The organism is Paenibacillus validus NBRC 15382, from assembly GCF_004000985.1.
Lineage (GTDB): Bacteria > Bacillota > Bacilli > Paenibacillales > NBRC-103111 > Paenibacillus_G > Paenibacillus_G validus.
The window spans coordinates 56,809-114,220 of record NZ_BIMH01000003.1; the positions used below are offsets into that span (position 1 = coordinate 56,809).

Genomic DNA, 57,412 nt, shown 5'->3' on the forward strand with positions numbered 1-57,412 from the left:
CCTGCACGTCAACCAGATCGACCCGAACAAAGTGTCCCTGCATGACCAAAGCAAGTCGGTGCCCGGGTATACCGGCAGCACGCCGGGCGAACGCGCCGTCTATGCCGGTTATTACGAGGGAGTAGCCGAGGACGTATCCTATAACTACGGGACGCCTGTCGAATCCGTCGACGGACTGTTCGACGCCCCGTATCACCGCATTCCGTTCTTGTACGCAACCGTCAAGGAGGTCGGAGTTGCGGTCGCCGGTCCGATCGTCGTACTGGAATTCGGCTTTCAAGACGAGAACCAGATGGAGCTGCAGGTCACGCCTGCTCCCGGGGACAAATACGTCCCGGTTGCGTTCGAAGGCAATGAAGTCCCGGATCCGATCCGCATGCATACCGCTACCGCTTCGTATCCGGTCGGATATCCGATTCTGGCCCGGTTGACCGGCGCCGACCTGGAGGAAGTAACGCTGTTGGATGCCAAACTGACGGACGCCGCCGGTCAACCGGTCGAGCTGCTGCGCAATTCGCCGAAGAACGACAACCATCTGAAGCAGGAAGTGATTCTGACGCCGGTTAAGCCTCTGCAGCCGGATTCCGCCTATACGGCTTATGTGAAACTATCCGCCAGCCGCAATGGGACGGTCAGCACCTTCGAGCGGAAGTGGGATTTCCGGACGGAGCCCGTTCCAACTGTAGGCAAGGAGAAGCTTCACCAGGATGCCGCGGCTTACAAGAAGCTGGCAGAGCTTCAAGGCGACGCGGCGCACACGGTTTCCTTCGCGCTGAACGGAGACAAGTACGTGCTCGACGGCGTGACGTTTGATATGCATGTGGCCCCGGCCGTGGTCGACGGCTCTGCCTACTTGTGGGTACGCGATCTGGCTTCCGCCCTTGGCGCCGCGGTCACGTGGGATGACGCGCAGAAGGCGGCCATCTATACGAAGAAGGACCGAACGATCACCTTCTACACGACTCGCGGCGCGTATGCCGTCAACGGCCGGGAGTACGTAACCGGGACGGCCGCCAAGCTGATGAACGATCATACGATGATTCCGGTCCGGCTGCTGTCGGAGGTGCTCGGAGCTAAAGTCGAGTACGTGCCGGAGACGCACAGCGTCAGCATCCGGTACTAACCACAACAAACAAGACAAGACCCTCGCTGCAAAGCAGATGATGATCGCCATCCGCTTGCAGCGAGGGTCTTCTTTGTGGGCTTATTTGACGGCCGCTTTGGACCTTCGGTCTTATTCCTCGAGCTTAGGAGACGTTACTCAGCTCAAGCTCGTCTTCTTCGTCGCGGTTAAACGCTTCGCGGTTGAATTCGCCTTCGGCATTCGCGACCAGCAGCGAAGAGACTGTCGTACCCGTCGCGTTGACGGCAGTCCGCCCCATATCGACGACGGCGTCGATCGCCAGCGTCAAGCCGATCCCTTCGAGCGGCAAGCCGAGCGCAGTCAGCACGACCGTCGTCGAGATGGCGGCCGGTCCGGGAACCCCCGCCACGCCAACAGAGGAGATGACGCTGACAAGCACGATGAGAATGTAGTCGGATATATCCAGCGGTATGTTGTACATCTCACGCGGCTTGAAGTCCTGCGGAACGGCTTGGACGATGCCTGCCCCCGGATCGATCAACACCGCCACGATAACGCCGATCAGCGCGGCGATACCGGTCGTAGGAAGATGGATATCGTCTTGACGCCGATTTTGCGCAAATGACCGAGATTGGTCAGCGTCGTTATGCTGTTGATCACGAGCACGACGACGAGCGGGATGACCGGCATTCGCACCAGGTTCACATAAATGCTGCCGATCGTGCTGACACGCTTGAAGTCGAACTTGTATGAGTTAAAGAAAATCCCGGCGGCCAAACCGAGTCCGAGCGCGATCAATACCCGATAGCCGAAACCGAGGCGTCTGCGGCCTAAAGCATACAGCAAGCCGATGACCGCCAAGGAAACCGCTAAAGAAACCCCGTTCGTCTGAAAAGCGGTGATCAGGTTGTTCTCCATGGGATCCAGCTCACTTATATATTGTCTATCCAAATAGGTTGATTTCGAATAAAACCGAGTTTACTCCCCGCTATACCGGATGTCCATGTAAAAAGTTGCCGTCGGCTCCGGCCTTGGATACCCGGCCTTCAACACGGGAACACTGGCATTTATGGACATAAATTTTTTCACCTTAATCCAAAAAAGCAACAACTTGATTTAGTTTTTCTAAAGCATTTGGGACAATTTTCAGCGTCGATGTCGGTTCTCCCGTACCACTGTAAATAAATGGATAGCGGAAAAGTCCTCGATCTACGATACAAGGCAAAGAAAGCACTATAGAGACACTGCCAACCGTGCAGCCGGTTATCTGTTGGACTTCTTTTGGAGTTGCCATTTTCAATTGATTGCATCCTAAAATTCCCGACACTTCTTCTAAATTTACACGCCCGCGACTTCCAGAAACTATCATCGCAAAGTAGCCTTTTTCTGACTTGAGAACTAATGTAGGTGCTGTCTGACCTATTTCAATTCCAAAATAATCCGCACCTTCCTGTGCAGTACGAATCGGTTTTTCGTGATGAATCATTTCAAATTGAACTCCACTTTCTTGCAAAATGGTTCTTAAATTATCCATGAGGGTTCCCCCCTTTAGAAGGTCTTAAGCAAAGCAGCCGCTTGAAAAGACGATATTTTGTATCACGAATACGAAGCAATAACGTCCAGGAGGTAGCCATGAAGCGAATTTGGTCCATCTACGCCACAGATATGCGAAATGTCGGCCGCAACTGGGCCGCTTCGGTCATCGTCCTCGGACTGATATTCCTGCCTTCGCTCTACGCTTGGTTCAATATTCTTGCCTCGTGGGATCCCTATTCGAACACCGGCTCGCTAGCGATCGCCGTAGTCAATCAGGATCTGGGCACGACCGTCAACGGCCGCGAGCTGCACATCGGGGATGAAATCGTCGCCTCGCTGCGAGCCGATCACCGCATCGGCTGGACGTTCGTCGAAGCGGAGCAGGCGATGAAGGGCGTGCGACGCGGCGATTATTACGCCAGTCTGACGATTCCGCCGGACTTCTCCGAGCGTATCGCGTCCGTGCTGACCGAATCGCCGCGCAAAGCGGAGATCGTCTACGACGTCAACGAGAAAATCAACGCCATTGCTCCGAAGATTACGTCAAAGGGCGCCAGCGGCATTCTGGAAGAGGTCAGCCGCAGCTTCATCAAAACGGCGAACGGCGCCATCTTCGAAATCATGAATAAGGTCGGGCTCGAGCTGGAACGCGGACTGCCGACGATCGAAGCGGCGAAAACCGTCTTGTTCAGGGTAGAGGCGCTGCTTCCCGAAGTCGAACAGGCCGTCGGCACCGGACTTGCCGATATCGAGAAGGCGCAGGACATCGTGCGCCGAACGGAATCGTACTTGCCCGAAGTCGCCAAGCTGGCCGATACGGGTCAAGCCGTCACCGCCCAGCTCGGCCAATGGCTCGAACGAAGCGACGAGGCGCTCAATTCGCTGGCTCCCGGCATCAAGCACGATCTGTTCCTGCTGCAGCAGGCGGCGATCGCCACCGAGCAGCTGACCGGGCTGCTGCAGGACGCCAAACTCGATCCGGCGGCCTTACAGGCCGAGCTGGAACGCGTCAGGCATCGCTTGACGGTCGCCGGGGACGTGACCTCCCGCATGCTGACGCTGTTCGAGCGGCTGAACGGCCTGACCGGCGGCAAGGGCTCCGCGTGGGCCGCGGGAAAGCTGCAGCAGCTGCAAAGCAGCCTGCAGATGCAGACCGCGATCGTAGGCCGCATCGCGGACGCGATCGCCAAAGGCGCCAAGCCTGCGGATGCGCTTGTGAACGACTTGGCGCGCGTGTCCCGGGATGTCTCCGCGGTGCTGGGCGACGTGCTGGAGCGCTACGACGGCGAAATCGCCCCGGGCATCGCGGACGGCGTAGAACGCGCCAAAACGGCGGCGCGTAAGGCGCACGACGCGCTCATCGAGGCGCAGAGCAGCATGCCCGACGTGACGCGCATCGTAGGCGACGCCAGCCGCGGCTTGGCAACCGGGCGCGAGGAGCTGCTTGCCGTTCAACAAGCGCTGCCGCGCATCGGAGCGAAAATCAAGGAGCTGGCCGATCGGGTCCGCGCCTTCGAGCGGGAGGGGAATTTGGGCGAGATTTTGCGATTGCTGAAGCTGGACGCGCAGAAGGAGAGCGAATTTTTCGCCGAACCGGTCATTTTGAAAGAAAACAAATTGTTCCCGATTCCGAATTACGGCTCCGCCATGTCGCCCTTCTTCACGACGCTGTCGCTGTGGGTCGGCGCGCTGCTGCTCGTCTCGCTGCTGTCGGTGGACCTTCACGCCGGTGAGGCCGCCCCCTATACGAGCCGCGAGGTTTATTTAGGCCGCTACTTGACGTTTCTGACGTTCGCGCTGCCGCAATCCTTGTTCGTCACGCTCGGCGATCTGTACCTGCTGCACACGTACGCGGCCAATCCGTTCTGGTTCATTGCGTTCGGACTTGTGTTAAGCGCGTTGTTCATGCTGATCGTGTACACGCTTGTGTCGGTGTTCGGCAACGTCGGCAAGGCGATGTCCATCGTGCTGCTCGTGCTGCAGCTTGCCGGGTCGGGCGGCACCTTTCCGGTGCAGCTGACGCCGCCCTTTTTCCAAGCGATTCACCCGTTCCTACCGTTTACGTATGCGATCGGGCTGATGCGGGAAGCGGTCGGAGGTATATTGTGGGAGCTCGTGTTCGAAGACTTGCGGATGCTGGCGCTCTACGCCGCCATCGCCCTGCTGATCGGACTTGCGTTGAAGGAATGGATCAACGCCTCCTCGGCGAAGCTCGTGAATAAAGCCCGCGAAAGCAAGCTCATCCATTAATAAACGCGCTCCACGGGGATCAAAATCGTAAACGCCGGATCGGGGTCGTACGGATCCTGACGCATCGGGTACAGCTCGAAGTGAGTAAGCGTTCCGGGCACGGTCCGGTACCCCTCGCGTTCGATCCAGGCGAATAAGCCGGTGTACGACCGTTCGATCTGCTGCCCTTTACGGTGCTCCGTCTGGACATAGGTATGTGAAGGGACGGAGAGCCGGGTCATCCCGGACGGAACGTCCTCCGCCCGCTCGACCTCCACGGCCGCATAATGGGTGAAGCTGTCCCTTGCCGGCGTGACGTGATAAGACAGACCTAACAGCACGGCCGGGTCCGCGACATAGCGAATTTCGTTCAGTCTGCTCTGCAGCGCCCATTGAAGCCCGCGTATCTCCCCGGCGCCCGCTTGCGCGAACGTGCCCTCCCAGCGCAGACCGACCGCTTGAAAAGCCGGACGCGTCACCAGCGTTTTGACTTGCGTCTGTTCCATAAGCACCCTCTCCTTGGCTTTCGTTCGGTTAAGCGTCTTGCGTCTGCGGGCTTCTCATCAGATATGGATAAAGCAGAATCAGTCCGGCGACATATAGCGCCAAAGCAAACAACGCGGGCAGCAGGTGCCAGAAATCGGTGTATCCGATACCGAGATGAACGCCGAAGCCCGCAATAAACCCGGGAGCCCCGCCCACAAGCAGCGTCTTCCACTGCCAACGCTCGCCCTGCTGCAGGCCCCAGAGCGCCATAATAAGAAGCGCCAGCGCATCGGACAGCAGCGCTCCGCCGAAGCCGGCGCGATCATGCGCGATGAGCGGAATAAGATGCGGATTGGCCGCCTCAAGCTCGGCCGGCGTAACCTGCATGAACGCCAAATCCTCCGGCACGAACACCTGCGTCATGCCGACAACGGCGATCGTGATGCCGCCGGCTGCGAGGGCGAAGCCCAGTACGACGAAGCAAAGCTGCCCCCACATCGCCAGCCGCCACACGCGGTCATTGCGCCTGTTCACCGGCTTGCGGTAAGGCCGGTCCGGATTGTTCCGCATGGACAAGACGAACATCGGAAGCAGCGCCGCAGCCGCGATGGCATGAAGCGGATCGAAGTACCCGTAGCCCAAATATAAGAAAAAGCTCGAGAATCCGACGACGCCGGAAACCGCCAAAGCGGTTTTGCTCCAATGCAGCCCGTGCTGGAGTCCGTTCGCGGCGATTTGGTAATACAGGATGCCGATCGAGATCATCGTCCCCGCCAGCGTAATCCGGTCGTGCGACATGAAGTGCAGCAGGTTGGCGTTGATCCGCGACAATTCTTCGAGATCCATGCCTAGATACGCTTCGTCGTAAGGCAGCAGCACGGTCGTCGTCGCCACAAGCCACGCCAGAATACCGCCGAAGATCATCCCCAGCCCCAGCAGGCACATCCAGCCCCAATGCTTCCAGAACGACGGCGGCGACGGCTCGGGTTCCCCGCGGATTTTCTCGTAGAGAACCGCCTCGTTCACCCGCTTGGGCAAGCCCGGTCCGGCGTACACCAGACCGCTGTGCAGCAGCACGTAATCCGCCCCAGCCCGCATCAGGTCGACCGCATCCTGCGGCTCGTGCACCCCGCCCGCTGCTTTCACGGCAAATCCGTTCACGTCCCGGCTGCCCAACCGGTCGAAGCTTGAGCCGGGGCCGAGCACACGGCGGATCACCCGAAGCTTCTCCAGCGCCGCCGCTTTGCACGCCTTGCCGATACGGACGCCGCCGCCAGCCGCGGGAAGCGCTTCCCCGACAACGATGCCCGCCCATGCCGATCGATCCAGCCGCTCCAGCAGCCGCTCCAACTGCTCGTTCGGGTAGTCGAGCGGAACATATAGAAACAGAGGCCGGCCGGCCTCCGCAGCGCCCGGGATGCGCTCCAGCAGCGCCAGCGCCTCCTCCGTCCCTTCGCAGTCCCGCAGCACATCGATGTAAAAGCCCGCCGCTCCAGCCTCGGCCAATCGCGCCAGCAGCAGCCGCAGCTCTTCGAGCGCCCGCTCGCCGCGGGTACCGGGCATCGGCGCGATGCGCACCAACTGCGGCAGCGTGTGCCCCGGTTTCGCGATTCGGCGGGCGGCCGCCTTCAGGCCGGGGTTCTCCGCGTACGCCGGATAGACGATCGATTCCGCGGCAGCCTCGCGCACAATCGGCTGGCCGCTGCGCACGGATGAAACGGTCACCGGGCCCACTTCCATGAAGCCGAAGCCGAACTGCGACATCGCCTTGTGAGCCGTCCCTTCCGGGTCCAAGCTGCCGGATAATCCGACAGGCGTTGGGAACGTTAGCGCGGTTACGCGGCTCTCCAGCAGCGGCGAAGGCTCCATATGCCCTAACGTGCGGATAACGAAGGCGCCTCCGGGCAACCGGCTCAGCCGCCCCATCGCGCGAAGCGTCAGCTCGCGTGCCAGCCGGGACGGGAGACGGAACAGCAGCGGGCGAAATATCGTTTGATACGACCAATCGGGCATGACGGCCACCTCTTTTTTCCGAGATCTAGTTAGAAACCGTAACCAACACATCATCCTTATACGTTCCATTTTAACAAATAACGGGAACGGCACAAAAAAGAAAATCGCTTGGGCTTCAAGATCGAACACCGCAACCTCGTACATTCCTTCTCCGTCTAGGGGTAAACGGATGGATTCCGCAGAAAAGCCAGGTAGGCGATGCCGCGTCATGCCGTCAAATGGTTTCGCCGGCATCCGGCAGGGGCGAAGCTGAAGCATGGTTGCAGGAAAATTACGGCATACTGGTTGGTAGGTTGAAATAGGCTGCGGCCTAAAAAGGAGGGCTTCTTTTGCGGCAATGGCGTCACTTTTATCGACTTGGTCTTCTCTTGGGGTGCCTCGGTCTGGCAGGCGGGTGCACGGGCCCGCAGAACGACGTCCCGCCGCCTCCCGCCGCGACGCCCGACCCGATTCAAACACAAATCCAAAGGATGAACACCGACGAGAAGATCGGACAGCTGCTGCTGATTGGTCTGGAGGGGAGGACGCTGGACGCGCCGGTTCGCGAGCTGATTGCGAACTGGCATATCGGCGGAATCATTCTGTTTAAACGCAATGTCGGATCGCTGGAGCAAACCATCGGCCTTCTCAACGCCTTGAAGGCGGCGAACGGGTCGAATGCCGCTCCGCTCTTCTTAAGCGTCGATCAAGAGGGCGGCGCCGTCAGCCGGCTGCCTGCGGCCTTCGCGGCGCTGCCGGACAACCGTCACATCGGGCAGGCGAACAATCCTCAGCTGGCGAAGCGTATCGGGGAGCTGCTCGGGGAAGAACTGCGTTTGCTGGGGATGAACATGAATTACGCCCCGGTGCTCGACGTGGACAGCAACCCGGACAACCCGGTCATCGGTCCGCGATCCTATGGCGCCAGCGCCGCTCTCGTAGCCGACCTCGGCACGCAGGCGATGAAAGGCATGCAGGGGGCCGGCGTCGTGCCGGTCGTGAAACATTTTCCCGGTCACGGCGATACGTGGGTCGACTCGCATCTGGAGCTGCCGGTCGTAAGCAAGCCGCTCGAGGAGCTGCGCAAGCTGGAGCTGCTTCCGTTCCGGCGTGCGGTGCAAGAAGGCGCGGACGCGGTCATGGTCGCCCATCTGCTGATACCGGCACTGGATAACGCCGCCCCCGCCTCCTTCTCGGAGCCCGTTATCGACGGACTGCTTCGCCAGGAGCTCGGGTTTCAAGGCGTGGTCATGACCGACGATTTGACGATGGGCGCGATCACGAAACACTTCGACATCGGCGAAGCGGCCGTACGCACCATCCTGGCCGGCGGCGATCTGGTCATGGTCGCCCACGGCGCCGACCGCGCGCTGCACGTCCTCGATGCGCTGAAGCAGGCGGCGGCGGACGGCACGCTGACGGAGGAACGCCTGAATACGAGCGTCTCCCGCATTCTCGCACTAAAAAAGAAATACGGCCTCTCGGACAAAGCCGTCTCGACGCCCGACCCCGGCACGCTCAATGCGGCTATCCGCAAGCTGCTCGAAGCGAACAACCTCCGATCCGGGACTCCCTGAACCTGAAGAGCCCCGCACCCGAATGGGAGCGAGGCGCAGCGCGGGAGTATGGAGCCCGGCCGGGAGTCAAAGCACGGGAACCGTCTTTTCTTCCGTTATGACTTGAGACGGATACTGATACACGCTGGCGTCGCGTTCGCATAAGCGGACCCATGCGTCTACGCAGCCGGGGTCGAAATGCGTCCCCCGCCAATCCTTCAAGAACCGCATCGCTTCGCGATGGGACATAGCTTGCCGGTACGCGCGGTTCGACGTTAGCGCGTCATACACGTCGGCCACGGCCACAATGCGCGCCATCAGCGGAATCTGTTCGCCCCGCAGACGGTCGGGGTAGCCGCTGCCGTCCCATTTCTCATGATGCCAGCGGATGATGCCGAGCTCTTCTTGCATAAAACCGAGCGTACGGCACATCTCGTAGCCGCTCACCGGATGCAGCTCGATCACGCTTCGTTCCTCGGGCGTCAGCCGTCCCGGCTTGTTGAGAATCGCATCGGGAATATTGATCTTCCCGACGTCGTGGACGATCGTACCCTGCGCCAGAGCGCGCAGCTCATCCGGCCGAAGCTGAAGCTCCTCCGCCAGTTTCAGGGCATACATCGTGACCCGGAAATTGTGTCCGGCCGTATACGGATCCTTCTGTTCGGTAGCGGCCATAAGCGCTTTCACGCTGGGCGAGATGCTGCCGGTAATCCGTTCGATCGGGTCGCTCGTGTACAAAGCGCGAATCGCATCGGCCAACGACCGGTTGGATGCATACTGGCGGATTAATCCGGCCACCATGACGATCATGGAAGCAAGCAGCAGGAAGTGGTACAGCCACCAGCTCGCGCGCCATATCTCGCCGGTCACCATAATGAGCTGGGCCACGATTAACCAGCCGGAGCTGTATACGATGGCGATTTGCAGCGGAAACCGCGAATACAAGTAAGATTGATAATAGCGGTACATGACGATCCCGTTCAAGGCGATCGTGAGGGCGACCATCGCCCCGTTCAGCGGATGGACGTTCAGCGGAATGAACGCGGCCAAGTGCGGAAACAGCATGCCTGTCACGCCCATGACGGCAAGCGCCGCCGTCCAAGCCGGAATAAGCCGTGACTGGTGCTTGGACAAAACCCTCACGAGACGATGATCGGTGGAGAATGCCGACAGCCACAGCCAGAAGGAGGCAAGCAAGACACTCATTTGCGCGGCTATGCCCGGCAGATTAGTGGCGTGAAGGATGAAATTGGGCGTCGACAAGCCATGAACCATAAACAACTCGGCTATGGAGACGAACGATAACGCCAAGAAGCTCACTTTAATATTCCGCAGCCGGCTGCCGGCGACGCCTACAGCGATAGCGATCACCAGAGCCAAGCAGGCTACAGCGCTAACGATATAGAAGTGCCCCCTCGGCATGGCGAAGTGCCCGTCGATGGAAGCATGACTGCGTAACAGCAAATACGCCGCATACGGCAAGACGATGCCCGCCATAGGCCCTAAGAGGCTGCGATAACGCATGGAACGGTCTCCTTCCCCCTGCCAAAAGTCCCCAAGATTCATGCCCTTATTCTAACATAAAGCGTTATATTCGAACATGCCCCGGCTTGCTGAAATGGCTTGTACAATTTCATTGTTTTTACAACTTTTGCATCAAATCCGGGCATTATAGGGGTGGAGGTGTTGGCGTTGTCTTCTTATGTTTGCAGCGTGTGCAACGGCCTGGAGGCGCTGGGAGGAAGCTGCCCGTCCTGCCGTCAAGCGGCGGAGGACCGCGGGAGGCTGAGCGATTATGACGATCCGTATTCACCTTACCGATCGATCGACGATATGAAGCTGACGAACGGCTTCGCCGATCTCGAACGGCATCAATGCGTCCATATGGCTTACTGTCCCGGCTGTGGCGCCACGTTTACCTTATCGGTGCAGGAGCAGGAGCGTTAGTGCGGGGAGGACAGGAGCAAGGCGGTCCGGTCAGGACGAACGATCCTTCGTCTCCCCTCGGCCGGGCACAAGAGGACAACTGTCCACCTTCCCGGCTGCCCGCGCCGTATGACCGAATGCCCGAAACGGCTTCCAACCCCCTTCATTCCCATCATCGAAAGCAGTCTGCGCAGCCATGAACCGGCTAGGAATCCAACCGCCGTATAGACGGACTGGAAACGCCGTGAACGGCAGCGGCACGAGCGAAGTGAGCGTCAGCTTCCACGAGACGAACACGGTCATCGGCACGAGCAGCATCGTCATCCGCAGATCATGCCCCATCAACCAAGACCGTATCAGGCCGCTCCACGACGAACGAGCCGCCGAACAGGTTGTGGCCCCAACCCTATGAAACCACGTACACGATAACGGTAATGCCGCCCAACTGCAGCAGCGCGCGGTTGGGGAATCCCATCATCTTCATCTTGAGGTCTCCCCTTTTCCGCTGATGAGTTAGCTTGGATAATTATGTAAGATTTTATTGGAATGAAACCCCATGTCAATGGTTCCTGGGACGAACAAATGGTAATCATAATTTTTTACTTTTCAATTAATGCACCATTGGTTAATATATTTGTTGTTGCTATTTACAGGATTCTAATTTTATAGAAAGAAAGCAGGGTTAATGACGTGAAAAAAAGCAAGGTTTCTCCCTCTTTAGACAACCAGCCCGCATCTTCTGACCGCTTTAGCTCGTCCGGCTTTATTTTAACCGCCATCGGCAGCGCTGTCGGACTCGGCAACATGTGGAAGTTTCCCTATATTACCGGACAATACGGCGGGGCGGCCTTTTTCCTGCTTTTTATCGTGTGCTTGCTGCTTGTCGGCCTTCCGGTTCTGATCGCGGAAATGACGATCGGGCGCAGCGGACGCGGGAACGCCTCGTCGTCGTTCTTCCTCTTGTCGAAATCCAGAACATGGGGCGCTTTCGGCTTTGTTTCGGTATTCGCTTCGTTCATGATCATGACGTTCTACGCCGTCGTAGCCGGATGGACGATGCACTACGCAGCGCTGTCGTTCACCGACAGCTTATATGCGGACAACATGTATAAAGAGCGCTTCGTATCCTTCACCTCGGGGTACGTTCCGCTGTTCTGGCAAGCCGTCGTCATGATCATTACCGGCTGGGTTGTGGGCAAAGGGATTTCCGGCGGAATCGAGAAATTCAACAAAGTGCTGATTCCCGGACTCGTCATCCTCCTGCTTGGACTGATGATTCGTTCGCTTACGCTTCCGAACGCGATGGCCGGCGTCGAATTTTTCCTCAAGCCGGATTTTAGTAAATTGTCCGCTGAATCCGCCCTGGTGGCGTTAGGTCATGCCTTCTTTTCGTTATCGCTCGGGATGGGGATCATGATCACCTACGGCGCATACACACATAGGAGTCAGTCGTTGAAGGGCGCTACACTGGCCATCGGAGCGGGGGATTTGATTTACGCATTCATCGCCGGGCTCATTATTTTCCCGACGTCGTTCGCCTTTGGCATTGAACCCTCGCAGGGGCCTGGACTCGTATTTATGGCGCTGCCGGCCGCTTTCGCCGCGATGCCGTTCGGCCAGTTGTTCGGCGGGCTGTTCTTCGTGCTGTTAGCCATCGCTGCGCTGACGTCGGCCGTCTCCATTCTGGAAGTGCCGGTTGCTTATGCGATGGGCAAATGGAACTGGTCGCGCATCAAAGCCACGACGCTGGTCTCGGCCGCTTGCTTTGTGCTCGGCGTTCCTTCCGCACTGTCGGCCGGCGCCATTCTCGGCGGCTTTACGATTGCGGGCAAGCCGATTATGGACCTGATCGAATACGTGGCGTCCAACGTGCTGCTCCCGTTCGGCGGCTTGGTCGTCACGCTCTTCGCCGGATATGTGTGGACAAAGTCCGCCAAGGAAGCGGGGCTCGACGGCTTCGGACACAAGCTGCTGATGTTCATGCTCCGCTACGTGTCGCCGCTGCTGACGCTGCTCGTTCTTCTGTATACGGCGGGCCTATTCGACCGGTTCTTTAATAAATAAAATGCGCAAGCTTAAAAGAACCGTCCGGCCCGGACGGTTCTTTGACGTGCGTATTGGCCAAGCCCTGCGCGATCCATAGCGGAGCCTGATTGTGCGATGGATGGCTTGTCGCGCGTGTCACCGGCCGGCCTTGTTTATTGGGTCAGGGTCAGGTTCAGCTTAACTGTCAGCCGAATTGCCGCATGAACCGATCACGGAACCGTTGGCCCATCGCGTAGCATATTTCCCATAAATCAACGACAGGCTGATGGGTGAACGGCAGCGTGTGCATATATCCCGGCGGTCCGAACTCCGGTGTAAACGTCAATATCGGACGTCCGGCGGATTGATGACGGGCGCAAATTTCGTCCCACCATTGCTCGTGCTTCAACAAAGCATATTTGTATTCAGGCGCACGGAAATCGGGCACCTGGGGCCCCTGCTCATAACCGACTCTGCCATGAATGTGGATGGCATGACGCATCGCGAGGGACAAGTTATCCGCTTGGTCCGGCAGCATGGACTCGCAGACACAGCACCAATGGCTGAAATCGGCTACAAGATGGAGGTCCGGCAAATCCCGAAGCAAGCGGGCCGTGCTCCATGGCGTAAACATCGCCCGGCCCCGATGGGTTTCGTGACCGATCGGAACGCCCAGCTGCCGTTCAAGCCGGATCGCATGCTCGAAGAAAACGAGCTGATCGTCGTACGGCATGGAGTCCTTCGCGCTATGAGAGTTGATTAATTGAGGCTTGAACGCAGCTGCCCGCTGCACTTGCTCTTCGAACGAAGCGATGTGATTCCCTTCCGTATACACTTGCACAATGAGCTCCAGCTGATACTGATCCAGCAGTTCTTTGAAGTGCGACTCGTCCTCGGGGGCGGGCACTGGGCATTCCACCCCGTTGTAACCGGCTTCCGCAATTTGCTTCAGCATCGAGTCCCAGCTTCCCGGCATCCCCCACACGGCTTTGTACATCTTCAATTCCATCGTCTGTTCACTCCCAATCCGGTATCAACACGCACCCGTTCACTCAGCGAGTGTACCTCTCCAGCTGCTGCGACGGATGTCAGTCGGTGTTTTTCCCGAGAAATTTTTAATCATTCTGGAAAGGTGGTACGTGCTCTTAAAGCCGGTTTGTTCCGCAATTTCATCTAACGTCAGGCCCGTGCTTTGCAGCAGCTCCAGGGCGCGGTCCGCTCTAACTTTCCATAAATAACGCATCGGCGTAACCCCTTCGTACTGATTAAAAAGCCGGATCAAGTATTCGGCGGATACATTCGAAATAGCCGCTAGCCGGTGCAGGGTTAACGGATCCTCATAGTTTTTGTGAATTTCCGCTTTGGCTCTTACGACAGAGGGGTGCTTCCCTTTCTCCAGCCATCCGTTCTGACTTTCCGTCTGGTACAGCATAATCGCCGCCACCGCCAGCGTACATCTCAGCTGATCCTGATTGTCCTGCGTCGAGCTATGGGTTAACGATTGTAAGGCGTCGGTCAAGTGGTTCATCGTATCGGACAGCGGAATATATCTCGGCAGGCCCTCCAGCTTCTGTCCAATCTCCGGGTTAGACTCGTTAAGCTGAATATGAATCCAGCGGTGCCGGGTCTCCATATTGTCGGCAAAATAAAACATTTCACGATGACCCGGATGCAGCAAAGCCACGTACCCGGCGGGCACAAAATAGGCCTCATCATCGACATGGATATGTGCGTGTCCGGTATGGACAAGTACGAACTGCAGGTTCGGTTGAATACGCGGCCCCCAGCGCCCGCCAGGGGGATATATACTGGCGCCGGCCGTGGCGTTGTAGACCATGGACAGGAGCTCCCGGTTATCTTCCCAGAAATTCACGGTCATCGCAGCGTTCCCCCTTCTGCTCCTGTAGTAAGGTTCATGTTTGAAGCAGACTCTTCAGCTTCACGTTAGCATTAGCCAAAGCGTCAAGCTCGGGGCTAGCCTGCCGCTCGATCAGCATTTCCCCGAAACGGATATCCTTCGCGATACCCGGGGATCCAATGCCGCTGACCGCGACCAGCCGCCCTTCACCGGACAGATGGAAGTAGAGCTTGCCTGCGGCGCCCATATCGCGTATAACGGTTTTCTCGCCGCTATCCGCCAGCCCCGTTACCTGCAGGGTGAGCTCGTATTGATCGGACCAGAACCAAGGGACGGCGGCATAAGGCTCGGCAGCGCCCAGCATATTCCTAGCGACATGCAGCCCTTGATCCTGCGCATTGCGCCACGCTTCAAGCCGGATGCGCTTGCCTCCATAGAGACGGTGCGGGAAGGAGCAGCAATCGCCCGCCGCGTAAATATCCGGATCGCTCGTGGCCAGCATCTCGTCGGCTCGTATGCCGTTCTCGATCTCAAGGCCGCATGCGGCAGCAAGCGTCGTCTCGGGAATTGCCCCGATTCCGGCAATAATTTCATCGCAAGCGACGATAGAACCGTCGGCAAGGACGATGCTGCGCTCATTGCCTGTGCGCTGTATACGGTCAATAGCGGTACCGAGCTTAAACCGGACGCCGGCCTCACGATGCCGCGCGTCGACGATGCGGGCAATGTCCTCGGGAACACCCCGCATCAGAATGCGCGGGCCGACCTCGATGAGGGTCACGGAGCAGCCCCTCTTCACAGCGCTTGCCGCAACCTCAAGTCCGATAAAACCGCCGCCGATGATAGCGATACGTTTACCGCTTTGCAGCCTTGCACGAAGCGCGAGCGCATCGGAGTAGGTGCGAAGATAGCTTACATGCGATGGATCAGAGCCTTCGACGGCAAATGGCCGCGGGCGCGCTCCCGTAGCCAGCAGCAAGCGCTCGTACCGGATTTGCCTTCCATCGGCAAGTACCGCGGAATGACGATCCCTGTCGATCCGCTCTACAGCCGTCCCGGACAAGAAGCGGATATCATGCCGGGCCAGCATCTCGTCGCTCAGAATAAACACCGGCGACGGCTCCTCCTCCGCAACCAGCTGCTCCTTGGAAAGCGGCGGGCGCTCATATGGCGCCCACTTTTCTTCCCCGATTAACGTAATGGACCCGGCCCATCCTTGCGTGCGCAGCTCGGCGGCCGCCCGCGCGCCGGCCTCGCCGGCCCCAACGATGACCATCCCCAGATCAGTCATAGCACACTCTCCTCAGTCGATCTTGACGAACACTTTATCGGCTTCAATTTTTACGGGATACGTTTTCAGAGCGACGCAAACCGGGGCGCGTTTCGGCTCGCCTGTCGTCACATCGAATCTGCCGTTATGCTTCGGACATTCGATCGTACTGCCCATCACAAGGCCGTCAGCCAAATGAAATTTTTCATGCGTGCAATATCCGTCCGTCGCATAATACTCGTCTTTGTCCGTGCGATAGATGGCGAAGGTCCGATCTTCATGATCAAACCGGATGACGTCCTCATTATCGATATCGTTAACTCCACAGGTTTCGATCCAACCGTTAAGCGCCAAGAGCTATTCCTCCAGAAATTCAGTATTTATTGATGGGTATACCGCTTAACTTGCTTGCCGCCGTCCCTTTGCGAGCTAGCCGACCCGTTCCGGAGCCATCGTTCCCGTATCATGGCCGTACTTGTAGGGACGAGCGGTGCTTGGGAGAGGTCGATCAATCGTGTAGGCAGGGTCTTTTCCTTGCTTGATCAGCGCGACGACCACGTCCTTGAGCGCCGCCGGGAAGCTGCGGGAAGCCGGCGGGCAATCGGCCTTGATCTCTTCATGCAGCTTAGCCAGCGCGTGGTAAGGAACCATCGGAAACATGTGATGCTCGATGTGATAGTTCATATTCCAATAAAGAAACCGAAGAACCGGGTTCATATAGATCGTGCGCGAGTTCAAGCGATGGTCAAGAACATCTTCATGAAGGCCCAAGTGCTGGGTCATCCCGAAGAGAAGCACGATAACCATGCCGTAAAAGGAAGGCAGGCCGATAAACATGGCGGGCAAAATGCTGCCCATTTGTATGCACAAGGCGATAACCGATAAATAGATGATCAGGTAAATACGGGCTTCCAGGAAGACTTTGCGGTACTCTGAAGTCGGAATATATTCCAGTTCCTCTTTATCCAGCTTGCCGAAGCAATGGAGGAAAAACTTGTAGAACTCGCGCGGTCCTCCGTATAAGTGAAAGATTTGCATGAAAATGATTTTCCAAATCGGCGGCCGCTCCATCACAATCTCAGGATCCCGGCCCACGATGATCGTATCGGTATGGTGGCGCGTGTGACTCCAACGCTTAGGCGTTGCCGACCTCAGGGCCATGAAGGAGGCGATCTGGTAAACGACTTCATTCATCCACGGCGTTTTGAAAGCGGTTCCATGACCGCACTCATGCCAGCGTGAATCGGAAGGCGTGGCGTATACGATGCCATAAAGCGCGAATGCGGGAATCGCCCACCACGTGCCCCAGCTGTAATAGGCCAGAACCCCTAAAGCGATAACCAAGCCGAACCAAATTAGCGTATCGCGTATGGCCGGCCCGTCCTTTCGCTTCATCAGCTCCTTCAGGCGTTGACGGGGTACCGGACTCGTATACCACTCGGCTGCTACGAGCCCTCTTTCGTACGCCCGCTGTTTCTCGGGACCGACGACACTGTAGTCTCTTCTGGTCTTTGTAGAAGACAACTTGACTCTCCTCCTCTTGATTTGGCTGCCAGGCTTGAGTCCGAATTGCCCGCGGCTGCAAGCCCCATATTTGAATTGATAATCACATCCTCAGAGTACATAATTTTACAGCTCATAGCAATGCATTGAATTGACATCGTTTTGTCTGAAATTGATAAGTTACCCAAACATCCCGAACATCCTTTCTGCCGGTGACGCTCATCCCCTGTTCTCTTAACGTTCCTTTAAACAGAGAAAGGCCCCGCTTCTCTATATGCAGAGAAGCAGGGCCTGCCCGATCGATGATTTTAGTACGCCAAGGTGAACAGTCCGTTGATGTGCGACAAGTAACGCACGTTGCTCGCTTCTTTCATCAACGTCGCCGGCAAGCCTTTCAATTTCGTTTGGTTGCCGCCGATTGTGCCGATTCCGTCTTTGCGGCCAAGGCTCGCGAGCGTTCCGGAGAATACCGGCTCGAACGACTGCATCGGCGCGCCATTATACGACGCGAAGATGTTGTAACCGATCGTTTCGCCCATTTGCCAAGCCAATTGCGCTGTCGGCGGGTATGGACGGCCTTCTTTGCCCATGACAACCGCGCTGTCGCCGGCCACGAATACGTCCGGATGCGACGTCGATTGGAGCGATTCGGTCACGGTTGCGCGGCCGCGGTTCACTTCGATGCCGCAGTTTGCGACAACCGAATTACCTTGAACGCCGCCCGTCCATACGAGCGTGCTTGTCTCGATGACGCTGCCGTCTTTCAACGAAACGGACGTCTCCGTCATTTCTGTAATCGCCACGCCGGTCAGGAACTGCACGCCGCGCTTTTGCAAGCTTGTTTGGGCGCGCTCGATCAATTCAGGCGCAAAGCCCATCAGAATCGAAGGGGCCGCTTCTACGCAGTACAACGAAACGTCGTTGAAATCGACGCCTTTCTTCTTACACAGACCCGGCAGCATATCGGCAAATTCGCCGACCAGCTCGATGCCGGTCAAGCCGCCGCCGCCTACGACGAACGTAACGTCCGCTTTGTTCTTCGATTGCTTGTAAGCTTCAACCCGCGCTTCAACGTGCGCACGCAGACGGTTCGCGTCGTTGACGGATTTCAGCGTGAAGCTGTGCTCCTGCAGGCCAGGAATGCCGAAGAACGCCGTTTCACTGCCGAGCGCGATGACAAGCGTGTCATACTCGTAGGTTTTACCGCTTTTCAGAAGCACGCGCTTCTCGTCGAGTCCGATCGTTTCGACCGTATCGATGCGCAGATCGATGTTTTTACCGCGAAGCAGCTTCTCGAGCGGAAGCGCTACAGCTTGCTCGCTCAAGTTGCCTGCAGCCAAACGGTGCAGCTCGGTAATAATTTGGTGAGAAGGGAATCGGTTCACGACCGTGATAGTCGCTTCTTCCGCCGTCATATATTTACGCGCCGTCAGCGCGGTTAACAACCCGCCGTATCCGCCGCCTAGAATCAAAATTTGCTTCGACATAGTTATCCTCCGTCCGGTATTGATGCTTCTTAAGATTGACGCTGATTTTGCTGACGCTCTGCCGATACTTCCAGGAACGCTTGGGCAAAACGGAACATCTTCTGCACTTGCGGATCCTTCAGCATTTTAAGCAGACCGAACAAGCCGATAGTCGCCGTTTCCGCTTGCGCACGGTCGCTTGCTTCAATCGCCGTCGCGGCTACGCTCTTAACTTTCTCTTGGATCGGCTTCACGAATTCTTCCATGCCGCCCTTCAGATCGTCGATCAGGACGCGGTCGGTGGCCACATTTTGCACCAAATCGTACGTTTTCGTTAAAAGGGTTACCATTTCGGCCAGCTTCGGCAGGTTGTCGACCAACACCGTAAGCGACTGTTGGACCTCGGGCTTCATCAATTGATCGAGTACATCGAGTGATTCGCGCGAGATCGTTTGCGTTGTTTGTGACATAAGTAAACGTCCTCCTATACTTTGCATAGATGTCCCTTGTGCCGGCTGCCTGTTCTTTTCGAGCGATGGGAGGTTCGTCTTCTTCAAGCCGTCTCTCTGACAAGCTTATCGTCCATGAAGATCCATGACCATCCAATTGTAACATTTTTCACATGCTTGAGAATAAGGCAGTGCCTGAAAGGGAACGCTATATGGACTCTATTATACGACCATTCCCTTCATCTTTGAAAAGCCAATTTCCTACAATTGTGAACATTCTGTTAACACTAATTTCAAGCAGCCGATTCCTTTTTGAAAAAACAGCGCGGCCGCTGCTTCGCTCCCTGGACTCAGCCGCGACCGCACTTCAAACCTTACGCGTTTACCGAACGCTTGCGGCCGATCATGACCGCGTACAGCACAATCGCGCTGACGTTCGCGGCGGCAATGACAATCCCCATCGGGACAGTCGCTTCGCTGCCGCCCAGACCGACCAGCGGCGCCACCAATCCGCCGAAGATGAACGACAGCACGCCGAGCAGGGCTGAGGCCGTCCCCGCCGACTTCGCCTGATTGCGCATCGCCAGCGGGAACGACGCCGTTCCGACGATGCCGACGCACGAGACGACGATGAACAGCGGCGGCAGCACGGCGGCCAGCCCCGCTCCGGCGATAAGGCCGACGAGCAGGATAATCCCGCCGAGTGCGGCGAGCACGAGTCCGCTGACGAGCAGCGTCGTTTCCTTGATTTTACCGGCTAGTTTCCCTGTGACTTGGCTGGCAATAATGATGCCAAGTCCGTTTATGGCGAATATGAAGCTGAACGTTTGCTCCGAGACGCCGAACGCATTCTGAAGGACGAAGGGCGATCCGGCGATATAAGCGAACATGGCCGCGGTCACAAGCCCTTGCGAAAGCGCATAGCCCATAAACAGCCGGTCCTTCGCTATCGCGCGCATCGTCGACAGCGATTGCGCAATACCGCCTTGCGACCGGTGCTCGGGCTTCAAGGTTTCCGGCAGCGCGAAGAGGACGGCGATGAATACGAGCACCCCGATGAGCGACAGCACGAGGAACACGCCGCGCCACGACGTGAACTGCAGGAGCTGACCTCCCATAATCGGAGCCAGGATCGGAGCCGCACCGTTCACCAGCATCAGCAGCGCGAAAAACTTCGTCAGCTCCGTCCCCGCATAGAGGTCCCGGGCCACCGCCCGCGAGATGACGATACCCGCCGAGCCGGCCGCGCCTTGAATGAAACGCAGCGCGACGAACGCCCAGGCCGACGTGCTGAACATGCACAGCAACGAAGCTACGGTGTACAAGAGCAGCCCCGCCAGAAGCGGCCCCCGTCTGCCGCGCACGTCGCTGAGCGGCCCGGCAAGCAGCTGTCCGAGCGACAGCCCGAGCAGACAAGAGGTAAGGCTTAGCTGCGCCATCGAGGTGCTCGTGTGCAGGTCGCCTTCAAGCATGGGCAGCGCCGGCAGGTACATATCGAGCGATAACGGACCGAAAGCCGACAAAATGCCCAGCACAAAAGCGATCCAGATGCGCCTGGACCGGGCGGGCGCTTGAATAGCCGCAGATGATTTCATGAATGAATGCCTCCTTGATTCCGGACAGTAAACCTAATAACGGAACAGCCGTGCGCCATCTGAGCGGTTGGCGAATTTTCCGGCGGAAAATCGGCGTATAAGAAACCGGGGTGCGAAGTTTCCGTAACCGCAACCGCTAACGCTTCTTCTCCAGCTCCACGTTGTAGGCGCTTAAATATTGGCTGAGCCGCTGAATTTTATCGTCGAATTGCGCAATTTCCGATTCCGGCACCTTCGCAAAAATCAGATCCGCATGCTCGGCAAAATGCTCCCTCCACCGCAGCAGCTGCTCCATCCCCAGCCCGGTTAACCGCACGTACATGATACGCCGATCCTCCTCGGAACGTACGCGTTCGACCCACTGCTTCTCCTCCAGTTTATCGATAAGATTGGAAGCCGCGCCGATCGTAATGCCAAGTACGGTGGCAACGTCGTTAACCTTCAGCGAGTCTTCGTGTTCCAGCTTAAAAACGAGCGCCACGGCGGACGCGGGAACTTCCGCTTCCTGACTTAACAAGCACAGCGTCTGCTTCAGCCCGCGATCCAAATCAAGAAGGCTTCGCCACAAGCGGTTTATAGATTGAGAAGGCATGGATGCTTCACCTCAGAACGGTTCGAATATATTCCATCTTACATGAAACCGTCAGGAAAGGAAAAAGTTTCAGCGCGCGGCATTGACAACGAGACGCAAGCAAGTTATATTTTACCAAAAATACTTTCACAAGAATAGTATTTTTATAAAACAATTTCAGTTGGCTCAAGGAGGCTGTGCCTGTATGGAACGATTCAATCCTTCATTTCGAGAATCTCTGATCATCCCGCTTTGGAGCATCACGGTCATGTTGGTCGTCATGAATACAACGATGTTTAATGTCGCGCTGCCGACGGTCGCTCAAGCCCTGCATTTAACGGCTACCAGCGCTTCGTGGATCGTCACGGGATACTCCATTTTGTTTGCCATATCCTCCATCACCTACAGCCGCCTCTCGGACTTCATCCCGATTCGGACGCTGCTGACGCTCGGCTTGCTCCTGCTCGGTGGAGCGTCGATCGTCGGCATGCTGGCGACGAATTACTACATGCTGATGGCCGCCCGCCTGCTGCAGGCCATCGGCGCCGCATCGGCGCCCGGTCTCGGCATCGTGCTCGTGACGCGTTACATTCCGGTCGAACGGCGCGGACGCTCGATGTCGGGCATCGTCTCCGCCGCTTCGTTCGGCTTTGGCTTCGGACCGATCGTCGGCGGGATACTGACGCAATACATCGGCTATTCCTCGCTGTTCGCAGTGACGGCGCTCGTCCTTCTGGCGCTTCCCGTCTTCCTGCGCCATCTGCCCAAGCAAGCTTCGGCCCCCGTTCGATTTGACGGGTGGGGCGCGCTCTTCATCGGGGTCGGTGTAACGGGGCTGCTCCTGTACTTGACCGGACATCAATGGCTGCCTCTCGCGCTTGGCCTTGCTGCGCTCTTCGCGTTCTGGGTGCGCATTCAGCGCGTCGAGCACGCGTTCGTTCAGCCCGCCTTATTACGTAAACCTAAATACATGAGCTTGATCGCCATCAGTTTTGTCTCCTATGTACTGCACTTCTCCACCTTATTCCTGATGCCGGTCATCCTTACCCACTTATTCGGCAAAAGCTCTTCCGTCACCGGGCTGCTCATCTTTCCCGGGGCCATCTTAACCGCTCTCCTGTCTCCGCAGATCGGACGCTGGATCGACCGTCTGGGCAACGCTCCCGTCATGGTAAGCGCGCATGTCCTGCTGCTGCTATCCGCTGCCGGGTTCGCCCTGCTGTCCACGCAGTCGGCCTATTTCATCGGTGCCGCCTATCTCTTCATGAGCGTGTCGGTCTCGGCCATCGGCTCCAGCGTATCCAACGAGATGTCGCGCATTTTGGACAAAAGCGAGATTGGCGGGGGGATGGGGCTGTCGCAGCTCGCGCAATTTTTCGGCGGCGCGCTCGGCGTAGCCCTGACGAGCGCCTCGCTGGTTTGGCAAGCGGCGCGGCCGCTGGAGGCCGCCTATGCAGCCATCTTCTGGGTCATGCTCGCTGGTGCAGTTCTCTCTTTGCTGCTGTCCGTTCAATACGTGCGCGCCGGTCGCCGTAAACCGGCAGCAGCGCCGCTTGCCGCCTCCGAGTGATCCATGCGGCTGGTATGCTCATGAAAAATCCCCATAAAGCGAAACCATCCGTTATTCCGGATGTCCGCTTCATGGGGATCGCCTTGCTTAACCGAGGGCGATGTTATTGTTCTTGCTGCTGTCCGGTGTTGATGACGGCACAGCTTCCCGGATACCCGTCGTTCTGCATCGTTTCTTCCAAGTGCTCCCGCATCTCGCCGTCTCCCGGCAGGTCGGCTGCAAGCTTGGCCGGAGACTGATTAAACTCGACGTGACCCTTCGGTTTACGATCCGTCATTCGCCCTTCACTCCTTTTGGACTGTGTCAACTGCTCCGTAAAGCTGTATGCTCCCAGGCTAACCTGCAAACCGCAGGATAGCCTGGGCCCATACTTCCTTTACGGGAGGTATTGTTGCCCATAAGGCCCGAAATCATCACGTTCATCAGGCTGCGTATTGAGCCCGCCCAGGCCGGGAGGCCCTCCGCCGGTATCTCAGGCAAGAAAATCGTTCTACCCGTGCCCAGCCCGGCAGGAATATTCCGTCGACATGTGGAAGTTAGGCCCTATACGATCTTGCCCATAACGACCGGCCTTCGCCCAACTTTTTTCGCTTGCTGTCACAGATTGCTCCTCCTCTCCGTCCTATGCTTGAAACCGAACAAACGGAGGGGATTCCTATGAAAATGTATGATGCAGCTGTTATCGGCGGCGGTTTGGCGGGTCTCATCGCAGCAATCGATCTGGCGAGGGCCAAAAAGTCGGTCATCTTGTTGGAGAAGTCCAGCCGCGTCGGCGGCCGGGCCGTGTCGACCCGCAAGAACGGGGCCATTTTCAACCTTGGCGGCCATGCGCTTTACCCCGGCGGCGAAGCGTATCAAATCCTGCAGGAGCTGGGGGTCAAGCTTGAAGGCGGTTCGCCGCCGGCCAAAGGATTGGCTCTGTGGCGTGGACGCCTAACGACGTTGCCGGGCGATCCTGCCTCGCTGCTCGCCTCCAAGCTTCTCTCGTGGCCGGGCAAAATCGAATTGGGCCGCTTCATGTTAAAGCTCGGCAAGCTCGAGACTCACGCCCTTCCGAACATCGCCTTGCGGGACTGGGCCGAGCGGGAGATTCGCGACCCTATGGTGCGGCATTTGTTCTATGCGCTTTGCCGGACTTCCACCTACGTGCAAGACCCTGACCGCCAATCCGTCGGTCCCGTGCTTCGGCAAGTGCAGCGGTCTCTAAAAAGCGGCGTCCTGTACCTCAACGGAGGGTGGCAGCGGGTGGTCGATCAGCTTCACGATCTGGCCGTTCGCGCCGGGGTCACGGTGCTGAATAACAAGAACGTGACCGGCCTTTTGCAAGAGAACGGCGTCGTTCGGGGCCTTCAATGCACGGACGGCGAGCTCGTCTGCACGCCGAATGTGATCGCAACCGGCTCCCCTGCTGATACGTATCGGCTGCTCGGCGAGGCCGCCGAACGGACGGCGCTGCGGCGCTGGAAGAATGACGCGCGACCAGCCTCAGCCGCCTGCCTCGATCTCGGGCTGAATCGGCTGCCCGTGGCGGACCGGCATTTTGCCATCGGGCTGGATCAGCCGATCTTCTTCTCGCATCATTCGCGGGTGGCGAAGCTGAGCCATAACGGCACGCTGGTCATGCATCTGATCAAATACATCGGCAGCGGTGACAGCCATCCGCAAGCCGATGAACGGGCGCTGGAGCAGACGATGGATCTGCTGCACCCCGGTTGGCAGCAAGAGGTGGTCGCCCGCCAATATTTGCCGAACATCACGGTCGTGCACGACTATATGCATATCGGCCGCCAGGATTCGCAGCCCGGTCCAGCCGTATCGGAGGTGCGCGGACTGTATGTAGCCGGAGACTGGGCGAGCCATGGCGAAATGCTCGCCGATGCGGCGGCTGCCAGTGCCAGACGAGCGGCCTTGCGGTTGCTGAAGGACCTCGCCGCGACGGCGAATCACGCTATAACCATATAACGAACTGGCGCGGCGCTTGCTTCCAGGAGGCGGTAGGCGGCGAAGCTATGGAAGAGGAAGGGTGTTAGCTATGGAACCTAAGCACACGACCGAGCAATTGTATGCCGCCTACAAGCCTTTGTTATTTTCCCTGGCCTATCGGATGCTTGGCCGCGTCATGGATGCCGAGGATATCGTCCAGGAAGCTTTTCTTTCCTTGAACGGAGCCTTGCCCGAGCATGTGCGCCATCCGAAGGCGTATTTGTGCAAAATCGTCACCAACCGCTGCATCGATTTGCTCCGTTCGGCAAGCAAGCAGCGCGAAGTGTACGTAGGGCCTTGGCTGCCGGAGCCGCTTGTTGCGGAGGAGGACGGTTCCGGCTCCGGCTTAGGCGACCCGTCCCGCCACTATGTACAGAAGGAGTCCGTCTCCACCGCTTATTTGCTGCTGCTTCAGCAGCTCTCTTGGGTCGAGCGGGCCGTCTTCCTGCTGCGCGAGGTGCTGCAGTACGAGTACGACGAGATCGGCGAGATCGTCGGCAAGAGCGGCACAAACTGCCGGCAAATTTTTCATCGGGCCAAACGCAGCCTTGGTACGCATGCGGCGCCGGTCGCCGGGGACCCGCCCTCTACGGGCTCCGGCGTTCAACTGCACACGCCGGCCGCGGGGTCTGCAGCCGGCGGCCTGGTGGAGCAGTTCGTGTCGGCGCTCGCCAGCGGCGATATGGCGAAGCTGCTGCGTCTCCTGTCCGAGGACGCCGCGCTCTACTCGGACGGAGGCGGCAAAGTCACCGCCGCGGTTCGCCCGATCTTGGGAGCGGAGCGCATCTCCCGCTTCCTGGCAGGCCTTCTTGAGAAGGTGCAGGACGGCTTCTCCTATCGCTTCGCCGTCGTCAACGGGTATACCGGTATCGTCACCTACGTCCACGGGCGGCCGTTGAACGTCTTCTCGTTCCACGCCGAGAACGAACGGATCGAAGCGATCTATATCGTAGTCAATCCGGAGAAGCTGAAGCATGTGAAGTGAAGCGTGCGCAGCCAAAAAACCCCCATTGGACCCAAGTCCGACGGGGGTTAAATGTTATAGACGACTGCTCCGGCCGTCCGACCTAGCGGCCTTCCCGGCCTTCTACCCGACTTCCTTCCGCATGCGTCCGCTGAACTGGCTCTCGTACAGCTCGGCATAGAAGCCGCGCTGCGCCAACAGCTCCTCGTGCGTACCCTGCTCGATGACCGAGCCCTGGTTCATGACGAGGATCAGGTCGGCATGCCGAATCGTCGACAAACGGTGGGCGATGACGAAGCTCGTGCGCCCCTGCATCAGCTCGTTCATCGCTCGCTGAATGTGAATCTCCGTCCGCGAATCGACGCTGCTCGTCGCCTCATCGAGGAGGAGGATCGCCGGATCGGCGAGAATCGCCCGCGCGATGGTCAGCAGCTGCTTCTGGCCTTGCGAGATGTTCGACGCTTCCTCATTCAGCACGGTGTCGTAACCGTCCGGCAGCGTGCGGATGAAGTGGTCCGCATAGGCCGCTTTCGCCGCTTGCACGACCTCCTCATCCGTCGCTCCGGAACGGCCGTAGGCGATATTGTCGCGGATCGTGCCGTTGAACAGCCAAGTATCCTGCAGCACCATACCGAACAGCCCGCGAAGCTCGCTGCGCTGCATCTGCGTGATGTCGACGCCGTCAATCGTAATGCGTCCGCCGTTCAATTCGTAGAAGCGCATCAGAAGGTTGATGAGCGTCGTTTTGCCGGCGCCCGTCGGCCCGACGATGGCTACCGTTTGCCCGGACCGCACATCGATATTCATGTCCGCGATCAGCGGCGCATCGTCCTTGTAGCCGAACTTCACGTGCTCGAATCGGACGCGGCCCTTCGCCTGGGCGACGCTGCCGCCAGCTGCCTCCGCCACCTCTTCCGGCTCGTCGAGCAGCTCGAACACGCGTTCCGCCGCAGCAATCGTCGACTGGATGATGTTGGCGATTTGCGCCGTCTGGGTAATCGGCATCGAGAACTGCTTCGAATACGAGATAAACGCCTGCACGTCCCCGATCCGAATCGAGCCCCTCATGACGAGGAGCCCGCCCGCGACGCAGACGAGCACATAGCCGATGTTGCCGATAAAGTTCATCAGCGGCATGATTGTGCCCGAAATAAACTGCGCGCGCCAGCCCGCTTCATACAAGCGGTCGTTGACCGCATCGAACTGTGCGATCGACTTGCGCTCTTGACCGAACGCTTTCACGATCGGGTGTCCGGTGTACATTTCCTCCACATGTCCGTTCAGCTCGCCAAGCGACTGCTGCATCCCGCGGAAATGCTTCTGCGAACGCGGTGTCACCAGCCGGATCACCATAAAGCTGAGCGGCAGCGTCACGACGACGATCAGCGTCATCAGCGGGCTGATCGTCAGCATCATCACCACGACGCCGACGAGCGTTACGACCGAGGTGATCAGCTGGGTCAAGCTTTGCTGCAGTGTCGAGCTGATCGTATCGACGTCGTTGACGACACGGCTTAACGTTTCGCCGTGGGTGTGCGAATCGAAATATTTAAGCGGCAGACGGGCCAGCTTCCGATTGACCTCGGCACGCAGATCGTACACGACCTTCTGCGAGATGCCTGCCATCACATATTGCTGAATGTAGCTGAATAGCGTACTGACCACATAAAGACCGGCCAGCAGCAGGAGCAGGCTGCCGATAAACCCGAAGTCGATGCCTGCGCCAGGCACACCCTTCATCTTCGCCGTCATGCCTTCGAACAGCTTGGTTGTCGCGTCGCCCAAAATTTTCGGGCTGACGATGGAAAATACGGTGCTCAGCACCGCTGTGAGGAAGACGACCATGAGCGCCGTGCGATGCGGCTTGAGATAACCGATCAGCCGGCGCAGCGTGCCCTTGAAGTTTCTGGCCTTTTGCACGGGCATGCCCATGCCGGGGCCGCCGCGTCCGGGACCGAAGCCGAAGCCCTGAGCGGGACCGCCGGGTCTGCCGCCCATGCCGCCGGCTCCGCCTGAACCGCCGGCGCCTCCTTGAGAACGTTCGTGCGGACGCTCACTCATGCGATCTCCTCCTCCGATAGCTGCGAAGCTACAATTTCCCGGTACACGTCCGACGTCTGCAGCAGCTCGCGGTGCGTACCCATCCCGACGATTCTGCCTTCGTCGAGAACGATAATCCGGTCGGCGTCAATGACCGTGCTCACCCGCTGTGCGACAAGAATGACGCACGCATCCGCGGTTTCCGCCCGCAGGGCTTCGCGCAGCTTCGCATCGGTCTTGAAATCGAGCGCCGAGAAGCTGTCGTCGAACACATAGATGCCGGGTTTACGCACAAGCGCCCGCGCGATGGAGAGCCGCTGCTTTTGCCCGCCGGATACGTTGGCCCCCCCTTGCGAGATGGGCGAATCATAGCCGTCCTTCATGCCCCGGATGAACTCGGACGCCTGCGCAATTTCGGCGGCTCGGCGAACCTCTTCGTCCGTCGCCTGCTCCTTGCCGAAGCGGATGTTATCGGCAATCGTACCGGTAAACAGCAGCGCCTTCTGCGGCACAAGGCCGATCTGCGCCCGCAAGCTTTCCTGCGTCAGCTCGCGCACGTCGATGCCGCCGACGAGCACCTGCCCTTCCTCCACGTCATAGAAGCGCGGGATGAGGTGCACAAGCGTCGACTTGCCCGAACCGGTGCCGCCGATAATCGCTGTCACTTCGCCGGCGTGCGTCGCGAAGGAGATGTTCGAGAGCGCCTGCATCTCCGCGCCCGGATAGCGGAACGATACATTCCGGAATTCGACGGACGGTCTTGCCGAGCCCGCACTCCGCTTCCCTCCATCAGCATCCCGGATGTCAGGCATCATGCTCAGCACCTCGTTGATCCGGGCCGCCGAAGCGGACGCTCTCGGAATCATGATGAACATCATCGAAGCGAAGACGAGCGAGAACATGATTTGCCACGCATATTGGATGAAGGCGATAAGATCGCCTATCTGCATATGTCCGGCATCGATCCGAATACCGCCGAACCAGATAATCGCAATGCCGGCGAAATTAAGCACCAGCATCATCACCGGCATCATGAACGCCATAATGCGGTTCACTTGAATCGCCGTATTCGTCAAATCGCGATTGGCCCGGTCGAACCGCTCCTGTTCGTGACCGATCCGGTTGAACGAACGGATCACACGGATGCCGGTAAGATGCTCGCGCAGCACAAGGCTCAGCTTATCCAGCTTCGTCTGCACCGCTTTGAAGAGCGGACCGCCCTTGCGGAAGACAAGGAAAATGAATCCGGCCAGCACAGGCACGACGGAGATGATAACCATCGCCAGCGCAGCGTCCTTCGACAGCGCCATCACGATGCCGCCGATACACATCATCGGGGCCATGACCATCACGCGCATCATGATCGTCAGCACCTGGTTCAATTGCGTAATATCGTTCGTCGTCCGGGTAATGAGCGACGCCGTGCCGAGCCGATCGAATTCGCTTAACGAGAATCGCTCCACATGCCCGAACAGCCGGCTGCGCAAATCGCGGGCAAACCCGCTCGCCGACTTCGCGGACCACAGACTCGCCCCGACCGAGCACAAAGCGCCGCAGGCGGCGACCAGCAGCATCAACCCGCCGATGCGCCAAATATAAGGCGTGTCGCCTTGAACGACGCCGCGGTCGACGATGTCGGCCATCAGGGTAGGCAAATACAGCTCCGCGATCGATTGCAGGAACACGAGCAGCAGCACGAGCCCAGCCTGCCGGCGATAAGGCCTTAGAAAACGAAGCAGTTTAATCATAGGTTCACCTTCACTTTCCTTCGAATCCGATTCTTCAGGAATCCGTCTCCCGCTCCTGCGGCGGTTCGGCGGCCTGCGCACGGTAGTATGCGGCAACATCGTCGAGCAATTCGATGAGCTGTAAGCTGCGTTCGTGGCCCAAGTGGTCGATCAGTCCCTTCATTCCCTCCAGCATCGCTTCTTCCGCCTGCTCGGTTTCCCGTCTTCCGGCTTCAGTCAGCCGAATGCGCACAGCTCTTCGATCGTCCGGATCGGTACCTCGCTCCAGCAGCCCTCTGGCTACGAGCAAGTTAACCGTCTGTGTGACGGTCGGCAAAGAAACGCGCAGGATGCCGCTGATCTCCGACATCTTCAAGCCGGGCGAGCCGGCCGACATCCCCCCGCGAATGGCAAACAGCAGCATCGTTTCGCTTCGCGTACAGCCTTCGGCCGGTCGCCGGCCGCTCCAGTTCATATGCCGCAGCTGACGGAAGGCGCGGATGAGCTCATGGGAAGTCGTGTATTCAGTAGTCAATCGCAACAGCCTCTTTTCGCCTCGAAAAATTAATAACCGAAATATTTAGTTAGATAACCTAATTATATAGATATTAATTATTTACTGTCAACGCAATTCCGCGATGGGCATCGGAAGCGGCAGGAAGCACGCCGGGCAGCATCCGATGCCGCTCCAAACCGCCGTACGGCCCCGGCGTCCGATACCGCGATCAGCAAGCAGTATGCGGCATGCCCGCATCCCTTGCCCGTTCCGCTCATTCTTCTGAATAGCCGTATTCCTGCTCTTCCCGCCATAAGGCACATCTTATTCCAACTAACTTTATGTAAGCGAACCGCCGTGTTATACTCGAGAAAAGAATGAGTTCTCTCACCACACGCTTCAGGCGTATCCGAGAATGGAGGGCTGTTGATATGAACCAGATGTATATTCGACACACGGTAGGTAGCCGGCTGCTGTTGGATTCGGTGAAGCATACCGCCGATTTCGACATCCAGCCCGTTGACGGACAGTGGCAATTCGTCATCCGGCTTGCGGACGACAAGGTCGCTGAAGAAGTGCTTAAGTTCCGGGACGAGCTTAACCTGTTTGTCGTCGATGACGAGAAGCCGGACGTGAAGACCTGGTACTATTCCTCGGACGGACGGGTCGATTACGATAAGGCCGGACGCACCTTGACCATCATCGCCGACGCCAGACTCGATTATAACGTGTAGTCCGGCACGCAGCCGGACAAACGAAAAACAAAAAGGAAGGTGATCCCGGATGAGCAAGGAGCGCATTATTGAAGCTTACCGTTTCAGACACGCCTGCAAGAAGTTTGACGCTTCCCGCCGGATCCGTGAGGAGGACTTTCACTTCATTCTGGAGACCGGACGCCTTTCGCCAAGCTCCTTCGGCTTCGAGCCTTGGTCGTTGGTCGTGCTGCAAAATCCGCAAATCCGCGCAAAGCTTCTCCCCGTCACATGGGGCGGGCAGAAGCAAATTCCGACAGCCAGTCACCTCGTCCTTCTGTTGGCGAGAAACGCCTCTAGCCTGAGGCCAGACGCTCCCTATATTACTTCCATGCTGGAAGACGTGCGTAAAATCCCGCCAGAGCTCGTAACCGGCGCCCGCGATCGCTACCGGAAGTTTCTGGACAGCGATTTCAAGCTGAGCGGCAACGATCGGGCGATGTTTGAATGGGCGTGCCGGCAGTCGTATATCGCATTAGGCAACATGATGACGGCTGCAGCCCAGATCGGCATCGATTCATGCCCGATCGAAGGCTTCGACAAGGAGGCGGTAGAGACGCTGCTTCGGGCGGAAGGCGTTGTGACGGGCGACGATTTCGGTCTCGCCTGCATGGCGGCCTTCGGCTATCGTATCCGCGAACCGCGCGACAAGACCAGACGCCCTTTGGACCAAGTGGTGCGCTGGGTTTTGTAACCCGCGCAGCTTAAAGAGGGGCCGGCCTTTGTTTGAGGGCGGCCCCTCTTGGGCATGCATATTTGGTGCGCTTTCCACAGGCGGCTCCCCGCCAGCATCCGGCCGCTACGAGGACTTCACGATCCGAACCGCCGGTTCGTTCGGCCCGGCCGTGTCCCCTTCCGGATCGGGAAACAGCCGATCCATCCGGATCGCCGCGGCGTTCCGGTCTTTGAACGTCACATGGCTCCGCTTAAACCCGGTCGGCGACTCCAGGCCGCAAGAAGCAGCAAGCATAAAGACGCCTTCGCGCACCGTCGCCAAATAGTTGGCCGTCCGAAACCGCTTCTCCTGCACGACAAGTCCCTGCTTGAGCTCCGGCTTATGGCTCGTCACCCCGGTCGGGCATTCGTTCGTATTGCACTTGAGCGCATTAATACAGCCGATCGTATTCATCGCCGCCCGCGCGACGTTGATCAAATCCGCGCCGAACGCGAGCGCGATAGCCATCTTGTCGGCGGAGGCCAGCATGCCGCTGGCGAAAATTTTCACCCGGCCGCGAACGCCGTATTTGCGCAGCGTACTGTCGACGATCAGCAGTGCCGAATACAGCGGGAGCCCCAAAGAATCGGCCATCTCCATATACGTAGCGCCCGTTCCGCCCTCACCGCCGTCCACGGTCAAGAAGTCGGGCGAGCGGCCCGTGCTCCGCATATAGTCGGCCAGCTCCTCCACCGCCAGCTCGCTGCCCGCCACCAGCTTCACGCCGACCGGCTTGCCGGACAACGCGCGCAGCTTCTCGATGAAATCGAACAATGTCGGGATATCATGGAAGTCGGTAAAACGGTTCGGCGACTCCACATCTTGATCCCAATCCATCGGGATCCCGCGGATTCGGCGGATCATCGGCGTCAGCTTGCTCTTCGGCAGCTTGCCGCCGCGCACCTTCGCCCCCTGCGCCAGCTTCACTTCGATCAGCTTGACTTCCGGCCGCCCGGCCGTCTGCAGGAAAGCTTGTTCGTCGAACGTTCCATCCGCATCGACCCGGGAGCCGTTCTTGGCCGAACCGATCTGATAGATCAGATCCGTCTCCTTACGCTGCAAATAGCCGCGATCCACAAGCCGCTCAGCCGCGAGCACGTACGGATTGCGTTCCATGTCGAACACATCCATGGCGTCGTGCTCGATACCGCTCAAGTCCTTCATAATCTCAAAGGTCGACACGAGCAGCTTCCTGCCTACCAAGTCGTACACCTGAAGCTCCTCCGGTTGCTCCGGCCGGGGCAGCTTTCGGTCCCGCATCTCGTACACTTTGGACAAGTGATACGGCGACAGCCCGCCCTCTCCCGTATTCATCCAGGTGCCGGTTGCAATGGCAGCGCCTTGCGCCAGCGCCATCACCGCATGGTCGGACAACGAGCCGAAGCTCATCGCCGAGATGCCGATAAACCCTTGCGTCCGGTAAGGCTGCCGAACGTCGTTGCAGCCGCCGATGACAACGGCATCGCGCGCGTCAAGCAGCCAAGGCTTCGCCGACGTGAGATACCTTGTCTCCTTCCGGGAGACAAGCCCTTCCTTCACGATTTGATACTTATACGTGATCGAGATCGGGGACGACTGATCGACCGCGAGCTCATCCCCATTTTTAGGGAACATCGCGTTGTTCAAATAAAAGCCTTCCTGCGAGAAATCTTTACGCGAACCGAACCCGATGACGGTGGATCCGTATTTGCCCGCTTTGGCAATATACCCCTGCGTGTCCCGGTCGATCGGTCTGCCCTCTTTATCGCCCCAGATGAAATATTGGCGAAGCTCCGGGCCCAGCATTTCGAACACATACCGGAATCGGCCGATCACCGGATGCGTCCTCAGAATCGAATGCTGCTTCTGAATATATTTGTCCCATACATAGACCCCCGCTACCGTCAGCGGGAGCGCCAGAACGACGACCTTCGTCACGATATCGAGAATCGCCCACCATACATCGAACATTGTACCGCCTCATTTCCGTCTAAGATGCAACCTCATCTTTGAATGAAAACGTATACAAATTCTTCTGTTTCTTTCATTGCCGGCTCCTGACCAGGAGGTAGAGCATGATGGGGCGTTCGCCGACATGGGCTGCAGCGCCGCGCATTTCCACCCCTACCATCTTATTCCGGCATTCGAAAATTCGACTGGCGTTTCGCCCATTTCCCGGTATGAATCGCCGCGCGTCGGGAAGGCGAAGTCTGCGGCTGCCGTTCTTTGCGGCTCCACGGATCCGGCCTATCCCCCGGCCTCATCGCCAACAAAAAAACCGCGATCCCAAAGTTCGGACTGCGGTTATTATTCCAATATGAACTTTTCCTTCGCGTCTTATCGGAACGACTTGCGGTCCGCGTTCGAGTTGATAAGTGACGGGAGCATCCTGGTGTCGCTGACCATTGGAGATGCGCATAACGGGCAGCTCGGCTCGTGTTCGAACGCAAAGTTGTCCCGCATCCACCCCTTGCAGCCATCCATTGTACAAGACCAGATCGCGGTTTGCTCCGTAGGGATTTCCTCTAACGTCTTCTTACGAAAATTCATGAATACTCCCCCTTCTTATCCTTATCCGAAAAGAAAAACTGCTCTTAACAACCGTTAAGAGCAGCTAGGTTTCTTAGTAAACTTTAACGACGTTCTCAGCTTGCGGTCCGCGGTTGCCTTGAACCACATTGAATTGAACGCGTTGGCCTTCGTCCAAAGACTTGAAGCCTTCGCCTTGGATTGCGCTGAAGTGAACGAATACGTCGCTGCCGCCTTCAACTTCGATAAAGCCAAAACCTTTTTCTGCGTTAAACCATTTAACTGTACCTGTTTGCATTGTTTGTTGCCTCCAAAATTGTTTTTAACATGTTCATTTTTCCTATACGAAAAAAATTCACACATTGAAAAAAGTACCCTTCTAAACATGACACCTTTTTCAATATGCGAATTCCGGTTTCAAATTTTTCAATTACATACATCTTATCACAGCTGGAAGCAGAAAGCAAATACTATGATACTCCGTCCAAAGCAGAGGGATTCCCCGCCTGAAGGCTAGCTTCGAATACCGCCTTCGGTCCGTTTTCTCCTCGTCTTGCTTCCCCTAGAATAAAGACATGAACAACACCCGCGAAACCGGCCGCCGGCCGAATGAATCTTACCTGATCCCGAAAGGAGAACGAACCATGAATAGATTATACCGTTCCAGAACGGACAACAAAATGACGGGTCTTTGCGGAGGGATTGCCGATTGGCTCGGGCTTAACGCAACGCTCGTCCGGTTATTGGTCGTGATCGCCGCCTTCTGCAGCTTCGGAACGACGATGCTCCTATACTTTATCGTCAGTCTGGTAATCCCGAAAGCGCCATACGGCCCTAATCCTTACAACCAATCTTACACCACTTATTAAATTAAAGCGCGTCTGGACGAATATAACCGGCTGGCGGAGCAGTGCGAGAGGCAGGCGGTCGAGGCGTTGGCAGAAGAACGTACGGCGGAAGCCCGGCTGGCGCTGGAAACGCAGCTGCGCAGCGTACCGCCGACTCCCTAATAAAGACCGGACTGCCGGCCGGAACCTTGGCAAGCCCCCCTGCTTTGGCAGGGGGGCTTGCCTTGTTCTAGGAGTAGATGGCGCTGCCGCCTTCTTTAAACGCTTTGGCCTTCTCCTTCATCCCTTCTGCAACGGCCTGCTCATCCGTGAGCTTTTCTTGCTTGGCAAACTCGCGAATATCATGGGTGATCCTCATGCTGCAAAACTTCGGACCGCACATCGAGCAGAAATGGGCTGTCTTGGCCCCTTCGGCCGGTAACGTTTCATCGTGATATTCCATCGCTCTTTCCGGATCCAGCGACAGATGAAATTGATCTCTCCACCGGAACTCGAACCGGGCTTTGGATAAGGCGTTGTCCCTCTCCTGCGCGCCGGGATGGCCCTTGGCCAAATCCGCCGCATGCGCAGCGATTTTATAGGCGATGACCCCTTCGCGAACATCGTCCTTATTCGGAAGACCCAGATGCTCCTTCGGGGTCACGTAGCACAGCATCGCCGTACCGAACCAACCGATCATGGCCGCGCCGATAGCCGAAGTAATATGATCATAGCCGGGGGCGATGTCCGTCGTTAAAGGGCCTAAGGTGTAGAACGGGGCCTCCTTGCACACCTCCATCTGACGATCCACATTCTCCTTGATCTGATGCATCGGCACATGACCGGGCCCTTCCACCATCACCTGTACATCGTGCTTCCAGGCCAGCTGCGTTAACTCGCCTAGCGTCTCCAGCTCCGCAAACTGGGCCTCATCGTTCGCATCGGCAATGGACCCGGGACGCAGGCCGTCCCCGAGAGAAAAGGCTACATCATAAGCTTTCATAATTTCGCAAATCTCTTCAAAATGCGTATACAGGAAGTTTTCCTGGTGATGCGCCAGACACCACGCCGCCATGATGGAACCGCCGCGGGATACGATCCCGGTCACACGATTCGCGGTCATCGGTATATAACGCAGCAGCACGCCGGCATGAATCGTGAAATAGTCGACGCCCTGTTCCGCTTGCTCGATAAGCGTATCCCGGTAAATGTCCCAGCTTAAATCTTCCGCTTTGCCATGGACCTTCTCCAGCGCTTGATACAAGGGTACCGTTCCGACAGGCACGGGGGAGTTGCGGATAATCCATTCGCGGGTCGTATGTATTTGCTTGCCCGTCGACAAATCCATGATCGTGTCCGCCCCCCAACGGGTAGCCCACCGCATCTTCTCCACTTCCTCCTCGATCGAAGAAGCAACCGCCGAGTTCCCGATGTTCGCATTGATTTTCACCAAGAAGTTGCGGCCGATAATCATCGGCTCGCTTTCCGGATGGTTAATATTCGACGGAATAATCGCCCGGCCGCAAGCGACCTCGCTGCGGACGAATTCCGGCGATACGTTCTCCCGAATCGCGATGTATTCCATTTCCGGCGTAACGATCCCTTGTCTGGCATAATGCATTTGGGTTACGTTGGCGCCCGGCTTCGCTCTTAACGGTTGGCGTTCCAGGCCTGGGAACCGCTCCGGACTGTCCGGCTGTCCCTGCTTGTAGCCGTTGTCTTCGGGCTTGACGGCGCGGCCTGCATAAGCTTCCGCATCGCCGCGCTGCAAGATCCAGTTCAACCGGTTCCGGGGCAAGCCCTTGCGGACGTCCGCGCTGTACGAGCTGTCCGTGTAGGGGCCGCTGCTATCATACACACGAACGGGGGGATTCTCCTGCTCGGTACCGCCGACGGCCGTCGGCGTTAACGTAATTTCCCGCATCGGAACTTGAATATCCTCGCGGGAGCCTTGCACATACACTTTCCTGCTTCCCGGTATAGACGATAAATTCGGGACGACTTCCACTTTCTTGTTTTCGCTTGCCATTTCATTTCCTCCTCGGATGAATGTGGAGCAAGCGGAGAATTCCTTGTATACGCCAAAAAAGACCGCAACGAAGAAGCGGTCTTTGTGTGTACAAAGGCTAAGTCTTTTCCTCCGCTGGCATTACCCAGATCAGGTATTACGGTCGATAGCATTAGGGCTACCCTCTCAGCCTGGCTCACCAAGCTCCCGTGTTTATTCGGTTGTCGTAACTATCATATTACAGATCGCCCGTAAAAATCAATCCATAGCTTTTCGGGAGTCTGCCTGTCGGGAACGTTGCTTTTATCGCCCTTGATGTAGTATTTTGGGTATGAAGGGCTTGTTCGCATGATCGATAGACCAGGACGATTCCCCTTCCATCCGGACAGGGTAGATATAAAGGAGATTATCGCCATGAAGCTCGATCCAAACACGGAAACACCTGCCGGTTCAGGCTCCGGCGAACCGGACAAGCATTTGCGCGTTCTCGTGATGACCGCAGTCGCTGCCGAGCGAGACGCGGTGCTGCGCGGGCTCCGCGGATCCGGCAGATTCGATGTCCTGCTGGCCGGTGTCGGCCCGGCTATTGCCGCCGCCCGTACGGCAAGGGCATTAGCCTCGGCCGAGTACGGCTTGGTCGTAAGCGCCGGGATCGGCGGCGGATTTATCGGCAGGGCTGAAGTGGGGTCCCTGGTGGTGGCGAATGAGATCGTAGCCGCCGACCTGGGCGCGCAAACCCCGGAAGGCTTCTGCAGCCTGGACGAGTTGGGCTTCGGCTCTTCCCGCATCCAGGTCGACCCCAGCCTGACGATCCGGGTAACGGAGGCGCTGCAGGCGGCCGGACAGCCGGTTTATGCAGGCCCCGTACTTACCGTATCGACGGTGACCGGAACGGCGGCGCGAGCCTTGGAGCTGGACGTCCGGGTGCCGGGGGCTGCCGCCGAGGGGATGGAGGGGTTTGGTGTAGCTGCCGCCGCCCTCGACAGCGGCGTGCCGATCCTCGAAATCCGTGCCATCTCGAATGCGGTCGGTCCGCGTGACCGGACTGCCTGGCGTATCCAGGAAGCGCTGGACGCACTGGAAGCTGCAAGCACAGTATTACTGGAGGTGTTATGATGAACATTGCCTTTTCTCCTTGCCCCAACGACACGTTTGTTTTCCACGCCTGGGCGCACGGGCTGCTGCCCGGAGCTCCGAAGCTTGACGTCATGTACGCAGACATCGATATTACGAACACGCTGGCCGCCGGCCCGGACGGGCCGGAAGTGCTCAAGATCTCGTATGCGGCGCTGCCTTGGGTACTGTCCGATTACGCGCTGCTGCCGTGCGGGGGCGCACTTGGCAGAGGCTGCGGGCCCCTGGTGCTGACGGCCAATCCTGCAGTCAGCGCCAAAGGCCCGGCGGCCCTGAGCGGCCGGCGCGTAGCGGTACCGAGCGAGCGGTCAACCGCCTACCTGCTCTTCCGGCTATGGGCTGCTCAGCAAGTGCCGGGAGGCGTCGGCGAGATTGTGATTATGCCGTTTCACGAGATCATGCCGGCCGTACGCGATGGCGTGATCGATGCCGGTCTGGTGATCCACGAGGCGCGTTTCACCTATCCGTCGTACGGGCTCACTCTCCTGACCGACTTAGGCAGCTGGTGGGAGAGCGACACCAACCTGCCGATTCCGCTCGGGGCGATCGTCGCCAAGCGGTCGCTGGACCTGCAAGCGATCGCCGGCTGGATCCGCGCATCCGTCGAATACGCCTGGGCGCACCCGGAAGCGTCGCGCGATTACGTGCTAACCCACTCCCAGGAACTGGCCCCCGAAGTCGCCCAAGCGCACATCGACTTGTACGTGAACGAATTTACCGCGAATTTGGGAGACAGCGGATATGCCGCAGTGAATGCGCTGCTCAGCCGCGCCGCACAAGAAGGGCTGGTGCCGAAGATCGATCCGGCTGCCCTGCGGCTGCCGCAGGCATAACGGTCAGGTGGCGCCGGGTCTCACCTGCCGCTTATTTATTAAACACATTTCCATACTTGGAAACACGCGGCGGCTTTCCTAGCGAATGCCGCGTATTTCCGTCGTTTTCTCCGTTCTCGCGATCCATCGGGACAACGTCAACAATGGCGTCGGGATCGATGGAATGAATGAGGTCTCGCAGTGTCAGCTCTTCCAGCCTGTAGATGACCAATTGCAGCCTGTGCACGACCGCGCGATCCCCGCTTTGTATGCTTGCAAACCGTACCAGGTTACGCCCTGTCTCCCGTTTGACCGCTTCCTCCATGATATCCCCATGGCGGGTGTTAATCCGCATCATCCGATTCAACGACCGCACGTTCAGCAACCGATATCCTGCGATAAACGAAGTTGCCAGCACAATCGCATAAAAGACTGCATCGTATATCATCAGTTCATGTCTCACTTGGGTTCCTCCTCACCACATGGGTTAGAAGCTCCTTGACTCGACGCTTTTGTAACAGACTCGCATTCCTGCTGCTGCAGCTTTATCCCTTTTGTTTCTCACGGTTTAATCGGGATAGTTTAAATACGCGATCCAGGCCTTTGTATATCACTTTGGTTTCCTTCGTTAGCAGCGGCCCCAGCACCGCCAGAATCAATACGTACAGCGCCGCAAACGGCTGCACGATCGGCAGCAAGCCTCCCGCTTTGGCCAGGTTGGCCATAATAATTGAAAATTCGCCGCGCGCCACAATCGTGAGTCCGATATTCACAGACGCTTTCGGAGACAAGCCGGCGCTATGCCCGGCCCACATGCCTGCGGCGAAATTGCCGAGCAGCGTCAGCGCGACCGCGCCTAAAGACAGCCAGACGGCGCCGCCGAGCGAGAAGGGATCGATCGTCAGACCGAAGCTGAAGAAGAAGATCGCCCCGAAAAAATCGCGAAACGGTAAAATCAGATGCTCGATCCGCTTCATATGCTCGGTTTCGGCGAGCACCAGCCCGACGAGCAGCGCTCCGATCGCCTCCGCCACATGGATCGTTTCCGAGAACCCGGCGATAATGAACAGCCCGGCGAAAATGACGAGCAAGAACAGCTCATTCGAGCGAATATTCAACAGCCGGTTGAGCAGCGGAACCGCTTTGCGTCCGATGATCAGCACGAGCAGCATAAACCCGAGCGCGATGGACGCGGACAAGAGGACGCCTCCCAACGAGGAGGAGCCGCTGAGAACAAGACCGGAGACGACCGAGATGTAGATAGCGAGAAATACGTCCTCGAACATAATGATGCCGAGTATCATCTCCGTCTCCGGATTGGCCGTACGTTTCAGATCAACCAGCACCTTGGCCACGATCGCACTGGAGGAAATCGTCGTAATCCCCGCTACGATAAGCATCTCCAGAAAGGGAAGCCCCGCCACGAAGCCGAACAGGAGACCCAGCGTGAAATTGATCGCGATATAAATGGTACCGCCTACAGCGATGGACCGGCCCGATTTAATCAACCGCCCCACCGAAAACTCAAGCCCCAAATAAAAGAGCAGGAACAGAACGCCTATCCGGCCCAAAAAATCGATCAATGGCGCACTTTCTATAAACCTCAGATCAAAGTGCCACCACTCGAAGGAATGCGGGCCGACCGCCATGCCAACCAATATATAGAAGGGAATAACGGAGAAGCGCAGCTTGGCGGACAGCAGTCCGGCAAGCGCAATGAGCGCAATCGCCAACCCGATTTCAAATACGATGTAGTTCATAGGTCACTCACTTCCATTCATTAGAATATTTTTGAAATGTTTCTGCTGCCTCCTTTCTCCCGCTACAACAAGCGTCGATTCCGCCTTTAGGACAACTTCGGGCCCCGGATTGATATGCTTGGATTGCTTCTCGACAACGGCGATAATGGTTGCGCCTGAAGTTTGACGCACGTTCAGCTCGCCTATGGTTTTGCCGACGCATTTGTACTCGGGCTCCACCCGATACCATTCAATAATAAGATCATCCAGCGCCATTTCCATCGTCTCCAGCGCCTTTGGCTTGTACGTCATCCCGCCAATAATGCCCGCGACTAACCGCGCTTCATCATCATCCAGCGTAACTAAAGAAATACTCTCGTCGGAGTCCTCGTAATCAAAATGGTAGCATTCCCGCCTGCCGTCATCATGGACGACGATCACCAGCTTGTCTCCCCCCCGTGTCGTGATTTGAAATTTTTTCCCGATTCCAGGGAGATCGCTTTCTCGAATTGTCATATCGATAACCCTCCTATATTTAATTTTCCCTATCCTTAATCCGACACGTACAGAACGTTTCGGCGCAAGGTCCATGGTATCATTATCGTCTTATAGGGACAGTTTTCAGACAACAGCAAACAGACCCTACGCTGTCGTTTTTTTTAAACGAAGCAAGTGCGCATTTGATTATCGCATTCCTTGAAAAATTGGGAAGATTCAGTTTACAGATGAGCCCAGCACAAATAAACGTTCGGACATAACCGAAAAAAGGCTGTTCGTTCATGGAATGATCGCATGTCAGATTGTCAATAACCGACAGGGGCAGGAAGAAACAACTACACGAAGAGGGAGGTAAACTTAATGGGGGATAATAACAGCCGGGTTAAACGGCGCGCGATTTGCGGACGAAAGGAAACGCGGGCTTTTGGAAGCGCTCTCGAGGCGGCATTCTTCATAGCAAGCAGCAGAAAAGAGAAGGCAGAGATATGCCCTGCAAGCCGCAAGCCTTCGGTAGCCGAGGAGTGCTTCCGAACAGTCGCTTGGTTGGAGGTAAAAAATTCCATGCCATGAGACATTGAGGTGCGAGCCGATTCGCCGGCGCTTACCTCGAGACCGGGAGTCGGAGTAGCGAAAAGCATAAACACCATCATTAAAACTAAAGGAATCCAACGATTGGACGAGATATCACGCGAGAACATGCAAATACACCTCCTTTTCCGATGATTATAATGAAATTATACCATGTTTCAGCCTTAACATCCAGATTACTTGCGATTTAGGGCTGGCAAGTTTTCCCCATGCTGTATTAGGTATATATATTCACCAAACCATTTCCTCGTTCTGGATAAAGGCACACCTGCCTGAACATAATAAAGCCGATGATCCTCATATGCCATATTCTTGAACATGCGTGGTCAAATATGAACTCCAGGTGATGAATGATCATGTCCGTAACACTCGATGCCCTAAAACAACTCGTAGTGAACATGAATGATGCCGAAATCATAGAACGCCAAACCGGACAGGGTCATCCGGTGACACTTCTGTTCATTCGAACGTTAATCGATCAGGAGCGTTTGAATGAAGCCGTTATCGGACCGCTGAACGGCCGCTCTCACGACACGATCATCGGCAGTCTGGCGGCCCCCCATGATGCGAAAATCACGGCTTTGAATGAGGCGAGGAAGCACCTTCTGCAAGGGTCCGTGCTCATCCATGACGGAATCCGGGACGAGTGGTGGGCCGTGCCGTTACCCAATCCGTTGGCCCGTTCCATCGAAACCTCCGAAACGGAAAGCATTATATTCGGACCTAAAGACAGCTTCAGCGAACAATTGGAACAAAATATTACTTTAATTCGCAGGAGGCTTCCCTTAGCGGCGCTAAAAACGGAGACATTTACGCTTGGTTCCCTAAGTCAAACAACGGTTGTCCTCATGTACATCGATGGATTGACCAACCCGGAGTTCATATCCATAGCAAGAAATAAAATAACGGCGATCGACTTCGATCTTTTTCTGGATTCCTCCCATGTTGCCGCGTTCATGGAGGACCAGAATCACAGTTTGTTTCCGCAGTTTATGCAAACGGACCGGCCCGATTCCTGCGCGTATTCGCTTGGGCTGGGTAAACTTGTATTGCTGGTGAACAATACACCGTTTGCCTTAATCGCTCCGATTACCTTGTTCCATCTGTTTCAGTCCCCTGAGGACTACATTAACCGTTGGCTGGTGGCCAGTGTTTTGCGTTGTCTTCGATACTTTAGCTTTTTCCTGTCGATCACGCTGATTCCGATGTACGTTGCCTTAACGACGCACCACTATCAGATGCTTCCGCTGCAAATTCTTTTTGTTATCCTGGAATCGAGAAGCAAATTGCCGTTTACGCCGTTCTGGGAAGCGTTTCTGATGTTGGTTACGCTGGAAATTCTGAAAGAAGCCAGCTTGCGGATGCCGACCAAAACAAGTCAAACCCTTGGGGTGATCGGCGGGATCGTCATCGGACAAGCGGCGGTGCAAGCCGGCTTCGCCAGTCAGGTATTGATTGTTCTGATGGGTATTTCGGCCGTTGCCTCGTTCCTGGTTCCCAACTATCTGGTGACCAAATCAAGTTTGATCATTCAGTTCCTTTTTCTGGCGCTCGCGTCTTTATTGGGTATCCCCGGGATGGTGCTCGGTTCGACCGCAGTGCTTGCTCATCTGAATGGACTTACTTCCCTGAAACAACCTTATTTGGCGCCTGTATCCCCCTTTTACTGGAAAGAATGGATGGATCTTTTCATACGCGGTCCTTTGCGTTTCATGAATGTCCGTCCTGAATCTTTAAAGCCTTTATATAAATGGCGAAAACAGCCAAAGGAGAAAATAACTTGACGTCTTCTTCACTATTCAATAAAACGTCTCCCTATGGCGGCGTATACGCCATGTTTCTGGTAAACCGGCTTCAAATGCTTTACTTCGTCCTGGTTATGCCTGCGTTTTTAGTTCATCCCTATATGATCTGGGCCATTATCGCCATGGGGTTATTATCGCAGGTTAATCTGATCATGCTCTCCAGATGGTTTGCTTCCGATCTTTCTGAACAGGGCTATGAAGGATTTGTGCTGCTTTTTGGCGAGCGGACGGTGCGTTTGCTTGCGATGGCAGGCCTATTGTTCATCTTGATCAAGATCACCGTTGTCACGCAGGGCTACACCGATATTATTCATCAGTATATTTTTCCGTCGATGAACCGGAATTGGCTGATTCTTTTTGCCATCCTGATGAGTTTTTACTTGGCGGCTCAAGGCATGGAGAACATGATCCGCTTTATCATGATCGCTTGTTTAAGTACGTGCTGGATGGTTATCGTCTTTGTTCCCTTTTATTTTTCGCCGACTGCATCGCTGACCGATTTATATCCGCTGATCCCTGCAAGCGGGTCGGCGTTTACATGGAAATCGCTGTTATTCATTTTGTCCGCCTTGTCAGGTCCGGAATATTTGATCCTGTTAACCCCTTGGCTTAATCCGCGGCAGAAGACGCTGAAATATTTTACTGCTGCAAATGCATACACAATTTGGGAATATTTGTTTCTGTTTATCGGCGCGTTATTATTTTATGGTTCCCACTACTTGAACACGATCAAGTTTTCGATTGTGAGTATGGTACGATACTTGCAATCCCCGGTTTTTGAGCGCGTGGACATCTTTCTGGTGTCGGTACATATGATTTACTTCATGTATGTGATGGCTCTCTTCTTGTTATTATGCTATGGGGCTGTGCGGATCATTGCAGGCAGAGTACACGCCAAGACCAGCCAGATCGGGCTTCTGTTAAGCGGTACGGCTGTACTTCTCTGTATGTTCGCGGTAAGCAATTGGTTTTGGGATGCAGGAACCGATCAGAACATGTGGCTCAGCCTGCAGAGCTGGTCAGGCGCATGTACGTATCTGCTCGCTCCCGCAGTCCTTCTGATAACCCTTAAACGAAAGAGGCGTGTCTAGCTATGCGGCATATCCAAAGGTGTGCGTTAATGGTCGTATTGAGCGGTTTGTTGCTGCTGACAGGATGCGCCCCGTTCGTGGAGAACAATATGATCGAGGAGCTTTCCCCTGTCATTTTCTGGTCGCTTGAGGATGCGGGTGAAGGGAAGCTGACGATCAGCACGCTGGTACCGCCGCTGATTAGGGAAAGAAAGCGTATTCTCAAGCTGCAAGTCGATCTCATTAAACAAGGGGGAAGGGGATTTAATTTGCTTTATTACCGCGAATTGAAAGCCGGACAGCTTCGAATGCTGTTAATCCATGAAGACCTTGCCAAAAAAGGGATCGATTCGCTGCTTAACAACTTATTGACGGACCCCGATATTTCGCATCGCCTTTATCTGGTGATCGTAAAAGGAAGCTTTGACGATTACATCAACAGTCAACTGCTAAAGCAAGAAAATCTTGATTATTTTCTTTACCGCATGCTCAAACATTACGAGAAAAAAAATCAAGGCGAGCTGACGATCGTCAATCTGCATCATTTCATGAAAAAGCTTTACTCTCCGTATTCGTACCCGATGCTGCCTGTCTTCAAGGTCAACAACGAAAATTTTACTTACTGAAGGAACCGCTTTCTTCAAGCATGACAAGCTTATAGCAAACGTTAAACAAGCCGATGACCAAATTATCCAGCTCATTGACAACGATCGTTACCTGAAATTCCTCCCCATACCGGAATTATCGGTCGCTGTAGGTCATATTCGCTCCAAGGTCGATGCGCGAATCAATGAAGATCATTCGTCCATGTATATGCACGTCGATCTGAACGGCCGGATTGAGGAATACCGGGGGAATGAAAATATATTGGAACCCGGCCAATTAGCCGAGCTCAACCAGGAAATAAAGTCCTACCTGGAGAAACAGACTACAGCCCTGCTGCAAAAAATGCAGCGCTGGAAAGTCGATCCCTTGCAGCTCGGGAATGTCACGCGAACCCCATTCTCGAAGGGCGTCCCTGAACAAGAATGGATGGATCAGTGGGAGAAAATGAAAATTTCCGTCACTTATGATCTTCACTTTCAGCCTTTGACCAATGTAAATCCATGAATGATACGGGTGCCGACTGGCAAATAATAGTATTCGGAAACTTTAATCCGAAAGGGGTATACCATTGAATCACGATAAGAAAAGCGAAACGAGCCCCAATCTCTCCGCAGCGAGCCAAACGCTGACGACCCGTCAGGGGCATCCGGTCACGGACAACCAGAACATCCGAACGGTTGGCAGCCGGGGGCCCAGTACGCTGGAAAATTACCATTACCTGGAGAAGATTACCCACTTTGACCGTGAACGCATTCCGGAGCGGGTCGTTCATGCGCGGGGAGCCGGAGCCCACGGTATTTTTGAGGCCTACGGGAAAGCCGGGGACGAGCCCATTGCGAAATACACCCGCGCCAAGCTGCTCCAGCAGCCGGGAAAACAAACCCCTGTCTTCGTCCGATTTTCTACGGTCATACATGGCACGCATTCGCCGGAGACGCTCCGCGATCCCCGCGGTTTTGCGGTTAAATTTTATACCGAAGACGGCAATTGGGATATGGTGGGCAATAACCTGAAGATCTTTTTTATCCGCGATCCGTTGAAATTTCCCGACATGATTCACGCCTTCAAGCCGGACCCCATTACGAATGTGCAGGATATGCAGCGCTTCTTCGATTTTGTATCGTTAAGTCCGGAAGCTACCCATATGATCACGTTTCTCTTTTCTCCATGGGGGATTCCCGCCAACTACCGGCAAATGCAGGGCTCCGGCGTCAATACCTACAAGTGGGTAAATGAGGCTGGGGAAGCTGTGCTCGTAAAGTACCATTGGGAGCCGTTGAAGCAGGGAATTAAAAACCTGCTGCAGCCGGAGGCCAACGAGATTCAGGCGGTGAATTTCAACCATGCGACACTGGATCTGTACCAGGCCATCGAGCGGGGCGACTATCCGGAGTGGGAGCTTTGCGTTCAAATCATGAGCGACGACGAGCATCCCGAACTCGATTTTGATCCGCTGGATCCTACCAAGCTGTGGCCTACCGATCAATTTCCTTTCCTGCCGGTAGGCAAGATGACGTTGAACCGCAACCCCGAGGACTATTTCACCGAAGTCGAACAGGCCGCATTCGGTACCGGCGTTCTGGTGGACGGGCTGGACTTCTCGGACGACAAGCTGCTGCAGGGGCGCACGTTCTCCTATTCCGATACCCAGCGGCACCGCGTAGGGACCAACTATTTGCAGCTTCCGATTAATGCGCCGAAGACACATGTCGCAACGAACCAGAGCGGCGGACAAATGCAGTATCGCCCGGACCGCGCCCCCGGACAAAACCCTCATGTGAACTACGAGCCCTCGTCCATGGGCGGTTTGCAGGAGGCGCCCAAGCGGGGCAAAGATCACGAGCCCTACTACGAAGCGAAGCTGGTCCGCCAGAAGATCGATCGGACGTGCGACTTCAAGCAGGCCGGCGAGACGTACCGGTCATTCGAGGATTGGGAACGGGATGAGCTCATTAACAATCTGGTCGATGCGCTCAGCATGTGCAAGAGCGATATCCGCGAGCGCATGATCCGTCATTTTACGGAAGCGGACGCCGACTACGGCCGGCGTGTGGCAGAAGGGTTAACCCGGGCCGATCAGATCAAAATCGAAAGCGGACAAACCGATCCTGAACAAGCTGTCAAGAAAGCGCAGCAAAAGGGACACGAAGCAGAGCCTTATTGAGAAGAACGCCGCAGGCATACGCCTGCGGCTGCTTGCTGTAACGGCAGATAATTGTAATGCGGGTGCATTTACAATATTTTCTCAAAACAATAGTAAGGCGTACTCCGGAAAGGAAATTGGACGGCTCCGGTATGCATATACCCGGCTCGTGTATACATCGCTAATGCCGTCTCATTCGCGGAGTACACATCCAGCCGGATGCTGGAGCATCCTTGCGTTAACGTATATTGCTCCGCAAATTGAAGCAGCTTCTTCCCGAGTCCCATTCCCTGATAATCCGGATGAACCGCAAGACGATGAATACAGGCTGCTTTTCCCTGACGATCTTGCCAGTTTACTTGTAAATATTTGGAGCTTTGCTTTTCATCCACGACGACCGCCGCAATGACGGCCCCATCCTGCTTCACCCCGAACAGGCAGCCGTTCTTGAGATCGTTATGAATGACGAACCGATTCGGATAGAAGCGGTCCCATTGATAAATACCGTTCTCTCTGAGGTGACTCGTAACCGCTTTGTACAAATGCATCACGCTCTTATGATCCTGACGCTGCAAGGCTGCAATATGCATAGCTACCCCCCGATTCTCTTCTTATTCCGACTGAAGCTTGATTTGTTCAAGACGCCGGGCAGATTTCTTCCGATAAACGACGGTCCATACAATAGCCGCGCCGACAAAACCATACAGCACGAAGTTGGACAAAGCCAGAAATTGCGAGGTGGTCAGTTGAAACACCAGGATCACACGGACAACCGACTCCAGAAGCAGCATGCCCCCCCAAACCAAGGTCATTAATCGCATGACAAACCGGAAATAATCATATTTCCAATTGTCGGAAATGTCCTTATTGAGAAATCGGACAACCAGGTAAAACATGAGCGGACGCTTGAACAAAAGAGAGCCCAGAAAGACGAGTCCAACCGCTCCCGTAATAAGCGACTCCCGAACCAGCAATATTTTCTCGCTTCCCCCGAAGGATACGAGTACAAGCGTCAGCACCAAAGTGAAAAGCATTAACGTCCCGAACGCATCCAGCTTCTTGTGCTTGATCAAATGAACGACGTTATCCGCGAGCGGCACTAGCGTTGCAATGGATAAGGCCGCTATACTGCTCATGTAATGGGATAACCATTCATAAATGGCCCAAGGTGCGAGACCGTTGATCAACAAGGCAAAAATGACGTATTTACGGGTGGACATTTCGTATCCCTTCCTTTTCCGAGCACTTATTTTTGTTGTATACCGACCGTCGGTATGTTATGTATTCCATAATACAGACCGTCGGTCGGTATGTCAAGCGTTTTTGGAAGAAGTTGCTTCCGGGGCATCCCGATCATCTTCTGCATGTCCGTCCTATTGGATAGGCTTTGTGAATAGCATAGTATGGATAAACGTGTAAAGGGAGATTGTCCATGCTGACTTATGTGGTTCAACAAGGCGATTCGCTTTATCTCATCGCCAGACGGTTCGGAATTACCGTAGAGGCTTTAATGAAAGCGAATCGTCTGACTTCGTCCGTCCTTTACGTTGGCCAAACGTTGACTGTTCCTGTAGCTTTGCCGTTCATGTACCAAGTACAGCCGGGCGATTCGCTCTACTCGATTGCCCGGAGATTCAACACGACCGTAGATGCGATCATGGTCCTGAACAGCCTGACATCGGCATCGCTCTATGTGGGCCAAAGACTGCGAATTCCCGTCTATACCGAGGTGGTGGTCACGGTCGAAACGGCCAATGTGCGCAGCTATGCGGGGACGGGGTTCTCGGTCATCGCCCAAATGGACCGCGGCGCCCGTCTTCCTGTGACCGGGATTGCCGGCGATTGGGTTCGGGTTCGGCTATATAACAACAGGCCGGGCTGGATATTCCGCGACGTCGTCAACCTGGTTGCGCATGACGGCGAACGCCCGATCAAGGAAATATTGGGCTATTATACGGAAGAAGAAGGACCGACCTTGCCCAGCTCCCATCAGGTCTTCGTGCAGCAAAGCGCCCAGCTGTCCAATGTCGGGATGTTCCATTTCCGTATAAACAGGGAAAGCCCGACGCAAGTCGAGAAGTTTCCCGTGTTCGATGATTCTTATATGCGGCAAGAGGTCGAGTTCGGTCACCGCCACAATGTCAAAATGCTTGCCACCATTCATAACCTTCTATATGAACGGGGCAATCAGGAGGTCAATAAGGAAGTGGTCCGGCGGATGCTGGCCAGCTCCGATACCCGCAAAGGGTTTATCCAACATGTGATCCGTCTTCTGCAAACCTATAACTTCGACGGCGTGAATATCGACTTTGAAGATGTTCATTACGAGGACAGAGAATTGCTTAACTCGTTCTATCGGGAATTGGGCCGGGAATTAAAGCGTTTAGGGTATTATTATTCCGTCGCTGCCCCGTCACGCACTTCTGACGAACCGACCAATCCTTTCTCCGCTCCATTCAATTATGCGCTTCTTGGGGAAGTTGTCGATGAGCTGGTGGTCATGCTTTATAACGAGCACGGCTGGCCGGGAAGCGGCCCCGGTCCGGTCGTTTCCATCGGATGGATGGAAAGCGTCATCAAATATGCCTTAACGAAAATGCCGGGCCGAAAAATTACGGCTGCCGTTTCCGTATTCGGTTTTGATTTCAATTTGACGACCGGCCGGAATACGTATGCGACTTACGATATGGCGATGGACCTTGCGAAAAAATACAATAAAACCATCACTTTCGATCAAAAAACACAAACGCCTATGTTCGCTTATACGGATGAGTCCGGCAACGAGCATGAAGTATGGTTTGAGAATGCGGCGAGCATTCGCGCCAAGCTTCTGGCGGCCCAGCGCCTCGGCATCCGGGGAATCGCCCTTTGGCGGTTAGGGATGGAGGATCCCGATATATGGAGGATGATTGCAGACGAATTTGTCGTAGAGAAAAGTATTGCGCCTTGAGCAAACCCATTCACTCCCGCATCCAATACGGCAGCCAAACGTTTCCTTTTTCGGTATAATGAAAGGCGTATAGACGTGTTTTGTCATGGGGGGGATGCCTGCGTGTTTAACGAACAAGAAAAAGAAGCCTTTTACAAAATCATTCACACGAGAAGAGACGTAAGAACCTTTTTAACCGATCCGATTCCTCCTGAAACGATCATGAATTTGCTTGATGCGGCACATCATGGCCCTTCGGTAGGCTTCATGCAGCCATGGAATTTTATTTTAATAACGAAGGAAGAGATTAAGGCAAGGCTGGCTTGGGCAGCCGATAAAGAAAGACGGGCGTTGGCCATCCATTACGAAGACGGCCGGCAGGACCAGTTTTTAAGCTTAAAGGTGGAAGGCATCAAGCAGGCGCCGCTGACCATCTGTGTCACGTGCGACCCCACTCGCGGAGGTTCCCATGTCTTAGGACGAAATTCGATCCCGGAAACCGACATCTTATCTACGGCTTGCGCCATACAGAACATGTGGCTGTCAGCCTGCGCCGAGGGTCTTGCTATGGGCTGGGTCAGCTTTTATAAAAAAGCCGACGTCCGTGATATTTTAAGTATCCCTCCCCACATCGAGCCTGTTGCTCTGCTATCCGTTGGATATACCGAGCATTATCCCTCCAAACCGATCCTGGAAGCAGCGAATTGGGAAAAAAGAAGAAGTCTTACCCATCTTATCTTTCACGAATCGTGGGGAACCGCCTGACTCGGACGGCTAGGATCCCCATCTCCCGGTGTGGACGGATAAAGCCGAAAAAAGGCAGGCGGGCTGTGCCCCCTGCCTTTCCCTTATCGTTACGCTTGCTTAGAAGCTTCAATTTCAATCGTAAATTTAACCTCATCGCCGATGAGCACTCCGCCTGTTTCCAGGACAGCGTTATACGTTAAACCATAGTCGCTGCGTTTGAGTTTTCCTTGCCCGCTGAATCCAACTTTCTCATTCCCCCACGGATCTTTGCCCGCACCCTCGAATGTGACGGAGAACGTTTCGGAACGAGTTACGCCATGAAGCGTCAGATTGCCGGTCACATCGTATTCTCCATCGCCGGTTTTGGTGATTTGAGTAGATTGGAACGTCAATTTCGGGTGTTGCTCAATATCGAAGAAATCGGCCGAGCGCAAATGATTATCGCGGTCGTTATTGCGTGTATCAATGCTGCTTAAGTCGACCTGCAATTGAATATCGGCCGATGTGAGGTCTTCCGGATCGGCTTCAATCTGGGCCTCGAAGGAATGAAAGGCTCCTTTAACTTTAGCAATCATCATGTGTTTAATCGTGAAATCGATACTGCTGTGCGTGGGATCGACGTTCCATTTCGATTTAGCCATAGATATGATGCCTCCTAATGAAATTTACTTACTTTTAATTATCGGCTTATAATTTATTATCTTATAATCATTCTATTTGTTTATCCTGATTTTGTCAATCCTGTCTTGGAAAATTTTGTTTTGATCTCCTTCGGTTTCCTGACACTTGGCTTCTTGGCCGTGATCAGCGTCGCTTACCGCTCCATGCTGCGCTCGCCTTACTCGAACTTCCAGCAGCTTAAACTCAAGCTGCCGTATTGATAGCTTCGGTGCGATAAGCTCGCCCTTCGGTTCGGGTCGCCGGTTCCCATAGCCAGCAGTAAGGGGATAAAATGCTCCGGGGTCGGCACGGCTTCCCGGGCAAACGGCGCCAAGCGATCGTATTGAAATAGCGCCTCCAGATCCCATGCTGTCAGCTTGTCCTCCAGCCAGCTATCAAATTGTAAGGCCCAATCGTTGACACGGGACGATCCTCCCCACTCCAAGCGCCGCAAATTATGCACCGTTCCCCCGCTTCCGATCATCAATATATGTTTCTCCCGAAGGGAGGATAACGCTTTGCCGATCCGGTATTGCTCGGCATTCGACAAATGACGGTTGACGGAGAGCGCGATGACCGGGATATCGGCCGCCGGATAGAGCAGACGCAGGACGACCCAAGCGCCGTGATCCAATCCCCGGACGGTATCGATTCCGGCGGCAATGTTCTCTTGCCGGAATAAATCTTGAATCTCGCTTGCAATCGCCGAATCGCCGGAAGCAGGATATTGAACTTCGTACAGCTCCTTTTGAAACCCGGAAAAGTCATAGATCGTACCATACGATTCGGCGCCGGCGATTTGTTGTTCTCTGCTCTCCCAGTGGGCGGAAAACAGGACGATGGCTCTCGGCTTCGGCAGCTCTGAAGCCAATTGCTTCAGAAAGGCCGTGTATTCATTCTGTTCCAACGCCAGCGACGGGGCGCCATGCGCAATAAAATAGGAAGGGATCACAGGTAAGCTCCTTATCGGTTATTGTTGGCATCTTGCAGCAGCCATAGCGTGAAATCTCTTCGATTATCGGAGGTCACCTCATGGGCGGCCGCATACGTTTTGTACGTGACATGGTTGGACAATCCGCGGAAATAGGCATGGTTCGCGTCGCCCAGCTGCTGCGGAAATACGAGATCATACTCGCCGTGGCAGATGAAGACGGACATATTCTTCACCGATTGATGCGGGTATTCGTGCTGCACGAAAGCCGGAATATATCCGTTTAAGGCAACGATCCCTTTCAACTGCTCTCCCATGACCAGCGCCAGCGACATGGAAAGAATCGCACCCTGGCTGAAACCGAGAAGGTAGCGGCGGCCAGGGTCAATGGCGTATTTATCGGTAGCGCAGCGGATAAAACGTTCCAGCTCCCGGATCGATTGATCAAAGTGTTCGCGAATCGGATTGCCGATGCTTTTAATATGGAAATAAGCATACCCGCTCCCTTGGGACAGATTTCCGCGGACGCCGATCACAATAAAATCATCCTTCAACCCGTCCAATAACCCCATCATGTTCTTCTCGTTAGAACCAAGTCCATGCAGGGCGAAAATGGCCGGATACTTCTTCTCGGGGTCATAGGAAGAAGGCAGCTGCACGTCATACCTATAGTCGATAGTCACGGAATCAATCTCCCTTCATTTGTATTCTTATAGAATACTTAGGTTCATATTTGTTAACTTTAAACTATCATGCGACGCTTGGAGTGTCAACCGTTTGTTTGGTATTATGAATATTATATATTTACGACTAAACCAAGGGGCATTCATGATGAATATCGGAGCTACCATTCGCGCTATACGCAAACGTAAAAAACTAACCATTCCCCAGCTGTGCGAGGGAACCGGTCTATCCAAAGGGTTTATCAGCAATGTCGAAAATAATAAAACCTCTCCTTCCATCGCTACATTAGAGAGCATAGCCGCCTTTCTCAAAGTGCCTCTCCCTTATTTGCTGCTGCACGAAGAACAACGGATGCAGGTGACTCGAAAGGAAGAAAGAAAGCTTACCACAACCGGCAAACAAAAATTGAAGGTCGAGCATCTCTCGGCACAGGGAGGACTGCGCATGATGATCGTCGAATTCCCCCCGGGGGCAACGACCGGCGATAACATCCATGAGGGAGAAGAATGCCATTTCGTCTTGAAAGGAACCCTGCTGGCAGAGCAGGGCGAAGATTCAGCCGTACTGGAAGAAGGGGATTCGTTCAGCTGGAACGCCAGTGTCCCCCATAAAGTAACGAACACCGGCGAGGGTCCTGCGCTGGTGCTTATCTCCGTTTACAAGGAAGTGCATTCATATGAGGAGATGTAGCAGGTCGAATCGACAAAATTTACACTTTTCTGGAATATTGACATATCGGTATTCGACGATATAATGAAGCACATGGATCCTATTTTAATTTTTAAAGCTCTATCGAACGAAACGCGCCTGCAAATTCTTCATTGGTTGAAAGAACCGGAGAAATACTTTCCCTCCCAAGAAGGCGGTGACAGTAAGAAAATCGGGGTTTGTGTCAGCCACATTCAAGAGAAAGCGGGTTTATCCCAATCGACCGTTTCTCAGTATCTGTTAATGCTGCAGAGGGCCGGTTTGTTAGAAGTGAACCGCTACGGCCAGTGGACCTACTACAAGAGAAACGAAGCCGCTCTGCAACAGTTGTCTGCTTATATCCGGAATCAACTTTAATAAAGCATGCCCAAGATACATGGCTGAATTTCTTCCGACTGGAAATTCAGCCATGTATATATTGCGTTTAATATATCTAAAAATTTAGATATGTAGATATGTGAGTTTGTAAATTCGTGGATGGGAGCGGGCGAATACAATGAATTCAATTGAACAAAATAGAGCATATAAGCAAATGTATGCCAAAGATAAGCTCACCCTCGGTTTCTTTATCCCGATTGAAGCTCATAAAGGCCGTGACATTCCGACCATGGAAAACCAGGCTCAACTGGCTCGCCGCGCAGACGAGTTAGGCTTCTCCGCGCTCTGGTTTCGCGATGTTCTTCTGCATGATCCCTCTTTCGGCGATGCGGGCCATCTGTATGATATGTGGATTTATTTGACCTATATCGCTGCGGGCACCAACCAGATAGCGCTTGCCACCGGCAGCGTTGTATTGCCGCTTCATCCTCCGGCACGGGTTGCAAAAATGGCGGCTTCTTTAGATCAATTGTTTCAGCAGCGTTTGATCCTTGGCGTTTCGTCCGGAGACCGCATGTACGATTTTCCGGCTCTAGGCGTTTCTCATGCCGATCGATCCGAGCTCTTCCGGGAATCCTTTGCTTATTTGCAAAGGGTTATTTCGGAATCGTTCCCTATCATTTCCTCACCTCTCGGCGTCATGCAAGGAAATGTAAACCTGATTCCCAAACCGGCCGGAAGGGTGCCTACCTTCATTACGGGCTACAGCCAACAAACCATAGAATGGATTGCCGAGCATGGAGACGGATGGGTGTACTATCCCCGGAACGTGGCCAATCAGGCCCGGTCCATTGCGGAATGGCGCAGATGCATCGAAGAGAAAACACCCGGCGTGTTTAAACCGTTCTCCCAGTCGTTATTCATCGATCTGAGCGAGGATCCGGACGAAATGCCTACCCCGATTCATCTGGGGTACCGGCTAGGCAGGAACTTGCTGATTGAACTCTTGGAAAGCTTCCGGGAAATCGGGGTCAATCACGTCGCGCTCATTCTTTCCCTGGGGATCCGGCCGGCTGACGATGTGCTTGAAGAGCTTGGACAATTCGTCCTTCCCCACTTTCCCACCCATACGCATGAACACATGCATAGACCTTAGGAGGTAACGAAAGATGCTTATATCCATTTTGGATCTTGCCCCCATCGTTGTGAACGGTACAGCGGCAGATTCGTTCCGCAATACGCTTGATCTCGCGCAGCATGCCGAAAAGTGGGGCTATAACCGTTACTGGCTTGCCGAGCATCACAATATGCCGGGGATTGCCAGCTCGGCCACATCGCTGGTTATCGGCCATGTCGCAGCGGGCACCAAGAAGATCCGCGTAGGCTCCGGCGGCATCATGCTGCCCAATCATGCTCCTCTGGTCATTGCTGAGCAGTTCGGGACGCTGGAATCGCTCTACCCGGGCCGCATTGACCTGGGGCTCGGAAGAGCCCCGGGGTCCGATCAGCTTACAGCCCGGGCTCTGCGGCGCGGTCTGGGAAGCGACGGTCATGATTTCCCCGAGCTGCTAAGCGAGCTCCGGGCCTACTTGAACCCGGCAGCCGCCGACGCCCGTCCGATGGGCGTGCGCGCCATTCCCGGCGAAGGTCTGAATATCCCGATCTGGCTGCTCGGCTCCAGCGGCTTCAGCGCCCAGCTGGCCGGCCAGCTGGGCCTTCCCTTCGCCTTCGCCAGCCACTTCGCTCCGGATTATATCAAGCAGGCTTTAGAGCTGTACCGCAGCAATTTCCGTCCATCGGAAGCGCTGGATAAGCCTTACGTCATGATTGGCATTAACATCATTGCCGCGGACACGGACGAAGAGGCCCGTAAGCTGGCTACGTCACAGGAGCAGCAATTCCTGAACCTCATCCGCGGCGGCACCGGCCCCTTGAAGCCTCCGGTAGAAAGCATGGATGCTCTGTGGTCTGTCCATGAAGAAGCTATGGTTCGCAGACAATTGAGTTATACCATTGCCGGGAATAAAGAGACGATTCGGAAGGAATTGCCTGCTTACCTTCAAGCAACGCAGGCCGACGAATTGATCGTCGCCGGGCAAATTTATGATCATCAAGCCCGTTTGCGATCCTATGAAATTTTAGCCGAGGTCGTGCAATAACATAAACGTGACCTATATGAAGGACCTGGCCGAGTGGCCAGGTCCTTTGTTGTGCACATCCATGAATCAGACTTTCCCCGTGCCGGTTCTGCTCTCCAGAAGCGCCCGTTAAGGACGAATGCCCTCGCTGACCGGCGCCTGCTTGGGAAGCCACGTCTGCTCGAGCAGCAAGGCGGTCAAAATCCCCACCAGCACGCCGTTACTCATGATATACTGCAAGACCGTCGGCAATCCGGAGAAAACGGCTTGCGGCAAAAACATAACTCCTGTTCCAAGCGTAAGCGAAAGGCCAAGGATGGTCAGACGCCGTTGATCCAACGTTTCTTTCAGGACCGAGCTGATCCCAATCCCGACCATCTGTGAAAACAACGCCAGCATGGCTGCATTCGCAACGGGCTCGGGCAGCGTGGAGAGGAACGCGTATACGAACGGAAAAAAAGAAGCCGCGGCAAACGCCAGACAGGCGATAAAGAACGGAAGCATCCGGGTCTGACCGGTCGTGCGCACAAAGCCTGAAGAGACGGAAAAGGGAACGGTTGCTATCGTTGAAAATACGGACGCCAGGATTGTCGATACACCGCTGATCAATCCGCCCTTCTCTAAACGACCTTCACGGCCGACAGGTTGGCCTGTCATCTGCTCTCTTTCACTAAGAACCTGCCGCATAGAGGATACCGAAACGATGACACTGGAAACGAGTACAAGCGAGACCATGACCGAGGAAATGAACGTGCCTGCGTCCAGC

General features: G+C 55.6%; 56 protein-coding genes and 1 pseudogene (2 of these 57 running past the window's edge). 24 read left to right on the forward strand and 33 right to left on the reverse strand.

Features of this window, described 5'->3' with window-relative positions; translation table 11 throughout:
* Positions 1-1,123 carry the 3' portion of a stalk domain-containing protein gene (locus PVA01S_RS03255; RefSeq protein ID WP_054798513.1) on the forward strand. It extends 518 nt beyond the left edge of the window, so 1,123 of the gene's 1,641 nt are visible here — the last part of the coding sequence; the start codon falls outside the window, past its left edge; it ends in the stop codon at positions 1,121-1,123.
* Positions 1,124-1,247: 124 nt separating this feature from the next.
* Here PVA01S_RS03255 and PVA01S_RS03260 read toward each other — a convergent pair.
* Positions 1,248-2,002, reverse strand: a pseudogene (locus PVA01S_RS03260) (dicarboxylate/amino acid:cation symporter).
* A gap of 172 nt (positions 2,003-2,174) precedes the next feature.
* Complete coding sequence (locus tag PVA01S_RS03265) at positions 2,175-2,618, reverse strand: aminoacyl-tRNA deacylase (protein WP_127605146.1); 444 nt, start codon at positions 2,616-2,618, stop codon at positions 2,175-2,177.
* 98 nt (positions 2,619-2,716) lie between these two features.
* Here PVA01S_RS03265 and PVA01S_RS03270 point away from each other — a divergent pair, with 98 nt between their 5' ends.
* A complete protein-coding gene (locus PVA01S_RS03270; protein ID WP_127605147.1) occupies positions 2,717-4,870 on the forward strand; it encodes a YhgE/Pip domain-containing protein in 2,154 nt (717 codons plus the stop codon).
* On the opposite strand, the gene PVA01S_RS03275 is transcribed toward PVA01S_RS03270, so the two are convergent.
* The gene (locus PVA01S_RS03275) at positions 4,867-5,355 is read right to left on the reverse strand and encodes a GyrI-like domain-containing protein (protein ID WP_127605149.1); all 489 of its coding nucleotides are present in this window, start codon (positions 5,353-5,355) and stop codon (positions 4,867-4,869) included. The two genes, PVA01S_RS03270 and PVA01S_RS03275, sit on opposite strands and share 4 nt — an antisense overlap.
* A 28-nt stretch (positions 5,356-5,383) precedes the next feature.
* Positions 5,384-7,348: a dihydroorotate dehydrogenase gene (locus PVA01S_RS03280; RefSeq protein WP_127605151.1), complete on the reverse strand. Its 1,965-nt coding sequence runs from the start codon at positions 7,346-7,348 to the stop codon at positions 5,384-5,386.
* A gap of 329 nt (positions 7,349-7,677) precedes the next feature.
* On the opposite strand from PVA01S_RS03280, the gene nagZ reads away from it, so the two are divergent.
* Complete coding sequence (gene nagZ, locus PVA01S_RS03285; RefSeq protein ID WP_127605153.1) at positions 7,678-8,904, forward strand: beta-N-acetylhexosaminidase; 1,227 nt, start codon at positions 7,678-7,680, stop codon at positions 8,902-8,904.
* A gap of 66 nt (positions 8,905-8,970) precedes the next feature.
* On the opposite strand, the gene PVA01S_RS03290 is transcribed toward nagZ, so the two are convergent.
* Positions 8,971-10,407, reverse strand: a complete 1,437-nt coding sequence (locus PVA01S_RS03290; protein WP_127605155.1) for an HD-GYP domain-containing protein — start codon at positions 10,405-10,407, stop codon at positions 8,971-8,973.
* Between the two features lie 168 nt (positions 10,408-10,575).
* Between PVA01S_RS03290 and PVA01S_RS03295 the strand changes: the two genes are divergently transcribed.
* Positions 10,576-10,830 (forward strand): hypothetical protein, encoded by a 255-nt coding sequence (locus PVA01S_RS03295; protein ID WP_127605157.1) that lies wholly within the window; start codon positions 10,576-10,578, stop codon positions 10,828-10,830.
* A 30-nt stretch (positions 10,831-10,860) separates the two neighbouring features.
* Here PVA01S_RS03295 and PVA01S_RS03300 read toward each other — a convergent pair whose 3' ends face one another.
* Positions 10,861-11,151: a hypothetical protein gene (locus PVA01S_RS03300; protein WP_127605159.1), complete on the reverse strand. Its 291-nt coding sequence runs from the start codon at positions 11,149-11,151 to the stop codon at positions 10,861-10,863.
* Positions 11,152-11,499: 348 nt separating this feature from the next.
* On the opposite strand from PVA01S_RS03300, the gene PVA01S_RS03305 reads away from it, so the two are divergent.
* Positions 11,500-12,873 carry a sodium-dependent transporter gene (locus PVA01S_RS03305; protein ID WP_127605161.1) on the forward strand — a complete coding sequence of 458 codons (1,374 nt, stop codon included), beginning with the start codon at positions 11,500-11,502 and terminating at the stop codon, positions 12,871-12,873.
* A gap of 166 nt (positions 12,874-13,039) precedes the next feature.
* On the opposite strand, the gene PVA01S_RS03310 is transcribed toward PVA01S_RS03305, so the two are convergent.
* The 9 genes from PVA01S_RS03310 to PVA01S_RS03350 all read right to left on the reverse strand — a co-directional run bounded on the left by PVA01S_RS03310 (position 13,040) and on the right by PVA01S_RS03350 (position 21,567).
* Positions 13,040-13,843, reverse strand: a complete 804-nt coding sequence (locus PVA01S_RS03310; RefSeq protein ID WP_127605163.1) for a sugar phosphate isomerase/epimerase family protein — start codon at positions 13,841-13,843, stop codon at positions 13,040-13,042.
* Positions 13,844-13,882: 39 nt separating this feature from the next.
* A complete protein-coding gene (locus tag PVA01S_RS03315) occupies positions 13,883-14,713 on the reverse strand; it encodes an AraC family transcriptional regulator (RefSeq protein ID WP_127605165.1) in 831 nt (276 codons plus the stop codon).
* Positions 14,714-14,747: 34 nt separating this feature from the next.
* On the reverse strand, positions 14,748-15,983 hold the full coding sequence (locus PVA01S_RS03320; protein ID WP_054799757.1) for an NAD(P)/FAD-dependent oxidoreductase: 1,236 nt from the start codon (positions 15,981-15,983) through the stop codon (positions 14,748-14,750).
* 12 nt (positions 15,984-15,995) lie between these two features.
* Positions 15,996-16,316 carry a MocE family 2Fe-2S type ferredoxin gene (locus PVA01S_RS03325; protein WP_127605167.1) on the reverse strand — a complete coding sequence of 107 codons (321 nt, stop codon included), beginning with the start codon at positions 16,314-16,316 and terminating at the stop codon, positions 15,996-15,998.
* 75 nt (positions 16,317-16,391) lie between these two features.
* Positions 16,392-17,486 carry a fatty acid desaturase family protein gene (locus PVA01S_RS03330; RefSeq protein WP_127605169.1) on the reverse strand — a complete coding sequence of 365 codons (1,095 nt, stop codon included), beginning with the start codon at positions 17,484-17,486 and terminating at the stop codon, positions 16,392-16,394.
* A 287-nt stretch (positions 17,487-17,773) separates the two neighbouring features.
* Positions 17,774-18,952, reverse strand: coding sequence for an NAD(P)/FAD-dependent oxidoreductase (locus PVA01S_RS03335; RefSeq protein WP_127605171.1), 1,179 nt, complete (start codon positions 18,950-18,952; stop codon positions 17,774-17,776).
* A gap of 29 nt (positions 18,953-18,981) precedes the next feature.
* The gene (locus PVA01S_RS03340) at positions 18,982-19,401 is read right to left on the reverse strand and encodes a helical membrane plugin domain-containing protein (RefSeq protein WP_054797213.1); all 420 of its coding nucleotides are present in this window, start codon (positions 19,399-19,401) and stop codon (positions 18,982-18,984) included.
* Between the two features lie 353 nt (positions 19,402-19,754).
* Entirely contained in the window at positions 19,755-20,975 is a 1,221-nt protein-coding gene (locus PVA01S_RS03345; RefSeq protein WP_054799756.1) for a multidrug effflux MFS transporter, read from the reverse strand.
* A gap of 136 nt (positions 20,976-21,111) precedes the next feature.
* On the reverse strand, positions 21,112-21,567 hold the full coding sequence (locus tag PVA01S_RS03350; protein WP_127605173.1) for a MarR family winged helix-turn-helix transcriptional regulator: 456 nt from the start codon (positions 21,565-21,567) through the stop codon (positions 21,112-21,114).
* Between the two features lie 184 nt (positions 21,568-21,751).
* Between PVA01S_RS03350 and PVA01S_RS03355 the strand changes: the two genes are divergently transcribed.
* Entirely contained in the window at positions 21,752-23,116 is a 1,365-nt protein-coding gene (locus PVA01S_RS03355) for an MFS transporter (protein ID WP_127605175.1), read from the forward strand.
* Between the two features lie 103 nt (positions 23,117-23,219).
* Here PVA01S_RS03355 and PVA01S_RS26445 read toward each other — a convergent pair whose 3' ends face one another.
* A complete protein-coding gene (locus PVA01S_RS26445; RefSeq protein WP_164751724.1) occupies positions 23,220-23,393 on the reverse strand; it encodes a hypothetical protein in 174 nt (57 codons plus the stop codon).
* Positions 23,394-23,773: 380 nt separating this feature from the next.
* On the opposite strand from PVA01S_RS26445, the gene PVA01S_RS03360 reads away from it, so the two are divergent.
* On the forward strand, positions 23,774-25,078 hold the full coding sequence (locus tag PVA01S_RS03360; protein WP_280531807.1) for a phytoene desaturase family protein: 1,305 nt from the start codon (positions 23,774-23,776) through the stop codon (positions 25,076-25,078).
* Positions 25,079-25,148: 70 nt separating this feature from the next.
* Entirely contained in the window at positions 25,149-26,084 is a 936-nt protein-coding gene (locus tag PVA01S_RS03365; protein WP_127605177.1) for an RNA polymerase sigma-70 factor, read from the forward strand.
* A 102-nt stretch (positions 26,085-26,186) separates the two neighbouring features.
* Here the strand turns inward: PVA01S_RS03365 and PVA01S_RS03370 are convergent, their stop codons facing one another.
* Genes PVA01S_RS03370 through PVA01S_RS03380 form a run of 3 tightly spaced genes read right to left on the reverse strand, consistent with a single transcriptional unit; the run spans position 26,187 to position 30,365 of the window.
* The gene (locus PVA01S_RS03370; protein WP_127605382.1) at positions 26,187-28,061 is read right to left on the reverse strand and encodes an ABC transporter ATP-binding protein; all 1,875 of its coding nucleotides are present in this window, start codon (positions 28,059-28,061) and stop codon (positions 26,187-26,189) included.
* Between the two features lie 59 nt (positions 28,062-28,120).
* A complete protein-coding gene (locus PVA01S_RS03375) occupies positions 28,121-29,851 on the reverse strand; it encodes an ABC transporter ATP-binding protein (protein WP_127605179.1) in 1,731 nt (576 codons plus the stop codon).
* A gap of 34 nt (positions 29,852-29,885) precedes the next feature.
* A complete protein-coding gene (locus PVA01S_RS03380; RefSeq protein ID WP_127605181.1) occupies positions 29,886-30,365 on the reverse strand; it encodes a MarR family winged helix-turn-helix transcriptional regulator in 480 nt (159 codons plus the stop codon).
* Positions 30,366-30,757: 392 nt separating this feature from the next.
* Between PVA01S_RS03380 and PVA01S_RS03385 the strand changes: the two genes are divergently transcribed.
* Complete coding sequence (locus PVA01S_RS03385; protein ID WP_127605183.1) at positions 30,758-31,060, forward strand: hypothetical protein; 303 nt, start codon at positions 30,758-30,760, stop codon at positions 31,058-31,060.
* Between the two features lie 49 nt (positions 31,061-31,109).
* On the forward strand, positions 31,110-31,772 hold the full coding sequence (locus PVA01S_RS03390; protein ID WP_127605185.1) for an NAD(P)H-dependent oxidoreductase: 663 nt from the start codon (positions 31,110-31,112) through the stop codon (positions 31,770-31,772).
* Between the two features lie 105 nt (positions 31,773-31,877).
* On the opposite strand, the gene PVA01S_RS03395 is transcribed toward PVA01S_RS03390, so the two are convergent.
* From PVA01S_RS03395 to PVA01S_RS03405, 3 genes are all read right to left on the reverse strand, one after another.
* The gene (locus tag PVA01S_RS03395; RefSeq protein ID WP_127605187.1) at positions 31,878-33,743 is read right to left on the reverse strand and encodes an FMN-binding glutamate synthase family protein; all 1,866 of its coding nucleotides are present in this window, start codon (positions 33,741-33,743) and stop codon (positions 31,878-31,880) included.
* A 366-nt stretch (positions 33,744-34,109) separates the two neighbouring features.
* A complete protein-coding gene (locus PVA01S_RS03400; protein WP_127605189.1) occupies positions 34,110-34,322 on the reverse strand; it encodes a cold-shock protein in 213 nt (70 codons plus the stop codon).
* A 73-nt stretch (positions 34,323-34,395) separates the two neighbouring features.
* Positions 34,396-34,599 (reverse strand): cold-shock protein, encoded by a 204-nt coding sequence (locus PVA01S_RS03405; protein ID WP_054799749.1) that lies wholly within the window; start codon positions 34,597-34,599, stop codon positions 34,396-34,398.
* A 346-nt stretch (positions 34,600-34,945) separates the two neighbouring features.
* Between PVA01S_RS03405 and PVA01S_RS03410 the strand changes: the two genes are divergently transcribed.
* Positions 34,946-35,170, forward strand: a complete 225-nt coding sequence (locus PVA01S_RS03410; RefSeq protein WP_054797222.1) for a PspC domain-containing protein — start codon at positions 34,946-34,948, stop codon at positions 35,168-35,170.
* Positions 35,171-35,378: 208 nt separating this feature from the next.
* Here the strand turns inward: PVA01S_RS03410 and thiC are convergent, their stop codons facing one another.
* On the reverse strand, positions 35,379-37,157 hold the full coding sequence (thiC, locus tag PVA01S_RS03415; protein WP_127605191.1) for a phosphomethylpyrimidine synthase ThiC: 1,779 nt from the start codon (positions 37,155-37,157) through the stop codon (positions 35,379-35,381).
* Positions 37,158-37,550: 393 nt separating this feature from the next.
* Between thiC and PVA01S_RS03420 the strand changes: the two genes are divergently transcribed.
* Both PVA01S_RS03420 and PVA01S_RS03425 read left to right on the forward strand, forming a co-directional pair.
* Positions 37,551-38,252, forward strand: a complete 702-nt coding sequence (locus PVA01S_RS03420) for a futalosine hydrolase (RefSeq protein WP_127605193.1) — start codon at positions 37,551-37,553, stop codon at positions 38,250-38,252.
* Positions 38,252-39,103 (forward strand): 1,4-dihydroxy-6-naphtoate synthase, encoded by an 852-nt coding sequence (locus PVA01S_RS03425; protein WP_127605384.1) that lies wholly within the window; start codon positions 38,252-38,254, stop codon positions 39,101-39,103. Before PVA01S_RS03420 ends, PVA01S_RS03425 begins: the two co-directional genes overlap by 1 nt.
* Positions 39,104-39,134: 31 nt before the next feature.
* On the opposite strand, the gene PVA01S_RS03430 is transcribed toward PVA01S_RS03425, so the two are convergent.
* From PVA01S_RS03430 to PVA01S_RS03445, 4 genes are all read right to left on the reverse strand, one after another.
* Entirely contained in the window at positions 39,135-39,545 is a 411-nt protein-coding gene (locus tag PVA01S_RS03430; protein WP_127605195.1) for a YitT family protein, read from the reverse strand.
* An 82-nt stretch (positions 39,546-39,627) separates the two neighbouring features.
* Positions 39,628-40,842 (reverse strand): cation:proton antiporter, encoded by a 1,215-nt coding sequence (locus PVA01S_RS03435; RefSeq protein WP_127605197.1) that lies wholly within the window; start codon positions 40,840-40,842, stop codon positions 39,628-39,630.
* Between the two features lie 3 nt (positions 40,843-40,845).
* On the reverse strand, positions 40,846-41,337 hold the full coding sequence (locus tag PVA01S_RS03440; protein ID WP_127605199.1) for a cation:proton antiporter regulatory subunit: 492 nt from the start codon (positions 41,335-41,337) through the stop codon (positions 40,846-40,848).
* A gap of 317 nt (positions 41,338-41,654) precedes the next feature.
* Entirely contained in the window at positions 41,655-42,017 is a 363-nt protein-coding gene (locus PVA01S_RS03445; RefSeq protein WP_054799747.1) for a hypothetical protein, read from the reverse strand.
* A gap of 246 nt (positions 42,018-42,263) precedes the next feature.
* Between PVA01S_RS03445 and PVA01S_RS03450 the strand changes: the two genes are divergently transcribed.
* The 5 genes from PVA01S_RS03450 (at position 42,264) to PVA01S_RS03465 (ending at position 47,552) form a co-directional block, all read left to right on the forward strand.
* A complete protein-coding gene (locus PVA01S_RS03450) occupies positions 42,264-43,691 on the forward strand; it encodes a spore germination protein (RefSeq protein WP_244932885.1) in 1,428 nt (475 codons plus the stop codon).
* A complete protein-coding gene (locus tag PVA01S_RS03455) occupies positions 43,688-44,803 on the forward strand; it encodes a GerAB/ArcD/ProY family transporter (RefSeq protein ID WP_127605203.1) in 1,116 nt (371 codons plus the stop codon). The genes PVA01S_RS03450 and PVA01S_RS03455 overlap by 4 nt, the downstream gene beginning before the upstream one ends.
* Positions 44,804-44,832: 29 nt before the next feature.
* Complete coding sequence (locus PVA01S_RS27605) at positions 44,833-45,408, forward strand: Ger(x)C family spore germination protein (RefSeq protein ID WP_307720665.1); 576 nt, start codon at positions 44,833-44,835, stop codon at positions 45,406-45,408.
* Between the two features lie 31 nt (positions 45,409-45,439).
* Positions 45,440-45,892 carry a Ger(x)C family spore germination C-terminal domain-containing protein gene (locus PVA01S_RS27610; protein WP_307720666.1) on the forward strand — a complete coding sequence of 151 codons (453 nt, stop codon included), beginning with the start codon at positions 45,440-45,442 and terminating at the stop codon, positions 45,890-45,892.
* 64 nt (positions 45,893-45,956) lie between these two features.
* A complete protein-coding gene (locus PVA01S_RS03465; protein WP_174817554.1) occupies positions 45,957-47,552 on the forward strand; it encodes a catalase in 1,596 nt (531 codons plus the stop codon).
* A 68-nt stretch (positions 47,553-47,620) separates the two neighbouring features.
* On the opposite strand, the gene PVA01S_RS03470 is transcribed toward PVA01S_RS03465, so the two are convergent.
* Positions 47,621-48,121: a GNAT family N-acetyltransferase gene (locus PVA01S_RS03470; protein WP_054797225.1), complete on the reverse strand. Its 501-nt coding sequence runs from the start codon at positions 48,119-48,121 to the stop codon at positions 47,621-47,623.
* Between the two features lie 21 nt (positions 48,122-48,142).
* Complete coding sequence (locus PVA01S_RS03475; protein ID WP_054797226.1) at positions 48,143-48,751, reverse strand: VC0807 family protein; 609 nt, start codon at positions 48,749-48,751, stop codon at positions 48,143-48,145.
* A 212-nt stretch (positions 48,752-48,963) separates the two neighbouring features.
* On the opposite strand from PVA01S_RS03475, the gene PVA01S_RS03480 reads away from it, so the two are divergent.
* Together PVA01S_RS03480 and bluB are read left to right on the forward strand one after the other, a co-directional pair.
* Positions 48,964-50,481 carry a LysM peptidoglycan-binding domain-containing protein gene (locus PVA01S_RS03480; protein ID WP_127605207.1) on the forward strand — a complete coding sequence of 506 codons (1,518 nt, stop codon included), beginning with the start codon at positions 48,964-48,966 and terminating at the stop codon, positions 50,479-50,481.
* A gap of 102 nt (positions 50,482-50,583) precedes the next feature.
* Complete coding sequence (gene bluB / locus PVA01S_RS03485; protein ID WP_127605209.1) at positions 50,584-51,225, forward strand: 5,6-dimethylbenzimidazole synthase; 642 nt, start codon at positions 50,584-50,586, stop codon at positions 51,223-51,225.
* An 89-nt stretch (positions 51,226-51,314) separates the two neighbouring features.
* On the opposite strand, the gene PVA01S_RS03490 is transcribed toward bluB, so the two are convergent.
* The 3 genes from PVA01S_RS03490 to PVA01S_RS03500 form a co-directional block, all read right to left on the reverse strand.
* Entirely contained in the window at positions 51,315-51,848 is a 534-nt protein-coding gene (locus PVA01S_RS03490; protein ID WP_054797227.1) for a YceI family protein, read from the reverse strand.
* Between the two features lie 197 nt (positions 51,849-52,045).
* Positions 52,046-52,819, reverse strand: coding sequence for a DODA-type extradiol aromatic ring-opening family dioxygenase (locus PVA01S_RS03495; protein ID WP_127605211.1), 774 nt, complete (start codon positions 52,817-52,819; stop codon positions 52,046-52,048).
* 11 nt (positions 52,820-52,830) lie between these two features.
* Positions 52,831-53,481 carry an alpha/beta hydrolase gene (locus PVA01S_RS03500; protein WP_127605214.1) on the reverse strand — a complete coding sequence of 217 codons (651 nt, stop codon included), beginning with the start codon at positions 53,479-53,481 and terminating at the stop codon, positions 52,831-52,833.
* Between the two features lie 148 nt (positions 53,482-53,629).
* Here PVA01S_RS03500 and PVA01S_RS03505 point away from each other — a divergent pair, with 148 nt between their 5' ends.
* From PVA01S_RS03505 to PVA01S_RS03520, 4 genes are all read left to right on the forward strand, one after another.
* Positions 53,630-54,172, forward strand: coding sequence for a helix-turn-helix domain-containing protein (locus tag PVA01S_RS03505; protein WP_127605386.1), 543 nt, complete (start codon positions 53,630-53,632; stop codon positions 54,170-54,172).
* 72 nt (positions 54,173-54,244) lie between these two features.
* Positions 54,245-54,547, forward strand: a complete 303-nt coding sequence (locus tag PVA01S_RS03510; protein ID WP_054797234.1) for an ArsR/SmtB family transcription factor — start codon at positions 54,245-54,247, stop codon at positions 54,545-54,547.
* 139 nt (positions 54,548-54,686) lie between these two features.
* Entirely contained in the window at positions 54,687-55,664 is a 978-nt protein-coding gene (locus PVA01S_RS03515) for an LLM class oxidoreductase (RefSeq protein ID WP_127605216.1), read from the forward strand.
* A 13-nt stretch (positions 55,665-55,677) separates the two neighbouring features.
* Positions 55,678-56,667 (forward strand): LLM class flavin-dependent oxidoreductase, encoded by a 990-nt coding sequence (locus PVA01S_RS03520; RefSeq protein WP_054797229.1) that lies wholly within the window; start codon positions 55,678-55,680, stop codon positions 56,665-56,667.
* Positions 56,668-56,775: 108 nt separating this feature from the next.
* Here the strand turns inward: PVA01S_RS03520 and PVA01S_RS03525 are convergent, their stop codons facing one another.
* Positions 56,776-57,412 carry the 3' end of a purine/pyrimidine permease gene (locus tag PVA01S_RS03525; RefSeq protein WP_127605218.1) on the reverse strand. The gene runs 695 nt beyond the window's last position, so only the last 637 of its 1,332 coding nucleotides appear in the window; the start codon falls outside the window, past its right edge; the stop codon is at positions 56,776-56,778.

Bases quoted from the DNA above. Each gene is read 5' to 3' on its own strand.
- PVA01S_RS03445 (WP_054799747.1), bottom strand. From the start codon at position 42,017: ATGTTCTCGCGTGATATCTCGTCCAATCGTTGGATTCCTTTAGTTTTA.
- PVA01S_RS03270 (WP_127605147.1), top strand. From the start codon at position 2,717: ATGAAGCGAATTTGGTCCATCTACGCCACAGATATGCGAAATGTCGGC.
- PVA01S_RS03320 (WP_054799757.1), bottom strand. From the start codon at position 15,983: ATGACTGATCTGGGGATGGTCATCGTTGGGGCCGGCGAGGCCGGCGCG.
- PVA01S_RS03360 (WP_280531807.1), top strand. From the start codon at position 23,774: ATGAAAATGTATGATGCAGCTGTTATCGGCGGCGGTTTGGCGGGTCTC.
- PVA01S_RS03340 (WP_054797213.1), bottom strand. From the start codon at position 19,401: ATGTCACAAACAACGCAAACGATCTCGCGCGAATCACTCGATGTACTC.
- PVA01S_RS03510 (WP_054797234.1), top strand. From the start codon at position 54,245: ATGGATCCTATTTTAATTTTTAAAGCTCTATCGAACGAAACGCGCCTG.
- PVA01S_RS03355 (WP_127605175.1), top strand. From the start codon at position 21,752: ATGGAACGATTCAATCCTTCATTTCGAGAATCTCTGATCATCCCGCTT.
- PVA01S_RS03310 (WP_127605163.1), bottom strand. From the start codon at position 13,843: ATGGAATTGAAGATGTACAAAGCCGTGTGGGGGATGCCGGGAAGCTGG.
- PVA01S_RS26445 (WP_164751724.1), bottom strand. From the start codon at position 23,393: ATGACGGATCGTAAACCGAAGGGTCACGTCGAGTTTAATCAGTCTCCG.
- PVA01S_RS03435 (WP_127605197.1), bottom strand. From the start codon at position 40,842: ATGAACTACATCGTATTTGAAATCGGGTTGGCGATTGCGCTCATTGCG.
- PVA01S_RS03365 (WP_127605177.1), top strand. From the start codon at position 25,149: ATGGAACCTAAGCACACGACCGAGCAATTGTATGCCGCCTACAAGCCT.
- PVA01S_RS03470 (WP_054797225.1), bottom strand. From the start codon at position 48,121: ATGCATATTGCAGCCTTGCAGCGTCAGGATCATAAGAGCGTGATGCAT.
- PVA01S_RS03410 (WP_054797222.1), top strand. From the start codon at position 34,946: ATGAATAGATTATACCGTTCCAGAACGGACAACAAAATGACGGGTCTT.
- PVA01S_RS03300 (WP_127605159.1), bottom strand. From the start codon at position 11,151: ATGGGGCATGATCTGCGGATGACGATGCTGCTCGTGCCGATGACCGTG.
- PVA01S_RS03395 (WP_127605187.1), bottom strand. From the start codon at position 33,743: ATGTTCGATGTATGGTGGGCGATTCTCGATATCGTGACGAAGGTCGTC.
- thiC (WP_127605191.1), bottom strand. From the start codon at position 37,157: ATGGCAAGCGAAAACAAGAAAGTGGAAGTCGTCCCGAATTTATCGTCT.
- PVA01S_RS03350 (WP_127605173.1), bottom strand. From the start codon at position 21,567: ATGCCTTCTCAATCTATAAACCGCTTGTGGCGAAGCCTTCTTGATTTG.
- PVA01S_RS03515 (WP_127605216.1), top strand. From the start codon at position 54,687: ATGAATTCAATTGAACAAAATAGAGCATATAAGCAAATGTATGCCAAA.
- PVA01S_RS03265 (WP_127605146.1), bottom strand. From the start codon at position 2,618: ATGGATAATTTAAGAACCATTTTGCAAGAAAGTGGAGTTCAATTTGAA.
- PVA01S_RS03405 (WP_054799749.1), bottom strand. From the start codon at position 34,599: ATGCAAACAGGTACAGTTAAATGGTTTAACGCAGAAAAAGGTTTTGGC.
- PVA01S_RS03375 (WP_127605179.1), bottom strand. From the start codon at position 29,851: ATGATTAAACTGCTTCGTTTTCTAAGGCCTTATCGCCGGCAGGCTGGG.
- PVA01S_RS03280 (WP_127605151.1), bottom strand. From the start codon at position 7,348: ATGCCCGATTGGTCGTATCAAACGATATTTCGCCCGCTGCTGTTCCGT.
- PVA01S_RS03385 (WP_127605183.1), top strand. From the start codon at position 30,758: ATGAACCAGATGTATATTCGACACACGGTAGGTAGCCGGCTGCTGTTG.
- PVA01S_RS03440 (WP_127605199.1), bottom strand. From the start codon at position 41,337: ATGACAATTCGAGAAAGCGATCTCCCTGGAATCGGGAAAAAATTTCAA.
- PVA01S_RS03490 (WP_054797227.1), bottom strand. From the start codon at position 51,848: ATGGCTAAATCGAAATGGAACGTCGATCCCACGCACAGCAGTATCGAT.
- PVA01S_RS03475 (WP_054797226.1), bottom strand. From the start codon at position 48,751: ATGTCCACCCGTAAATACGTCATTTTTGCCTTGTTGATCAACGGTCTC.
- PVA01S_RS03290 (WP_127605155.1), bottom strand. From the start codon at position 10,407: ATGCGTTATCGCAGCCTCTTAGGGCCTATGGCGGGCATCGTCTTGCCG.
- PVA01S_RS03335 (WP_127605171.1), bottom strand. From the start codon at position 18,952: ATGTCGAAGCAAATTTTGATTCTAGGCGGCGGATACGGCGGGTTGTTA.
- PVA01S_RS03315 (WP_127605165.1), bottom strand. From the start codon at position 14,713: ATGACCGTGAATTTCTGGGAAGATAACCGGGAGCTCCTGTCCATGGTC.
- PVA01S_RS03420 (WP_127605193.1), top strand. From the start codon at position 37,551: ATGAAGCTCGATCCAAACACGGAAACACCTGCCGGTTCAGGCTCCGGC.
- PVA01S_RS03390 (WP_127605185.1), top strand. From the start codon at position 31,110: ATGAGCAAGGAGCGCATTATTGAAGCTTACCGTTTCAGACACGCCTGC.
- PVA01S_RS03400 (WP_127605189.1), bottom strand. From the start codon at position 34,322: ATGAATTTTCGTAAGAAGACGTTAGAGGAAATCCCTACGGAGCAAACC.
- PVA01S_RS03425 (WP_127605384.1), top strand. From the start codon at position 38,252: ATGAACATTGCCTTTTCTCCTTGCCCCAACGACACGTTTGTTTTCCAC.
- PVA01S_RS03480 (WP_127605207.1), top strand. From the start codon at position 48,964: ATGCTGACTTATGTGGTTCAACAAGGCGATTCGCTTTATCTCATCGCC.
- PVA01S_RS03505 (WP_127605386.1), top strand. From the start codon at position 53,630: ATGAATATCGGAGCTACCATTCGCGCTATACGCAAACGTAAAAAACTA.
- PVA01S_RS03370 (WP_127605382.1), bottom strand. From the start codon at position 28,061: ATGGGCGGCAGACCCGGCGGTCCCGCTCAGGGCTTCGGCTTCGGTCCC.
- PVA01S_RS03345 (WP_054799756.1), bottom strand. From the start codon at position 20,975: ATGAAATCATCTGCGGCTATTCAAGCGCCCGCCCGGTCCAGGCGCATC.
- PVA01S_RS03450 (WP_244932885.1), top strand. From the start codon at position 42,264: ATGTCCGTAACACTCGATGCCCTAAAACAACTCGTAGTGAACATGAAT.
- PVA01S_RS27605 (WP_307720665.1), top strand. From the start codon at position 44,833: ATGGTCGTATTGAGCGGTTTGTTGCTGCTGACAGGATGCGCCCCGTTC.
- PVA01S_RS03520 (WP_054797229.1), top strand. From the start codon at position 55,678: ATGCTTATATCCATTTTGGATCTTGCCCCCATCGTTGTGAACGGTACA.
- PVA01S_RS03275 (WP_127605149.1), bottom strand. From the start codon at position 5,355: ATGGAACAGACGCAAGTCAAAACGCTGGTGACGCGTCCGGCTTTTCAA.